This is a genomic window from Flagellimonas yonaguniensis, assembly GCF_029193885.1.
Classification (GTDB): Bacteria; Bacteroidota; Bacteroidia; order Flavobacteriales; family Flavobacteriaceae; genus Flagellimonas; species Flagellimonas yonaguniensis.
This window is the reverse complement of sequence record NZ_JARFVB010000010.1, coordinates 1-57,671: the sequence shown is the minus strand read 5'-3', so window position 1 is coordinate 57,671 and position 57,671 is coordinate 1. Positions and strand designations below refer to the sequence as shown.

General features: G+C 42.2%; 43 protein-coding genes and 1 tRNA gene (1 of these 44 running past the window's edge). 23 read left to right on the top strand and 21 right to left on the bottom strand.

The genetic code is table 11. The features are described 5' to 3' along the window. A protein-coding gene (locus tag PY092_RS14360; RefSeq protein ID WP_275616495.1) for an alpha-isopropylmalate synthase regulatory domain-containing protein crosses the window boundary here: on the top strand, positions 1 to 691 show its end. It extends 827 nt beyond the left edge of the window; 691 of the gene's 1,518 nt are visible here — the last part of the coding sequence; its start codon lies beyond the left edge, outside the window; the stop codon is at positions 689 to 691. 42 nt (positions 692 to 733) lie between these two features. Beyond that, complete coding sequence (gene leuB / locus PY092_RS14355; RefSeq protein WP_275616494.1) at positions 734 to 1,792, top strand: 3-isopropylmalate dehydrogenase; 1,059 nt, start codon at positions 734 to 736, stop codon at positions 1,790 to 1,792. Between the two features lie 200 nt (positions 1,793 to 1,992). Here the strand turns inward: leuB and PY092_RS14350 are convergent, their stop codons facing one another. The 9 genes from PY092_RS14350 to pxpA all read right to left on the bottom strand — a co-directional run bounded on the left by PY092_RS14350 (position 1,993) and on the right by pxpA (position 13,233). Next, entirely contained in the window at positions 1,993 to 3,585 is a 1,593-nt protein-coding gene (locus tag PY092_RS14350) for an NADP-dependent glyceraldehyde-3-phosphate dehydrogenase (RefSeq protein ID WP_275616493.1), read from the bottom strand. A 158-nt stretch (positions 3,586 to 3,743) separates the two neighbouring features. Continuing rightward, entirely contained in the window at positions 3,744 to 5,009 is a 1,266-nt protein-coding gene (gene ilvA / locus PY092_RS14345) for a threonine ammonia-lyase IlvA (protein ID WP_275616492.1), read from the bottom strand. Between the two features lie 16 nt (positions 5,010 to 5,025). After that, positions 5,026 to 6,501, bottom strand: a complete 1,476-nt coding sequence (ilvC, locus tag PY092_RS14340; protein WP_275616491.1) for a ketol-acid reductoisomerase — start codon at positions 6,499 to 6,501, stop codon at positions 5,026 to 5,028. A gap of 24 nt (positions 6,502 to 6,525) precedes the next feature. Continuing rightward, on the bottom strand, positions 6,526 to 7,053 hold the full coding sequence (ilvN, locus tag PY092_RS14335) for an acetolactate synthase small subunit (protein WP_275616490.1): 528 nt from the start codon (positions 7,051 to 7,053) through the stop codon (positions 6,526 to 6,528). Positions 7,054 to 7,120: 67 nt separating this feature from the next. Beyond that, positions 7,121 to 8,854 (bottom strand): biosynthetic-type acetolactate synthase large subunit, encoded by a 1,734-nt coding sequence (gene ilvB / locus PY092_RS14330; protein WP_275616489.1) that lies wholly within the window; start codon positions 8,852 to 8,854, stop codon positions 7,121 to 7,123. Between the two features lie 36 nt (positions 8,855 to 8,890). Continuing rightward, a complete protein-coding gene (ilvD, locus tag PY092_RS14325; RefSeq protein WP_275616488.1) occupies positions 8,891 to 10,567 on the bottom strand; it encodes a dihydroxy-acid dehydratase in 1,677 nt (558 codons plus the stop codon). Positions 10,568 to 10,926: 359 nt separating this feature from the next. Then, positions 10,927 to 11,766 (bottom strand): 5-oxoprolinase subunit C family protein, encoded by an 840-nt coding sequence (locus PY092_RS14320; protein WP_275616487.1) that lies wholly within the window; start codon positions 11,764 to 11,766, stop codon positions 10,927 to 10,929. Beyond that, a complete protein-coding gene (pxpB, locus tag PY092_RS14315; RefSeq protein ID WP_275616486.1) occupies positions 11,759 to 12,493 on the bottom strand; it encodes a 5-oxoprolinase subunit PxpB in 735 nt (244 codons plus the stop codon). The genes PY092_RS14320 and pxpB overlap by 8 nt, the downstream gene beginning before the upstream one ends. Further along, positions 12,490 to 13,233, bottom strand: a complete 744-nt coding sequence (gene pxpA, locus PY092_RS14310) for a 5-oxoprolinase subunit PxpA (RefSeq protein ID WP_275616485.1) — start codon at positions 13,231 to 13,233, stop codon at positions 12,490 to 12,492. Before pxpA ends, pxpB begins: the two co-directional genes overlap by 4 nt. 273 nt (positions 13,234 to 13,506) lie before the next feature. On the opposite strand from pxpA, the gene PY092_RS14305 reads away from it, so the two are divergent. Further along, positions 13,507 to 13,950 carry a hypothetical protein gene (locus PY092_RS14305; protein WP_275616484.1) on the top strand — a complete coding sequence of 148 codons (444 nt, stop codon included), beginning with the start codon at positions 13,507 to 13,509 and terminating at the stop codon, positions 13,948 to 13,950. On the opposite strand, the gene PY092_RS14300 is transcribed toward PY092_RS14305, so the two are convergent. Continuing rightward, on the bottom strand, positions 13,947 to 14,357 hold the full coding sequence (locus PY092_RS14300) for a hypothetical protein (protein WP_275616483.1): 411 nt from the start codon (positions 14,355 to 14,357) through the stop codon (positions 13,947 to 13,949). The genes PY092_RS14305 and PY092_RS14300 overlap by 4 nt on opposite strands. Before the next feature lie 211 nt (positions 14,358 to 14,568). Between PY092_RS14300 and PY092_RS14295 the strand changes: the two genes are divergently transcribed. Beyond that, positions 14,569 to 15,996 carry a M20 family peptidase gene (locus PY092_RS14295; protein ID WP_275616482.1) on the top strand — a complete coding sequence of 476 codons (1,428 nt, stop codon included), beginning with the start codon at positions 14,569 to 14,571 and terminating at the stop codon, positions 15,994 to 15,996. A gap of 2 nt (positions 15,997 to 15,998) precedes the next feature. On the opposite strand, the gene PY092_RS14290 is transcribed toward PY092_RS14295, so the two are convergent. From PY092_RS14290 to PY092_RS14265, 6 genes are all read right to left on the bottom strand, one after another. Beyond that, positions 15,999 to 17,534: a YifB family Mg chelatase-like AAA ATPase gene (locus PY092_RS14290; protein ID WP_275616481.1), complete on the bottom strand. Its 1,536-nt coding sequence runs from the start codon at positions 17,532 to 17,534 to the stop codon at positions 15,999 to 16,001. 107 nt (positions 17,535 to 17,641) lie between these two features. Then, complete coding sequence (locus PY092_RS14285) at positions 17,642 to 20,029, bottom strand: penicillin acylase family protein (protein WP_275616480.1); 2,388 nt, start codon at positions 20,027 to 20,029, stop codon at positions 17,642 to 17,644. A gap of 87 nt (positions 20,030 to 20,116) precedes the next feature. Then, positions 20,117 to 22,096 (bottom strand): protein-disulfide reductase DsbD family protein, encoded by a 1,980-nt coding sequence (locus tag PY092_RS14280; protein WP_275616479.1) that lies wholly within the window; start codon positions 22,094 to 22,096, stop codon positions 20,117 to 20,119. Next, on the bottom strand, positions 22,093 to 23,364 hold the full coding sequence (gene tilS / locus PY092_RS14275) for a tRNA lysidine(34) synthetase TilS (protein WP_275616478.1): 1,272 nt from the start codon (positions 23,362 to 23,364) through the stop codon (positions 22,093 to 22,095). Before tilS ends, PY092_RS14280 begins: the two co-directional genes overlap by 4 nt. 58 nt (positions 23,365 to 23,422) lie before the next feature. Then, positions 23,423 to 24,706 carry an anthranilate synthase component I family protein gene (locus PY092_RS14270; RefSeq protein ID WP_275616477.1) on the bottom strand — a complete coding sequence of 428 codons (1,284 nt, stop codon included), beginning with the start codon at positions 24,704 to 24,706 and terminating at the stop codon, positions 23,423 to 23,425. A gap of 6 nt (positions 24,707 to 24,712) precedes the next feature. Then, the gene (locus PY092_RS14265; RefSeq protein WP_275616476.1) at positions 24,713 to 25,246 is read right to left on the bottom strand and encodes an NADPH-dependent FMN reductase; all 534 of its coding nucleotides are present in this window, start codon (positions 25,244 to 25,246) and stop codon (positions 24,713 to 24,715) included. A gap of 130 nt (positions 25,247 to 25,376) precedes the next feature. Here PY092_RS14265 and PY092_RS14260 point away from each other — a divergent pair, with 130 nt between their 5' ends. Beyond that, positions 25,377 to 26,573, top strand: a complete 1,197-nt coding sequence (locus tag PY092_RS14260; protein ID WP_275616556.1) for a heparan-alpha-glucosaminide N-acetyltransferase domain-containing protein — start codon at positions 25,377 to 25,379, stop codon at positions 26,571 to 26,573. A 60-nt stretch (positions 26,574 to 26,633) separates the two neighbouring features. Here the strand turns inward: PY092_RS14260 and lpdA are convergent, their stop codons facing one another. Both lpdA and PY092_RS14250 read right to left on the bottom strand, forming a co-directional pair. Beyond that, complete coding sequence (gene lpdA / locus PY092_RS14255) at positions 26,634 to 28,037, bottom strand: dihydrolipoyl dehydrogenase (RefSeq protein ID WP_275616475.1); 1,404 nt, start codon at positions 28,035 to 28,037, stop codon at positions 26,634 to 26,636. A 233-nt stretch (positions 28,038 to 28,270) separates the two neighbouring features. Then, entirely contained in the window at positions 28,271 to 28,729 is a 459-nt protein-coding gene (locus PY092_RS14250) for an Lrp/AsnC family transcriptional regulator (protein WP_275616474.1), read from the bottom strand. 150 nt (positions 28,730 to 28,879) lie between these two features. Here PY092_RS14250 and PY092_RS14245 point away from each other — a divergent pair, with 150 nt between their 5' ends. From PY092_RS14245 to ribB, 10 genes are all read left to right on the top strand, one after another. After that, positions 28,880 to 30,100 (top strand): aminotransferase class I/II-fold pyridoxal phosphate-dependent enzyme, encoded by a 1,221-nt coding sequence (locus PY092_RS14245; protein WP_275616473.1) that lies wholly within the window; start codon positions 28,880 to 28,882, stop codon positions 30,098 to 30,100. 71 nt (positions 30,101 to 30,171) lie between these two features. Continuing rightward, positions 30,172 to 31,662 carry a Na+/H+ antiporter NhaC gene (gene nhaC, locus PY092_RS14240; protein WP_275616472.1) on the top strand — a complete coding sequence of 497 codons (1,491 nt, stop codon included), beginning with the start codon at positions 30,172 to 30,174 and terminating at the stop codon, positions 31,660 to 31,662. 349 nt (positions 31,663 to 32,011) lie between these two features. Beyond that, on the top strand, positions 32,012 to 32,656 hold the full coding sequence (locus PY092_RS14235) for a peroxiredoxin (protein ID WP_275616471.1): 645 nt from the start codon (positions 32,012 to 32,014) through the stop codon (positions 32,654 to 32,656). Between the two features lie 7 nt (positions 32,657 to 32,663). Further along, entirely contained in the window at positions 32,664 to 32,978 is a 315-nt protein-coding gene (locus PY092_RS14230; RefSeq protein WP_275616470.1) for a thioredoxin family protein, read from the top strand. Next, positions 32,959 to 33,216, top strand: a complete 258-nt coding sequence (locus tag PY092_RS14225; protein ID WP_127136767.1) for a DUF6952 family protein — start codon at positions 32,959 to 32,961, stop codon at positions 33,214 to 33,216. Before PY092_RS14230 ends, PY092_RS14225 begins: the two co-directional genes overlap by 20 nt. Positions 33,217 to 33,353: 137 nt before the next feature. Next, positions 33,354 to 33,719: a diacylglycerol kinase gene (locus PY092_RS14220; protein ID WP_275616469.1), complete on the top strand. Its 366-nt coding sequence runs from the start codon at positions 33,354 to 33,356 to the stop codon at positions 33,717 to 33,719. 62 nt (positions 33,720 to 33,781) lie between these two features. Beyond that, positions 33,782 to 36,172, top strand: coding sequence for a DNA translocase FtsK (locus tag PY092_RS14215; RefSeq protein WP_275616468.1), 2,391 nt, complete (start codon positions 33,782 to 33,784; stop codon positions 36,170 to 36,172). A gap of 4 nt (positions 36,173 to 36,176) precedes the next feature. Beyond that, positions 36,177 to 36,824 carry an outer membrane lipoprotein periplasmic chaperone LolA1 gene (lolA1, locus tag PY092_RS14210; protein ID WP_275616555.1) on the top strand — a complete coding sequence of 216 codons (648 nt, stop codon included), beginning with the start codon at positions 36,177 to 36,179 and terminating at the stop codon, positions 36,822 to 36,824. Positions 36,825 to 36,827: 3 nt separating this feature from the next. Continuing rightward, positions 36,828 to 38,330 (top strand): LptF/LptG family permease, encoded by a 1,503-nt coding sequence (locus PY092_RS14205; protein WP_275616467.1) that lies wholly within the window; start codon positions 36,828 to 36,830, stop codon positions 38,328 to 38,330. Next, on the top strand, positions 38,327 to 39,466 hold the full coding sequence (ribB, locus tag PY092_RS14200) for a 3,4-dihydroxy-2-butanone-4-phosphate synthase (protein WP_275616466.1): 1,140 nt from the start codon (positions 38,327 to 38,329) through the stop codon (positions 39,464 to 39,466). The genes PY092_RS14205 and ribB overlap by 4 nt, the downstream gene beginning before the upstream one ends. On the opposite strand, the gene PY092_RS14195 is transcribed toward ribB, so the two are convergent. Next, positions 39,463 to 40,656, bottom strand: coding sequence for a DegT/DnrJ/EryC1/StrS family aminotransferase (locus PY092_RS14195; RefSeq protein WP_275616465.1), 1,194 nt, complete (start codon positions 40,654 to 40,656; stop codon positions 39,463 to 39,465). The two genes, ribB and PY092_RS14195, sit on opposite strands and share 4 nt — an antisense overlap. A 12-nt stretch (positions 40,657 to 40,668) precedes the next feature. Continuing rightward, on the bottom strand, positions 40,669 to 41,421 hold the full coding sequence (locus PY092_RS14190; RefSeq protein WP_275616464.1) for a sulfite exporter TauE/SafE family protein: 753 nt from the start codon (positions 41,419 to 41,421) through the stop codon (positions 40,669 to 40,671). Positions 41,422 to 41,575: 154 nt separating this feature from the next. On the opposite strand from PY092_RS14190, the gene PY092_RS14185 reads away from it, so the two are divergent. Continuing rightward, a tRNA-Ser gene (locus tag PY092_RS14185) sits at positions 41,576 to 41,660 on the top strand. A gap of 245 nt (positions 41,661 to 41,905) precedes the next feature. Here PY092_RS14185 and PY092_RS14180 read toward each other — a convergent pair. Then, on the bottom strand, positions 41,906 to 42,721 hold the full coding sequence (locus PY092_RS14180) for a rhodanese-like domain-containing protein (protein ID WP_275616463.1): 816 nt from the start codon (positions 42,719 to 42,721) through the stop codon (positions 41,906 to 41,908). Between the two features lie 291 nt (positions 42,722 to 43,012). On the opposite strand from PY092_RS14180, the gene PY092_RS14175 reads away from it, so the two are divergent. From PY092_RS14175 to PY092_RS14145, 7 genes are all read left to right on the top strand, one after another. Next, positions 43,013 to 44,425, top strand: a complete 1,413-nt coding sequence (locus tag PY092_RS14175; RefSeq protein ID WP_275616462.1) for a tetratricopeptide repeat protein — start codon at positions 43,013 to 43,015, stop codon at positions 44,423 to 44,425. Between the two features lie 131 nt (positions 44,426 to 44,556). After that, complete coding sequence (locus tag PY092_RS14170) at positions 44,557 to 44,976, top strand: META domain-containing protein (RefSeq protein ID WP_275616461.1); 420 nt, start codon at positions 44,557 to 44,559, stop codon at positions 44,974 to 44,976. A gap of 1 nt (position 44,977) precedes the next feature. Continuing rightward, positions 44,978 to 45,445, top strand: coding sequence for a hypothetical protein (locus PY092_RS14165; RefSeq protein ID WP_275616460.1), 468 nt, complete (start codon positions 44,978 to 44,980; stop codon positions 45,443 to 45,445). 45 nt (positions 45,446 to 45,490) lie between these two features. Then, positions 45,491 to 45,910 carry a hypothetical protein gene (locus PY092_RS14160; protein ID WP_275616459.1) on the top strand — a complete coding sequence of 140 codons (420 nt, stop codon included), beginning with the start codon at positions 45,491 to 45,493 and terminating at the stop codon, positions 45,908 to 45,910. A gap of 15 nt (positions 45,911 to 45,925) precedes the next feature. Beyond that, on the top strand, positions 45,926 to 46,816 hold the full coding sequence (locus PY092_RS14155; RefSeq protein WP_275616458.1) for a phospholipase A: 891 nt from the start codon (positions 45,926 to 45,928) through the stop codon (positions 46,814 to 46,816). 285 nt (positions 46,817 to 47,101) lie between these two features. Next, a complete protein-coding gene (locus PY092_RS14150) occupies positions 47,102 to 48,823 on the top strand; it encodes a sulfatase family protein (RefSeq protein WP_275616457.1) in 1,722 nt (573 codons plus the stop codon). Between the two features lie 580 nt (positions 48,824 to 49,403). Beyond that, positions 49,404 to 57,671 (top strand): BspA family leucine-rich repeat surface protein (locus PY092_RS14145; protein ID WP_275616456.1); only part of this gene is annotated, 8,268 nt, incomplete at its 3' end.

The window sequence follows — 57,671 nt, the reverse complement described above, 5'->3', positions numbered from 1 at the left end:
CTTTACCGGTTTCAGTATACCTGACAACAAACCTATTGTTGGAGATAATGTATTTACTCAAACTGCTGGAATACACGCGGATGGAGATAGCAAAAACAATCTTTACTTTAATGATTTATTGCCTGAGCGATTTGGTAGAAAACGTAAATATGCACTAGGGAAAACATCAGGAAAAGCCAATATCCAAAAGAATCTTCAGGAGCTTGGGTTGACGTTGAACGATGATGAACTCAAAAAAGTTACCGAACGTATTATTGAGCTTGGCGACAAGAAAGAACGAGTCACAAAAGATGATCTGCCCTACATTATCTCTGATGTCCTGGATAGCAACCTACATCAGCAAAAGGTTTTTGTAAAATCCTATGTGCTTACACACTCCAAAGGACTGAAACCCTCCACCACCCTTTCCATAGAAATTGAAGGGAAGACTTACGAGGAAAATGCCCAAGGAGATGGGCAGTTCGATGCGTTTATCACAGCTTTGAAAAAAGTGTACAAAAAAGAGGGTCGGGAATTGCCCAAATTAGTGGATTATGCAGTTCGCATACCTCCCGGCAGTAATTCCGATGCACTCTGCGAGACAGTCATTACTTGGCAGACCAAAGAAAAAGACTTTACCACCCGTGGGTTGGATTCAGACCAAACGGTATCTGCCATCAAAGCCACAGAAAAAATGTTGAATTTAGTATAGTAGACTTTGATAATTGTTTATTGATAACTGATAATTGATATAATGAAACTAAACATAGCGCTCTTGGCCGGAGATGGAATTGGCCCCGAAGTAATTAATCAAGCCGTAAAAGTATCTGATGCCGTTGCTTCAAAGTTCGGTCACGAAATCAGTTGGACACCTGCTTTAACCGGTGCCGCAGCGATTGATGCCGTTGGAGAACCTTACCCTGACGAAACCCACGAAGCCTGTGTTGCTGCCGATGCCGTTCTTTTTGGCGCTATTGGCCACCCACGTTTTGACAACGACCCATCTGCCAAGGTGCGTCCCGAGCAAGGTTTGTTGAAAATGCGCCAAAAATTGGGATTGTTCGCGAATGTTCGACCCACCTTTACTTTCCCTTCCTTGATTGAAAAATCTCCTTTGAAAAAAGAGCGGATTGAGGGAACTGACCTTGTTTTTCTCCGTGAACTGACCGGAGGCATCTATTTTGGAAAACGAGGCCGTGAGGATAATGACAATACAGCTTACGACACTTGCACCTATACCCGGGAAGAAGTTGAGCGTTTGGCAAAAAAAGGCTTTGAGATGGCGATGCAACGTTCTAAAAAGCTTTGCTGCGTTGACAAGGCCAATGTTTTGGAAACTTCACGTTTGTGGAGGGAAACAGTTCAGAAACTGGAAAAAGACTATCCCGAAGTGGAAGTATCCTATGAATTTGTGGATGCCGTAGCCATGCGTTTGGTACAATGGCCAAGTGCTTACGACGTTTTGATCACCGAAAACCTGTTCGGAGACATTTTAACGGATGAAGCTTCCGTGATTTCAGGATCTATGGGATTGATGCCATCTGCTTCTTTGGGGGAAAAGACTTCTTTGTTCGAGCCTATCCACGGTTCTTACCCACAAGCGGCAGGAAAGGATATCGCAAACCCATTGGCAACGGTTCTTTCTGCTGCCATGATGTTCGAAACAGCATTTGGACTAAAAGATGAAGCTGAAGCTATCCGTGAGGTAGTGAACAAATCATTGGCCAAAGGTGTAGTCACCGAAGACCTTGCCGATGGTGGAAAAGCATACAAGACCAGTGAAGTTGGGAACTGGTTGGCTGAAAATATTTAATCAACCAAAAAAAAACCAAAAAAAAGCCCCGAATTTCGGGGCTTTTTATTTTTGACACTCCTGATTGTTTTAGAAATTCGTCAATTCGAGTGTTTTGGAGTAGAACGAAAAAATGTATCGAGAATCAGAGTTTCATCATTTTAAATCTTGTTCTCGATACATTTTCCTTTGGAAAAAACTCGAACTGACATTTATTTAATTTACAAAATATAATCCGTACTCAAAAAGTTGCTCACTTTGGCTTCCATTAATTGTTCTACGGTCTGGACGTTCAAATTATTATCCTTGAACGCTACAAATGTTCGTATAGAGAACGAGCGCAGGGCATCATGCACGCTCAAAGTGGATTGGGCAGAATCTTTTCTTCCTGTAAATGGGTACACGTCCGGTCCGCGCTGACAAGAACTGTTCAGGTTCACACGGCATACCAAATTCGCCAGAGTATCGATAAGCGGAGACAGGGTGTACACGTCCTTACCGAACAGGCTCACCTGTTGTCCGTAGTTGGATTCCGCCATATCATCCAAAGGCTCTTCGATATCCTGGAACGAAAGCACAGGAATTATCGGCCCGAACTGCTCTTCTTGATATACCCGCATATCCTTGGTCACAGGGTAAAGCACTGCTGGCCATATATAATTATCAAAATGCTTCCCTCCTTTTTTGTTGATGATTTTAGCACCTTTAGCCAAAGCATCATCCAGTAACTCCTGAATATAAGCAGGCTTATCAGGTTCGGGAAGCGGCGTCAAGTTCACACCGTCGTCCCATGGGTTACCGAATTTCAACCCATCCACTTTCTCAGCAAAACGCTTCAGGAAATCATCTTTTACTTCGTCGTGGACATAAACCACCTTCAAAGCGGTACAGCGCTGCCCGTTAAAGGACAATGTGCCCGAAATACACTCATTGATGGTCAAATCCAATTCGGCATCAGGAAGCACAATGGCCGGATTCTTGGCCTCCAAGCCCAAAACCAAACGCAACCTGTTGCTTTTTGGGTGCTGCTCCTGCAAGGCATTGGCCGATTTGCTATTTCCAATCAAAGCCAAAACATCGACCTTGCCTGTTTGCATTATCGGAGCCGCTACGGCCCTTCCTCGACCAAAAAGTATATTTACAACTCCTTTTGGAAAACTGCTCTGAAAAGCCTCCAAAAGCGGTGTAATCAACAAAACTCCATGCTTTGCAGGCTTAAAAATAGTGGTATTCCCCATGATGATGGCTGGAATCAATAAAGCAAAGGTCTCGTTTAACGGGTAGTTGTATGGTCCCAGACACAATACGACACCGAGCGGCCCCCTACGGATATGGGCATAAACACCATCGTGTTTCTCAAACTTGGCACTATCGCGATCCAACTTCTTGTAATCTTCAATGGTGTCATAAATATACTCAACGGTACGATCAAACTCTTTGTAAGAATCTGGCTTGGATTTCCCTATTTCCCACATTAAAAGCTTTACCACTTGTTCACGCTTTTGTTCCATTTTCTTCACAAAGGTTTCCATGCATTCCACACGATCCTTTACCTTCATGGTTGGCCAAAGCCCCTGTCCTTTGTCATATGCTGCCAAAGCCGAATCGAGAGCATCCAAGGCTTCGGCTTCGCCCATATCCGGCACACTCCCCAGAGTAGTCGGGGCATATTCCCCTGTAGAGGATATTGTGGAAATAACAGGACTGGTATCACCATCCCATTTCCGTAGTTCCCCATTGACCAAATATGTTTTTTGATGAATCTCCTCGGTAATCTGAAAAGCTTCCGGTATTGCCGTTGTAGTTGTTGCCATTAGTTGTTGTTTTACTTTGATTAGTGATCTTATTGATTGTCCATCCTACACAAAATTAACATAAAAACAAATGAAAGGTTCTTAGTTTTCACGCAATCGATAACGAAAAGGATGGAGAACCAAGTTTATAATAATGATGCTTTAAAATGTTGGTGGCATCACACCAAATATTGGAACAGATCAGGTTTGTTGTTAAGATAGTCTCCAAAGAAGTTGTTTTCTTTCATCCGCTGGATCAAAGGCTCTAGATCATCTGGCGATTTTAGTTCCACCCCGACGATGGCAGGTGCATTTTCCCTGCTCGATTTTTTGGAATATTCAAAATGCGTGATGTCGTCATTGGGGCCCAAAATATCCACCACAAATTCTTTCAACGCACCTGGACGCTGCGGAAACCTCACAATAAAATAGTGTTTCAGTTGGGCGTACAGCAAGGCCCTTTCCTTGATTTCTGCAGTACGGGTGATATCGTTATTGCTTCCGCTTACCACACAGACCACTTTCCTACCCTTGATTTCTTCCTTGAAATAGTCCAAGGCTGCAATTGTCAAAGCTCCAGCAGGTTCTACAACAATGGCATCCCTGTTATAAAGATCCAAGATGGTCTGGCATACTTTCCCTTCGGGAACTGTTACCATTTTGTGCAGATATTCCTTGCAAATGGGATAGGTTAACGACCCAACTTTTTGAACTGCGGCACCATCAATGAACTTATCGATTTTTTCCAGCTCCACCAATTTCCCCTGCTCAATGGATTTTAGCATGGACGGGGCTCCTTCAGGTTCCACCCCTATTATTTTGGTATTGGGCGATAATGCTTGGAACGTGCCACAAAGTCCTGATGCCAATCCGCCACCACCAACGGCCACAAAAACATAATCGATGGGCTCGCTGGATTGCTGCAGCATCTCCAAACCAACGGTTGCTTGGCCCTCAATGGTTTTTTCATCATCAAACGGATGAACAAAGGTTTTGCCTTCCTGTTCGCAGAACAATTCAGCCGCTTTTTTGGAATCGTCAAAAGTGTCTCCTTCCAGAACCACATCGACCCAATCCCCACCAAACATTTTGGTCTGATCTATCTTTTGTTTAGGGGTTACAACGGGCATATAAATGGTTCCCTTAACATTCAAATGACTGCAAGCAAAGGCAACGCCCTGAGCATGGTTTCCTGCACTGGCACAAACCACACCGCTATCCAATTGTTTTTGACTGAGGGAACTTATTTTATTGTACGCCCCACGGATTTTGTAACTGCGTACCCTGTGAAGATCCTCTCTTTTAAGGAGAATATTGGCCCCATGGGTTTTGGAATAGCGGATACTTTGCTGCAAAGGTGTTTCCTTCGCCACTTGGGCAATGGTCTTTGCTGCCTGATAAATATCCGCTATTTGCGGAAAATAGATTTCCACAGTTTCACTCATAGGACCGAGTTTTGTATTATCCGATTGGCTTCATTGCCGTCATTGATGCACGTAATCTGGCACCAACCACTTCTACATCATGCTCACGGATGGCTTTGTTCACGGCAATCAACCTTACGTTGTCCACACCAGTGTCTTTGCCTTCTCTAAAGTGCTTTCCTATGATGTCAGTCTCCACGGTTTTCATGAAATCGGTCAACAGTGGCTTACACGCATGGTCGAACAAATAACAACCGTACTCTGCCGTATCGGAGATGACACGGTTCATTTCGAACAATTTCTTTCTTGCAATGGTGTTTGCAATCAATGGCGTCTCGTGCAACGATTCATAATATGCGGACTCGCCAATGATTCCGGATTCGGTCATGGTCTCATAGGCCAATTCCACTCCTGATTTCACAAAAGCGACCATCAATACTCCATTGTCGTAATACTCTTGCTCAGAGATTTCCATATCCCCGGCTGGTGTTTTTTCAAAGGCGGTTTCTCCAGTTGCTGCCCTCCAATCCAATAGGTTTTTATCACCATTGTCCCAGTCTTCCATCATGGTTTTGGAGAAATGTCCGCTCATAATGTCATCCATGTGCTTTTGGAACAATGGACGCATGATCACTTTCAACTCCTCTGCCAAATCAAAAGCTTTGATCTTGGCTGGATTGGACAAACGGTCCATCATATTGGTAATACCCCCTTGCTTCAAACCTTCGGTAATGGTTTCCCACCCGTATTGAATCAATTTGGAGGCGTAGGCTTCATCGATCCCTTTTTCCACCATTTTGTTGAAGGAAAGGATAGATCCTGTTTGCAACAAACCACAAAGAATAGTCTGCTCTCCCATCAAATCCGACTTTACTTCCGCCACAAATGAGGATTCAAGAACACCTGCCTTGTCCCCACCGGTTCCAGCAGCATAGGCTTTGGCTTGTTCCAACCCTTTACCTTCCGGGTCATTTTCTGGGTGTACGGCAATCAAGGTTGGTACACCGAAACCTCTTTTGTACTCTTCACGCACCTCGGAACCTGGACTTTTCGGAGCCACCATGATTACGGTAAGGTCTTCACGCACCTGCATACCCTCTTCCACAATGTTGAAACCATGGGAATAGGATAAGGTTGCTCCTTGCTTCATCAGAGGCATTACTGTGCTTACCACATTGGTGTGCTGCTTATCCGGGGTCAGATTGATGACCAAATCAGCGGTTGGAATCAATTCCTCATAAGTTCCCACCACAAAGTTGTTCTCTTTTGCGTTTTTAAAGGATTGTCTTTCCTCTTTTATAGCTGCTGGACGGAGGGCATAGGAGATATCCAAACCGGAATCACGCATGTTCAACCCTTGGTTCAGTCCTTGGGCGCCACACCCAACAATTACGATTTTCTTTCCTTTTAGTACGGTAACACCATCAGCAAACTCGCTGGAATCCATAAATCTACATTTTCCCAACTGTGTCAGTTGTTCGCGAAGTGATAGTGTGTTAAAGTAATTTGCCATTTTTAATATTTGATTTTATGCTATTTAGTTTTCTTGAAATTCTTGTAATATTTCGCTTATTGGCATCGTTGCTTTTGTCACTGCAATTCTGCCCGAACGCACAAATTGCATGATGCCATAAGGTTCCAATGCATCGTGCATTTCGTCAATCTCGTGCCTGCGACCAGTTTTCGCCAAGGCAAAAAACTCACGATTTACGGTAACGATCTGCGCATTGCTTTCTTTGATGATGTTTTGAATCTGACGCTCATCGAACAACAAATGCGAAGCGATCTTGAACAGAGCGGATTCTTGATAAATGGTTTCATCATCGGTATGATAGTATGCCTTGATGACCTCTATCTGTTTCTCGATTTGACCAACGATTTTCCGCGTCCAGTCCTCGGTGGTAAAAACCACAATCGTGAATTTGGAAACACCTTCAATCTCTGATTTAGAAACATTTAGACTTTCTATGTTGATATGTCGCTTTAAGAATATCCCTGATATCCTATTGAGCAATCCCACATGATTTTCGGAATACACCGAGATGGTATACCATTGTTTTTCCATAGTTTTTTATACGCTTGCACCCTGATGAATTCAAATATACCTTTCCCTCATCAGGGTTGATCTGTTTTTATTTTAATCTAATATCTGAAACGGATGCTCCCGATGGAATCATAGGGAATACGTTGTCCTCTTTTTCCACTTTTACCTCCAAAAAGTATGGGTCTTTGGATGCCATCATTTCTTCCACTGCGCCCTCAAGATCTGTGCGTTCTGTAACCCTTCTTGATTTGATATGGTATCCTTCCGCGATTTTTACAAAATCTGGATTGGTCATTACCGTGGAAGCATAGCGTCTATCAAAGAAAAGTTCTTGCCATTGACGCACCATTCCCAAGTGATCGTTGTTCAGGACCACAATCTTTACAGGTACATTGTGCTGGAAAATTACACCTAACTCCTGAATGGTCATTTGGTAACCACCGTCACCGATGATGGCCACTACTTCGCGATCCATAGCGCCCATTTTGGCCCCTATGGCTGCTGGAAGACCAAATCCCATGGTCCCCAGACCACCTGAGGTTATATTGCTCTTTGATTGCTTGAACTTGGCATATCGACAGGCAATCATTTGATGCTGTCCCACATCGGAAACAATCACAGCTTTTTGATCGGAAGCCACATTGATTTGCTCAATCACCTCTCCCATGGTCAATCCTTCTTTGGTCGGATGAATATCTTTATTGATCAAGGTATCGTATTCGATTTGATACATTTTATCAAACTCGGCCTTCCATTCCTTATGCTCTTTTTTATCGAGCATTGGGAGTATCTGCCCCAAAGTTTCCTTTGCATTGCCCAAAACAGCGACATCCACTTTTACATTTTTGTTGACCTCAGCTGGGTCTATCTCAAAATGAATGATTTTGGCCTGTTTTGCGTAGGTGTTCAAATCCCCCGTCACACGATCATCGAAACGCATTCCGATGGCAATGAGCACATCGCATTCGTTCGTCAACATATTGGGGCCATAATTCCCGTGCATCCCCACCATACCCACATTCAGCGGATGGTCGGTATCCATAGCGGACAGCCCAAGAATGGTCCACGCGGCAGGGATTCCCGCTTTTTCCACTAAAGCTTTCAATTCTTCTTCTGCCTTGCCTAAAATGACACCTTGACCAAATACGATATACGGTTTCTTGGCATTGTTAATCAATTCGGCTGCCTTTTCAATAGCAGAAATATCAGGTTCAGGGACAGGCTTATAACTCCTTACCCCAGTACATTTTTCATAAGTGAAGTCCAATTCGTCGAACTGGGCATTTTTCGTGATGTCTATCAAAACCGGACCGGGTCTCCCTGATTTGGCAATATAGAATGCCTTCGCCATGATTTCCGGAATCTCTTCGACTTTGGTAATCTGGTAATTCCACTTGGTCACAGGTGTGGAGATACCTACGATATCTGTTTCTTGGAATGCATCCGACCCCAAAAGACTTCTAGTTACCTGCCCCGTGATACACACCATGGGAGTGGAGTCTATCTGTGCATCGGCTATCCCCGTTACCAAGTTGGTTGCACCTGGCCCAGAAGTTGCCATGGCAACCCCTACTTTTCCGGTAACCCTAGCGTAGCCTTGGGCGGCATGTGTAGCCCCTTGTTCGTGACGCGTCAGAATGTGGGTCAGTTTGTCTTGAAACTTATATAATTCGTCATAAACGGGCATAATGGCACCGCCTGGGTAACCGTAAATCAAATCCACTCCTTCTGCTAGCAAGCAATGGATAATCGCCTCAGCACCAGTAATCCTGATGGCTTTTTGACTTTTACTATCTTTTTTTTGTGCTTTTAATGTCTCCATAAGCTTATATTTAGGGAGATACCCCTATCATAATTGTTAAAACAAATCGGTAACACAGCCTTTTGCTGCTGATGATACCGTTTTGGCATATTTGTACAAGCTTCCTGATTTTATTTTCAATTCAGGTTGCTTCCATTCTTTTCTTCGTTGTTCATACTCTTCGTCCGAAATGTTAATATTGATGGTATTTTTGACGGCATCAATGGTAATTTCATCTCCATCTTTTACCAAGGCAATTCCACCACCTACTTGTGCTTCGGGGGAAACGTGTCCCACTACAAATCCGTGGGAACCACCAGAGAATCTTCCATCAGTGATCAAGGCTACATCTTTTCCCAGTCCAGCACCCATGATGGCAGAAGTGGGTTTCAGCATTTCGGGCATCCCTGGTGCTCCTTTAGGCCCTTCGTAACGGATGACCACTACGTCCCCTTTTTGGACCTTGCCAGTATGGATACCTTCGTTAACAGCAACTTCGCTGTCAAAAACACGAGCTGTTCCTGTAAATTCAAGCCCTTCCTTACCTGTGATTTTGGCCACAGCCCCTTCAGAAGCAAGGTTACCATATAAAATACGGATATGACCTGTTTCCTTTATAGGCTGCTCTTTCTTTCTGATAATATCTTGACCTTCTGCCAAATCCGGGGCGTCCAACAAGTTTTCGGCCAAAGTTTTTCCTGTGACCGTCATACAATCACCATGAAGCATACCTTCTTTCAGCATATATTTCAATACCGCTGGAACCCCTCCTACTTTGTGAAGGTCTTCCATCAAATATTTTCCACTTGGCTTTAAATCAGCCAACAATGGAGTGGATTCACTGATTCTTGTGATGTCTTCCAGTGTAAAATCAACCTCAGCTGCGTGTGCTATGGCCATAAAGTGAAGCACTGCATTGGTCGATCCTCCGAGTACGGTCACCAACCTAAATGCATTTTCCAAGGACCTTTTGGTCACGATGTCCCTTGGTTTAATATCTTCTTTTAGCAAATGGTACAATGCGGCACCGGAGGCTTCACAATCTGCTTGCTTTTTGTCATTTACAGCCGGAATGGAGGAGTTGAAAGGCATGGACATGCCCATCGCCTCAATGGCAGACGCCATGGTGTTGGCGGTGTACATACCCCCACAGGCTCCAGCTCCTGGACAGGCCTTGTGGATGACTTCTTTATATTCTTTCTCATCAATAGCTCCGGCCACTTTTTGTCCGTACGCTTCAAAAGCTGAGATAATATCCAGTTTTTTGTTGTTGTGGCAGCCTGGCGCAATAGTTCCTCCATATACTAAAATGGATGGACGGTTCAACCGCAATTGGGCCATTAATGCCCCGGGCATGTTTTTATCACACCCCACCACGGTTACCAATCCGTCGTAACTCATAGCGTGGATAACTGTCTCAATGGAATCCGCAATGATGTCCCGTGATGGCAGAGAGTAACGCATTCCAGGGGTCCCGTTCGATATCCCATCACTTACCCCAATGGTATTGAAGATAAGCCCAACCAAATTAGAGGACTCCACTCCTTTTTTTACATCGAGGGCCAAATCATTGAGGTGCATATTGCAAGGATTGCCCTCGTACCCTGTGCTCGCTATTCCGATTAAAGGTTTTTGTAAATCTTCGTCTGTTAGCCCAATCGCATGCAACATGGCCTGAGCGGCTGGCAGCGTTGGATCTTGAGTTACTTTCTTACTAAACTTGTTTAATTCCATTATCAAATTTCATTCAAATACAGTATTCTTCTGAATATATACCGTAATTCAAAGATAAATGTTTAAAAAGCCCTAGATTTTTAACAGTTGGTGGCTGTTTAAATCCACTGGAAACATAATAAACATAATTTACTGTATTTCAGTTTTTTAGGTTGATTAAAATTCCAATATTCAATTAATTTTATTACAATAAAAAAGGCCTGTATCGTGTGGGATACAGGCCTTTTCAGTCAATAACAAGTCTGTATCACTCCATTTCTGGAATAATCACGACCTCGATAATGACTTGTTTATTTACTTTCATAGGTCAATGTTACGAAAAATATTATGAATTAGCATTGAGCAAGTAAGATATATTATCAGACTAGCTTGAATACTAGTTCATCCCCATATTTTTTCTGTGCAAGTACCGAGATGGATTCCTCGCTCAATTGAAGTATCCGGGGATACCCCCCAGTGGTTTGGCCATCCTTCATTAAAATAATCATACGGCCTGCGGGAGTCAATTGTATGGTTCCTGGAAGGGTTCCGGATGTCAACATGGAGTGCGAATGTCCCGTAATCAATTCAGATAGCTGATAGGCCATTCGGTTGTTTTCCTTGGAAACGGAATACGGCTTTGAAAATATTTCCGTGAGCTGACCGTCGGACAACAATGAAAACTCAGGGCCTTTGTACACTTTTAAAATGGTATTTTCAAAATGTTCTTCAATCTTCACTTCCGAAATTTTGGGTTCGTAATCCGTTGTTGCCGCATAAGGCACATCATCCCCATCCTTAAGCCGAGACGATTTGGTTACCGGATAAAATTGAGAGCGGCTATCGAGTACCCTTTTTGATTGAAAACCACCTTTGACGGCTAAATACCCCCTAAATCCTTTCTCCAAACGGCCATAGGACAGGATATCCCCTTTGCCAATTTTGATCACGGTATAGTTATCAATGGGCTCGTTGTTCAACGTGGCCACAATATGGGCTCCTGACAAACTAATATACGTATCGGTATCAAATTGTAGTGTAGGACCAGTCATCGTGATTTCCAGTACGGCATCATTCTCGTCATTTTCCAGTAAAAGATTGGCTTTTTTTACCGATTCCACATCCATGGCACCCGCAATGGGCACCCCGATATCCCGATGACCGAACCGCCCAAGGTCTTGGATGCTTAAATAAAGACCTGCTTTCAATACTTTAAGCATTCAGCACAACTTTTTCGGGTTCGTAAATACCAACTTCGCCTTCAATTTTATGAAGTTCATATTCGGCTTTGGAAATGCTCTCGAACTGTATTTTATCCCCTACCTTCACAAAACAAGGATGCTCTTTGCTTGGGTCGAACAAGTCCACTGGGCAATTACCAATGATATTCCAACCTCCCGGTGAATCCTGCGGATAAATACCTGTTTGCTTACTGGCCAAGCCTACCGAACCTTTCTGGACTTTTAACCTTGGCTCACCTCTACGGGGAATCTCCAAAGAAGAAGGAAGTCCGCCCAAATACATAAAACCGGGCAAAAAACCGATGCCATACACCACATATTGATGCGATGTATGCTGTTCAATGAGTTCCTCGATAGATAAACCCAATGTCTTGGAAGTTTCTTCAATATCCATTCCAAATTCAAGGTCGTAGCATACCGGCAACGTCCATAAGTGTTGGACACGTTCCGTTTTGGATTTGGCCTGTCGTTCTTGACAATCCAGAATCATGTTTTTGGTCTCCTCAAAATCGATATGGTCTTGGTTATAGACCATCGTCAAGGAATTATAGGCAACTGACATCTCCCAACCAGGGATTTTCAGCTCCTTGAAAGCGTCCATAAAATCGAGGATATCCGCCAAAATGGATTCACTTACCTTTTCGGGCCATTCCACTAAAACAGCTCGTTCTCCGAAAGGTTTGATGCTGATGGGGTAACTTTTCACTTTGCTATTTGCACCTTATTTTGGGGTAATGCCCTAGAAAGATACGTTAATATTTTTAATGCAGAAACCGTATCGCCATGAATGCAAAGCGTATCTACTTGAATGTTGCTCGCTTTGCCATCAATAGTAAACACCTTACCTTTTTTAATGATGGGCAATATGTGTTGTAAAACAGCTTCAGGATCTTCGATCAAAGCGTTTTCCTCTTTTCTGGAAACAAGGGATAAGTCGGCATTGTAATTGCGGTCCGCAAAGGCCTCAAACCAGATTTTAAATCCACGTTCTTCCGCTATTTTTGCTACTGCTGAATCAAAAGGAACATAGAGAATGGCCTTCTCCTTGTAAACTTCAATAGCATCCAAATAGACCATTGCCAACTTTTCGTCCTTTGCCGTTTGATTATACAAGGCTCCATGTGCTTTGATATGATGCAAAGGAATTCCTTTCCGTTTTAAAATGTCATCAAAATCAGACAATTGCTGCTTAATACTTTGTATTAGATCTTGGTGGGAAATATCCATCACTTCCCGGCCAAAATTGGCTTTATCGGGGTATGAGGGGTGCGAACCCACCTTTAAATTGTGTTTTTTAGCGAGTGAAGCTATCCTCAACATGGTTTTCGTATTACCTGCATGACCGCCACAAGCAATATTGCAGGAGCTTATGAAAGGAAAAATATCGGCCTCATTGCCAACTCCCTCACCAACATCACAATTAATATCTATCTTAAACTGATTCATCAAAACATTCCGATTGCCCCTAAATATACTTTTTACTCCAAGAAATATAGCAAATGCTATCAATGGCTACTCCAAAGGGATTCTAAACTAAAGAATTCCTGATTTTAAGGCGATTAAATTAAAAAGGATAAATGGACAAAACATGTATTTCATCCGAAAAAGTGCATTTCGTCTAAAAGTGAAATGCCGTACATCGAATTTTTATACTATTTCAAAAATCTGAAAGTTATAATAGTCCCAAATCATACTTAGACTTAAACCCGACAAAAACTTATGACATGTAAGGATTGTGGCAAAGACATCAACCCCCAACAGTTTAAGGATTCGAAAGAGTCTTTAGGTGTAGCGCTTTGCGAACGACATACGAAACTCATCAAAAAAGTAATATTGGACAACGACACCCCGATTGAAGCCATCCATTTATTTTTTGCTTTGAAAGCTGCTGGTGTCCACCCCATGTTGGAATGGTGGGATGGTAAAAAATCTGTTGATATTGCCATATCACGTGTCAAACTCAATATCGAGATTGACAAGAACAACAACATGATTACCCACGAACAAGCCATAAACGACTTAGAAGAGGCCATGCATTCCTTTAAAAATGGATTTACCACCATCAGGATTCCACATTTGGCCATTAAATATTATCTGGACGAAACCGTGGAAAACATTTTGGGCATCATCTCTGGTTTAAAGGCAAACATCAAGGCCATTTAGTTACAGAACTGAATGCTGTTTTCTTTTTTGGCCTGTTTGTATTCCAAAATATTGATGACAACAATATCCTCGCCGATATTTTCCAGATCGTTGACATAGTTTTTGCCTCTGTTTTCGAAATACTCGGTATCGCCTTGATTTAGTTTAATCATATCGATTTTACCATTCCCATATCGGGTTATGAGTAAGCCACCTGTTGTGCACACCCAGGCATAATTGGTATTGTGCTTTCTAAAATCAAGTCGTTCACCTGGAAGAAGATAAAGGTCCCAAAGTTTGATGCTCTCATCTTCAAAAACCAATCTATTGCTCAACGACTCTTTGATGTTTTGATGCAGCAACTCATCAATCTTCTCCTGCTCCCAAGGGTCAAAATTCCCCATTGGGTTCAACTCCACAAATTGCATGTTCTCTAATTTTCTGAAAATCGTGCGAAATTAAGGTTCAAAATTCTAATTAACAGCGAGTTAATCAATATTTAACGTAATAATTGAATATCTTTCCAAATAAGTTAACTGTATTGTGAATTTGTTCAATAACAGTAGACTTAACTATTTCTCCCCAATTATCGATTCATCAATATTTTTATATAATTTGGGAGAAACAACCAAACCAACCATGAAAAAAATTATCCTTGGAATCCTAGCCCTAATCTTGATCATTGCTGCCATATTGATATTCAAAACCTTATCGCTTAGTTCCAAACAAGTTGACCCCGAACCGCTGGCAACAATGAAGTTTCCTGAAATGGCTTTCCTGAACTTGTCCAAAGCTGTTCAATTCAAAACTATTTCCTTTAGTGAAGAAGCTATTCCCGACTCGACAGCATTTAATGGGTTCCATCAATTTTTGGAAGAATCTTTTCCCCTACTTCATCAAAATCTGACATTGGAAAAAATCAATGATTATAGTCTGCTCTATACTTGGAAAGGTAGCGATCCATCTAAAAAGCCAATCATACTCCTTTCACATCAAGATGTGGTGCCTGTGGACCTGCCAACCCTTGACAATTGGGAGGCAGGGCCGTTCGAGGGAATCATAACCGACAGCCATATTATCGGAAGAGGAACCATGGATGATAAAAGTTCCCTTATGGCACTCATGGAATCTGTTGAAATGTTACTTCAGGAATCCTTTGCACCAAAACAAACCATTTATCTAGCATTTGGACATGATGAAGAACTGGGAGGGGAACATGGAGCCAAAGCAATAGCTGCCCATTTGAAAGAAAAAGGGATTCATGCCGCAATGGCCTTGGACGAAGGTGGGTTTTTGGCCAAAAATATGGTTCCTGATTTTGACAAAACAGTTGCTATGGTAAACTTGGCAGAGAAAGGGTATGTATCCTTTAACCTTATTGTTGAAACTACCGGAGGCCATAGTTCCGCCCCACCAGAAGACAATACACTTGGAATGCTCGCGCAAGCAATCGTGGATTTAGAAAACAATCAGCTTCCCTATAAAATGGTAAAGCCCATAGATTATCAATTTGAATATATGGGGGCAGAAATGCCATTTTTCAAAAAATTGGCATTTGCCAATCCATGGTTGTTCAAAGGACCCGTTCTCAAAGCATTGAATGCCCATACTACCACAGCCCCCACAATAATCGAAGGTGGTGTGAAGGACAATGTGATCCCAACTGTTGGCAAGGCCACTGTGAATTTTAGGATTTTGCCCGGAGAAACCATTGAATCCGTAAGACAACATATCCAAAAGACCATTGGAGATGAAATAAAGGTTGAAACCACTGGTTTTGCCACAAATCCGTCCCCTGTTTCCAGCATTGACTCGGAAGCTTTCAAAAACCTTGAAAAAATCATACGTTCCGTTTTTCCAGAAGCAGTTGTTGTACCGGGTTTAATTGGTGGCGGAACCGATGCAAGGTATTTTTATGATATTTCCGATGATGTATACCGATTTTATCCTATTCGCATTGGTCCTGATAGTATGACAAGGTTTCACGGAATAGATGAGAAAATCAGAAAGGATAATTACAAGGAAATGATAATTTTCACCTATAATTTGATCAAAAGGTTCAATTAAAGTCAGCCCAACCAACCCTCGCGATCCAAACTACGGTACTGTATAGCTTCGGAAATATGGTTTTCCACCACCTGTTCGGATTGCTCCAAATCGGCAATGGTTCTGGAAACCTTTAAAATTCTATCGTAGGCACGGGCTGAAAGATTTAAACGCTGCATCGCATCTTTTAATAGATTTTTGGAAGACTCATTCAACTTGCAGAACTTCCTGATGTGCTTTGTTCCCATTTGGGCATTGTAGTGAATACCATCAACCTGTTCAAATCTTCTGGTTTGGATTTCCCGTGCCGCTTCCACCCTTTTTCTAATGACCACACTGCCCTCCCCTTTCCTGTCTTCGGATAATTTATCAAAAGGAACCGGGGTCACTTCAATATGAATGTCTATCCTGTCCAATAATGGCCCCGAGATTTTACCCAAATATCGCTGCATTTCCGCAGGAGAGGATGTCACTGGAGCATCGGGGTCGTTAAAATACCCTCCAGGACTTGGGTTCATACTGGCTACCAACATAAAACTACTGGGGTAGGTTACCGTAAACTGAGCACGGGCTATGGTCACTTCCCTATCTTCCATGGGTTGTCGCATTACTTCCAGAACCCGACGCTCAAACTCTGGAAGTTCATCCAAAAACAACACTCCATTGTGCGATAGTGAAATCTCTCCGGGCTGCGGATAACTGCCTCCCCCAACGAGGGCGGCAGAGCTTATGGTATGGTGTGGATTTCTAAAAGGCCGTTGGCTCATCAATCCCTTGTTCTTCACTTTTCCGACCACACTATGGATTTTAGTGGTTTCCAATGCTTCGTGAAGCGTCATCGGTGGTAAAATGGAGGGCAATCGCTTTGCCAACATCGTTTTCCCTGCTCCTGGGGGCCCAATCAAAATAATATTGTGTCCTCCCGCAGCCGCTATCTCCATACATCGTTTTATGCTTTCCTGTCCTTTTACATCGGCAAAATCAAACGCTGGAAAGTGTAGGTTTTCGTAAAACTCTTGTTGGGCATCAATCTTGGTTTGCTCCAAAGGAGCGTCCACATCAAAGAAATCAATGACTTCTTTGATATTATCCACACCGTAAACTTTCAATCCATCAACCACTGCGGCTTCGTTGGCATTCTCTTTGGGAAGAATAAACCCTTGGAAACCTTCTTCTTGTGCTTTTATGGCAATGGGCAAGGCCCCTTTGATGGGTTGCAGGCTTCCATCAAGGGAAAGCTCCCCCATGATCAAATAGTTTTCGATGTTCTCGGAGCGAATCTGGTCCGATGCGGCCAAAATACCTATGGCCAAGGTCAAATCGTAAGCGGATCCTTCCTTTCTCAAATCGGCAGGTGCCATATTGATGGTTATTTTCTTCCCTGGGATTCGATAACCGTTGTTCTGTAATGCAGCGGCAATTCGATAGTTACTTTCCTTGATGGCATTATCGGGCAATCCCACCAAATGATAGCCTATTCCTTTATCGATATTGACTTCCACAATAATGGTGGTGGCCTCAATGCCAAAAACGGCACTTCCGTAAACTTTTATGAGCATAAGGGTTTTCTAATTGAAAAAGACTGAAAAAATAGCCAATCCCTTTACAAAAAAGATCCCCCTTTTGACGAATGCCCCAATATGAATTGACGAATGCCCCTTTTGAATTAACGGAAGATCAAAACGGATTCAGCGGTTTCCTCTATTTCCTGTTGGTTCATCATCATTTTACGAAACTCTCCGTTGACATACATTTGGGCTTGATCATCATAGTGTTTGCTCAGCGGATTTCCAGATTGGCCTGTGGGCAATATGCTGATGCTGTTCTCCACATCGGAAAAGTCGATGATCCTACGGGTTGATGGCCCGGAGTTTACTTTGTAAAAACCTGTGCTATCGTAAGGAAAAGCAAGGTTGTTGATAACTTCACGGGTTCCATTGACAGGAAACGGCCCCACATTAAAATACTTACGAAGCGATGCCACCTGACCAAATGGGTGCTCATGCTCCAAGGTATGTACTTTGTCCCATGTCCATTGGCTGGAATCTGGACCAAAGTCTTCAACAAGGGAATTCCAAGCGTCGGAAAAAGACTTTATGACCATTTCCTCCCGCGTTTCCACTACATCGGGAGTATTAATGTTGTCCCACCATTTTCCGGTCTCCATTTTACCTCCCCATGCAATCTGTCTTTTAAAAAGGTGGGTCGACAGAAATTGGTTGAACATCTCTGGCCCCAATTCGTCTTCCATGGTATTCTTGACCATATAATAGAGTGCTCTATGGTATAAGGTCGGGCTTGTACTCGTCAAAGAATATTTTCCATTCCAGTTTTTCAAAGAATCCACCATTACCAATTGTTCATTGTTCAAATGTGTGACATCGAACAGTTTGATCAATTCCGTGATCAATTCCGTATTCACAGGGGATGTATCATCCAATATCATTTCTGATATGGACTCCTTGTCCCAGTCATCCTTGGCATCCAGTAATTGAACAATGCGTTTTGCCCTGTTTTCCGGCAAATAGTACCCCGGATAAAGCATTCCTGCAATCGAATCTGGTTGATTATTGGCGGAATACACATAGTTCCAAGGTGGATTCTCCGCCATGGGGTTTTCCGAGAAATCCAGATAACGCAACGGTTCTTCATTCCCTGATGCCCCATCCAAGATAAACTTGGTGGACAGGCTATCGGGCATCTCGTAAAGTTTGGCCGTGGCCCACCAAGCAACATTCCCTTGGGCATCACCATACATGACGTTGAGTCCTGGCGCATGAATGTTGGGCAGGGCACTTTTAAACTCTTCTATATTGGTCGCATGACTCAATCCGAACAAGGCATGCAATACCATATTCGTGGGTTTGGTATATATCCAAGACATGGCCACTGGTCGTTCTCCGGAAATTTGATCTGCAATATTGTTCAAGATAGGGCCATGATGTGTTTTCTTGTAGGTAAACGTAACATCATCCCCATCTTTTACTTTAATGGTCTTGTTTACAAATTCATAATTTTCCCAACCTTCAGCGGTTTTGTATTGGGTACTATCGGAAGGATTGGTTTCCTCGTAATAAAAATCAATATCATCGTTCTCGAACATGGTAAGGCCATAGGCCAAATTCCTATCATGACCCAACAAAGGAAACGGCACTCCCGCGAGATGGTATCCATATTTTTCATAGGTCGGAGTGCTCACATGGGCCTCGTACCATACTGAAGGTTGGGCAAAGCCAATATGCGGGTCGTTGGCAAAAATCACTTTTCCGTTTTTTGTCTTCTTTGGTGCCACCACCCAGCTATTACTCCCTTCAAACTGTGGGATGGGAAGTTTTTCAAGGGCCGAAGTGACACTAGCGGTAATATTGGTGCCCAAAGTATCGGTTTCTTCCCCTTTGTGGTTTTTTATCCATACGGTGGAAGTATCCGAACTTACGGCCAGCTCCCTTATATAATCATCCCCTAACTTATTGCGCATACTCGTCAATAAGGGGTCGGTTTTATGGGCCATGGCAAAACTGAAGGCCATATATCCTACGGCATTGTAAACATCTTCAATGGTAAACGGCTCTTTTTCAATACCGGTCAAATAAAATTCGATGGGTGTTGGTCCTTGTTTAATGAACTCGTTGATTCCATCCAAGTAAGCTTGTGAAAGTGCAATGGTTTCGCTTTGCTTATCAAGATTGGAAATGGTTGCTTTAGTATGGTCATCTATGCCCAAAGAGAGGAAGAACTTATCCGTCTTGACCATATCCTCCCCAAAAACCTCGGAAAGTCGTCCTTTGGCCACCCTACGCAGGAGTTCCATCTGCCATAATCTGTCCTGCGCATGCACATAGCCCAACACTTTAATCGCATCCTTTTCGTTTTGTGCATAAATGTGTGGAATCCCATAGGGATCAAAATACGTGGTTACTTCATCGGATATACCAGGCAAGGATTTTTTCCCGCTATAATCAGGTTTCAAGCTATTGATAAAAATGGCAATGCCAATAATTACAAGTAAAAGCAGTCCTGCGAGCGCAAGGAGAATCTTTTTGTACTTTTTCACGAGAGATGATGGGTTATTAAGTCAATAGACCATCCCAAGGTATAATTAATTTCTTAGATGGTTGAAAAAATATGGACGAATAATCAACTATTTGTTGATGGAAAGATGGTGTTTCTCCAATCCGGATTTCAACCACTGCTCATAGGTTTCAACATCAACGTATTGTACCGCCTCGTTTAGGATTTCTAAATTTGGGGATAGCAGTACGTAGTATGGTTGTGATGCCGCGTTAAAATTGATGGTTTGAAATGTCCCCCATTTTTGACCTATGGTCTCAATGGATTTTACACGCCCTGAATCGTATTTAAAATCGAATTGCTCGGATTCGGGAAGTTCCTTTCTATCATCCACATAAAGCGAAATCAACACATAATCCTCTTTGAGGATTGGATACACTTTGGAATCGCTCCAAACGTTCTCTTCCATTTTCCTACAGTTCACACAAGCCCAGCCCGTAAAATCGAGCAAAATGGGTTTGTTCACCTCTTGTGCGTATGCCACACCTTCTTCAAAATCCTTGTAACAATCCAATCCCAACGGACAATCACTCTCTGTTTCCACAACACTGTAAAAACTAGGTGGAGGGAATCCGCTCAACAGTTTTAGATTACTGATATTGAACAACCCAAGGACCAAATACACGGTAAAAGCAAAGCTTACCAAACCAACTATCTTCCTAGCTGGCGATAAATTTTTCTTGGGTCCATCATGCGGAAATCCAAATATTCCAAAAAGGTAAAGTGTCATCAAAATGAAGAGCACCACCCAAATACCCACAAAGATCTCTCGTTTAAAAATGCCCCAGTTACCCACCAAATCGGCATTGGACAAGAATTTGAAAGCCAAGGCCAATTCCAAGAAACCAAGTACCACTTTCACAGTGGTCATCCAACCACCGGACTTGGGCAAGGAATTCAACCAAGCCGGGAACATGGCGAACAAGGCAAATGGCAAAGCCAACGCCAAACCAAAACCGACCATTCCGGAGGTTAAATTAGTAGCTACATTACCTTCTGCCAACGTGGTACTTCCCAGAAGTCCGCCCAAAATAGGACCTGTACAAGAAAAAGATACAATGGCCAAGGTCAATGCCATGAAAAAGATACCGAGCCCACCTCCCACTTTGGACGAGGCGGAATCCATCTTATTGGCCCAAGAACTGGGCAGCGTCAACTCGTAATACCCAAAGAACGAAAAGGCAAAGAATACAAATATGACAAAGAAGAACACGTTGAGCCAGATGTTCGTGGCTATCGTGTTCAATATCTGCGAGTCCACCGAATTGAACAAATGGAACGGCAAACTCAACAAGAAATAAATCAAAACAATAAAGAACCCGTAAAGCAAGGCATTACCGATACCCTTTGGTTTGTTCTGTGTTTGTTTGGTGAAAAACGAAACGGTCAATGGAATCATCGGGAATACACAGGGGGTCAACAAAGCAATCAATCCACCTATAAAACCCAGTCCAAAAATGACCCACAGATTGGATTTTCCTTCGGAATCCATAACCCCATCTTGGTTGAGCAGTTGTTTGTTCTTTAAATCCACTTTCAGGGATTCTCCCAAAGCCACACTTCGCTCATCCAAAGATGCCTCTTCGGAAACAAACCCGCTTCCGTCCAATGAAATTTGAAAATACTCATCAACGGGAAGGCAAACCTCCTTACATATTTGGTAAAAGAGATTCACTGAAACCTGGTTGATATCGAGATTCAGCAATTTAATTTTCTGAGTGAAAATAGCTTCTCCCTTAAAAAAAGTCTCCTCCACCTCGAAAATGTCACTGTACTCCTTTATGGTCTCGCTCTCTTCCGTTTTGCCGATGAGTTCGTAATCCTCTCCTGCCTTTTCAAAGGTAAACTCGCTGGGGAGCGAGCCGCCTTCAGCAGTGTACTGGGAATACACATGCCATCCATCCATAATTCTGCCCTTGAACACCAATTCGTATTCGGTATCGGACAACTTATGCACTTCATGGCTCCAAACTGCAGGATTTTCATCCGTTTGGGCGAATGTGGTTAGATTAATGAAGAATAATCCTAAAAAGAGAACCGATAATCTCATGTAAACTGCGTAATCTTTAGTATTTGCTTGGTCGAATCATCGACCTTGAATCGTTCGTCTGCACGTTTGCCCACAACCCAAACAATTTTGTTGTCCGAGCAGAGCAACCATTGTTTTTCCTTGGAAAGCACATCCAACTTCTCGTCCTTGAAGAATTTGGACAGCTTTTTCTTGCCTTGCATCCCAAAGGGATAAAAATAGTCGCCTTTTTCCCAATTCCTTAACACTAACGGAAAGTTTAACTTTTCCTTGTCCAAAAATACGACATTTTTGCCCTGTTCCTCTAGGGCTCCAACCTCTTCCAGCTTTAATTTAATGGGCAATTCGGAAGTGTCTATATCCAAAGAGACCGTGTATGTCCCTTTGACTTTATTTTTTATTTTGGACAGCATAAGACAATCCCTATCCTTGAGCAACTGATGGGTTTGGGAAAATACTTGTTTGCCGCTCATGGCAGTCAACAGATTTTTCACGTCGTTCCATTCTGTGAAGCCGTATTCTTTGAACAATCCATATAAATAGGATTCCAAAGGTTGCAGTTTTTGCAGTTCGGCAATAGGTATTTTGATGACACCGTCACTTTGCTCAAACAATTTGGCCCTTAATTCCCCCAAATGATGGTTGACCAAGTCATTGGTCTGCTGCAAATAATGCTGTGTATTGAGAAAATTCCGCAAAAAGGTGGGATGCAATTCCTTTAACGTGGGCACGATCTCGTGACGAATCTTATTGCGAAGGTATTTGGTACTGGCGTTGCTGCTATCCTCCCGCCAGCTAATATTATTGTTTTTGGCATAATCCAAAATTTCTTCTTGTGAAAACGACAACAAGGGTCGAACTACTTTTTCGTTCACTTCGGGAATTCCAGAAAGACCATCGATTCCTGTTCCACGGGACAAATTGATCAGGAAGGTTTCCAAACTATCATCAGCATGGTGGGCCGTCAAAACATAGTCAAAACCTTTGGTTTGCAATACTTCATCAAACCATTGATAGCGCAACTCCCTGGCTGCCATCTGTACGGACAAACGTTTTTTTTCGGCATATTGCTCGGTATTAAATCGTTTCACAAAGACTTCAACCTTTAATTTTGAGGCCAACTCTCGTACAAATGTCTCGTCGCCATCACTTTCCTCGTCGCGGAGGTTAAAATTGCAATGGGCCAAGGCCACATCCATTTCCTCAGCAACACATAAATGGGCCAGCACAACACTATCCACACCTCCACTACAGGCCAATAGAAGCCTTTGTCCTTTAAGAAAGGGCATTGCGCTGGTTGTATGCTGTTTGAACTTTGGGAACATGTTGCGAATTTACGAATAAACCTCAGCCTTCTTCCAAAACGGTTCGCATGGCTTTGGCCTTGAGCAAACATTCCGCATATTCCATTTCCGGGTCAGATTTTGAGGTAATGGCACTCCCCACGGAAAAGGACACATATCTTTTGGTGGCATTGTACAGAATACTCCTGATAACCACATTGAAATCAAAATCCCCATTTGGAGCAAAATAGCCAACAGCTCCACTGTAGAGACCACGTTTGGTCTCTTCCAATTCCTCAATGATGTTCATTGCCGATATTTTCGGGGCACCCGTCATGCTACCCATCGGAAAGGTTTCCTTGATCAATTCCAAGGGATTTTTGCCCGGCTGTACTTTTGAAACTATAGTGGAGATCAATTGATGTACTTGCTTAAAGGTGTACGGTTTACAAAGTTCTTTAACCTCAACAGAACCCTGTAATGCACTTTTGGATAAATCGTTACGGACCAAATCGGTGATCATGATATTTTCCGAGCGTTCTTTTTGATCTTGAGACAGTTCTTTTTTGATTTTTTTATCCTCCAATTCATCTTTCCCCCTTCGTGCCGTGCCTTTTATGGGTTGGGAAATCACTTTCTGACCTATTTTTTTGATGTACCGTTCAGGCGATGCACACATCAAATAGTTATCATCCAGTTTTGCGAAAGCTGCAAAAGGCGGTTCCGATATAGCGTTCAGTTTCCGATAGGTTTCCCACGGATCAATATCAACTTCCTCTGCATAAAACTCTTGACAAAAATTGGCCTCGTAAATGTCTCCCCTGTGGATGTGTTCCAGAAAACGATTGGCTTTATCAAAATAGGCATCTTTGTGGATACGCATTTTTATCTTGATGGAATCGCTCTGCTTGATAGATGATTCCTTTTGTTGGTAATTGATCATTTCCTCATAATCGGTTTCAATTTCATCAGCAAAAGGCTCTAAATAATTAAAATGAAGCTGTCCGTTGGCAACAAAAATGAGTTTGTTGGGTTGAAAAAACTGTATGGTAGGAAAGTCCAGAGCATCCGTATTATGGGAAGACAAATTTTCCAGTTCATTTTTAAAATCATAGGAAAAGTAGCCAAACAACCAATCATTTTCATTTTCCAAAAAGGTACCCAAGCCTTCTGCCGTTTGTAGCCTTTGTGATACTCCAACAGCTAGACAGGCTTCAAAACTGGAATAGGGGTCTTCGTGCGAATTGCCATCCAACCAAACCGCGTCTTCAAAACCTCTGGACCACTCGAATAGGGCTTTTTTACTTTGTAAAAGGGAATCTATCTTAAAAGAACGTTGTGTTCGCAATACCTGTTATTTTAACGAATCCAAAAAAGTTTCCAATGCACTTTGGTGTTCATTTTTCAAATCTTTGTCCAAAATGTCGTCCTCATCAAACGTATCATAAAAAGACGGCAAGGAGAAAGTGGCCACGACTTCCGCGCCAAACCTCGGCAGCATATTTTCAACTACCGCCAAAGAACCTTTCCCGCCTCGCTTTCCTCCAGAAGTGGACATTAACAGCACCTTTGTCTCTTCCAAAAACTTACGGTCCAATCGGGACAGCCAATCCAATACATTTTTGAAATAAGCAGATGGATTCCCATTATGCTCATTAACGGAAAGAACCAAGCCATTTGCACTATTGATTTGCCCATTCAATTCCTTCAATGAACTGGAATACCCTTCTGCTTTCTCAAGGTCTTCACTGAACACCGGAAAGGGGTGTTCTGCCATGTTGAGTATCTGAATATCATAACCTTGCACCAACGAAACGGTGTGTTTTACCAATTTAAAATTAATGGAAGTGGATGAATTGCTTCCTGCAAATGCTAAAATTGCAGCCATATCATAAAATTCTTGATTGTTTTGCTAAAATACCCCAATAGAAGGACAGATGCGACTATTTTGTATATTTTTGGCACGACGAACGTCCAAACCACTTGCAAAACAAGTATATAGGGTGAACATGAACCAGATGACAGCCAAAAGCAACAGGTTATTTTTTATCGATGCCATGCGGGCATGGGCCATTTTGATGATGCTCCAAGGGCACTTCATCGATGGATTGTTGGACCCTGTTTTTAGGGATTCCAGCAATACCATTTACAATATTTGGCTTTATTTTAGGGGAATTACCGCCCCTGTCTTTTTCACGGTCTCTGGTTTTATCTTTACCTATTTATTGATTCGGGTTCCACAAACTGGAATGGAAAACCCCAGGGTTTCCAAAGGAATTCGAAGAGGGTTGCAGCTTTTGGCCATTGGTTATTTATTGCGGCTGAACCTTGGTGGCCTTTTAAAAGGCCATATCTACAATGCTTTTTATCTTGTGGATGTACTGCATTGCATCGGACTATCCATTTTGGGACTTATCGGTGTTTATGTGCTTACGGCCAAAAAGAGAAAATATGTATTCCCTACCGTTCTTGTGATCATCACATTGGTGCTTTTCTTGTTTGAAAGGGTATATAAAGATTGGTCCTTTGCCTTTTTGCCCGATTTCTTGGCGAATTACTTTACCAAGGCCAATGGGTCGGTATTTACCATAATCCCTTGGTTTGGGTACACTACCATCGGTGCTTTTATCTCGGTACTGTTCACTAGATTCAAAAATTACAGGTATTTGTACCCTGCTGCCATTTCCATTGCTTTGGCGGTTGGTTATTTACTTATTTACCAGTCAACTGCAGCTTTTGCCGTATTATATGATTGGACCGGATTTGAATTCCTCAAATTGATTTTGTCCAACAACTATCTATTTATCCGCTTGGGGAATGTTTTTGTGGTCTTTGCCGTATTCATGATACTTCGCCAATTGATGACGAACAAAACGGTTTTAAAAATCGGGGCAAGCACGCTTTCCATCTACGTGATTCACTTCATTATCCTTTATGGAAGTTTTACCGGATTGGGCCTGTACCGGTTCTTCAATCATTCACTTGCTCCAGAAATTGCGATTCCCGGTGCCCTCGCTTTCATGGTTGCCTGTACATTTTTGGCCTTGCAATACAACAAATATGAAGCGGGCATCAAATGGCAAATCACTACAGGGGTTTTGTTTGCCAAGTCGCAGCTTATAGAATTGAAGGATGTTACCACCCCTTTACTCCGCGAGATTTTCATTAGGTTCCGACTTTTTCTACGTCGGGTATTGCGTACCGTTCGGAGCTAAAAAAGCATCCAATCCTAAGACTGAATGCTTTTTATATTTCTTGATTCTCTTTTTTTCTACCTAAACATGCAGTGCTCTGTCGTCGGTTGCCGCCAATGCAGCTTCTTTAACAGCTTCTGCAAAGGTTGGGTGCGCATGGCTCATTCGGGAAATATCCTCCGCAGATGCCCTAAACTCCATGGCTGTAACTCCTTCGGCAATCAAATCGGCACATCTCGCCCCGATCATGTGAATGCCCAATACCTCGTCGGTGTCCTTGTCGGCAAGAATTTTCACAAATCCATCAATATCCATACTGGCCCGGGCCCTACCTAGGGCTCTCATGGGGAACTGACCGGATTTATATTCCACACCTTCTTCTTTCAACTGCTCTTCTGTTTTCCCCACAGCAGCAACTTCCGGCCAAGTGTAAACCACACCGGGAATCAAATTATAATCGATATGTGGCTTTTGACCTGCCAAGATTTCAGCTACCATAGTGCCTTCTTCTTCGGCTTTATGGGCCAACATGGCGCCTTTTACCACATCGCCAATGGCGTAAATGTTAGAAACATTGGTCTGTAGATGTTCATTGACCTCTACTCTACCCCTATCATCCAATTTGACTCCGGCAGCTTCGGCGTTCAACCCATCTGTATAAGGCTTACGGCCAACACTTACCAAGCAGTAATCCCCTGTAATGGTTACCTCTTTACCTTTTTTATCATCGGCTTTTACGATTACTTCATCGCCTTTACGCTCCACGGATTTCACCTTGTGGGAAAGGTTGAACTTTACCTTTTGTTTTTTCATCACTTTGGTAAGCTCTTTGGACAATGCACTGTCCATACCAGGGATAATACGGTCCATGTATTCCACAACGGTCACATCAGCCCCCAAACGTTTGTACACTTGCCCTAATTCCAATCCAATGACTCCTCCTCCGATTACAATGAGGTGTTTGGGAACTTCCTTAAGCTTTAATGCTTCCGTAGAGGTAATCACTCTTTCTTTGTCAATATCAATAAAAGGCAAAGATGATGGCTTTGAGCCTGTAGCTATTATGGCATTCTTGGCCTCAATGGTTTCTTCCCCATCCTCTTTTGCAATATTGATGTGCGTGGCGTCCTTAAAGCTTCCCACTCCATGGTACACATCGATTTTGTTTTTGCTCATCAAAAACTCAATACCTTTGGTAGTCTGGTCCACTACGCCTTGTTTACGAGCTATCATTTGCTCTAGGTTCACTTTTATTTCCCCTGGAATATCGATACCGTGCTCCTCGAAATGCTTTACGGCATCTTCGTAATGGTGTGATGAGTCCAAAAGTGCCTTGGAGGGGATACAACCTACGTTAAGACAGGTTCCGCCAAGAGCGGCATACTTTTCTATTATTGCCGTTTTCATTCCCAATTGGGCACATCGAATGGCCGCCACATAGCCTCCTGGTCCGGAGCCGATGATGGCTACATCATATTGATTCATATTGTATTATTTGTAAGGATATTTGCTTAAAAACTGTGTTTCTTTAAAACAAGTGTAAAAATACAAATGTTTTTCGGGACAGTACCAATCAATTCTGTGGGAAAAGGTTAAGGATGATGGGTTATAAGGGTTAAGGAAAAAAACAAAGAAGGTTCTCGACTACGCTCGAACTGATGATTGGCAATCATAAACTATTTATTGATGATAACCCTCTGATTTCCGACTTCCGACTTCTAAATATGTACCGAAGGACTGTTCTTGACCTCATTGATCACAAAAGAGCTTTGGGTATTACCTATATTGGCGATGGCCGTAAGCTTGGTAACCATAAACTCGCGATAGCTCTTCATATCTTTCACATGGATTTTTAAAATATAGTCATAATCGCCTCCCACATGAAAGCACTCGGAGACTTCTTGGAGTTGCAATACTTCACGTTCAAACTTTAGGACATTCTCCTTGGTATGTTGCACCAATCGAATTTGGCAGAGTACCATAAAATCGCGTCCTACTTTTAATTTATCCACCAAGGCGGTGTATTGCGTAATTACTCCATTTCGTTCCAACCTACGAATGCGCTCATAAACAGCAGTTTTGGACAAATGCAAAGCATCCGCGTATTGTTTGGTGGTTTTTTTGCTGTCCTCTTGAAGCAATCTAATCAACTCAATGTCCACTTTATCCAGTTTCATGCCGACGAATTTTCTAGCCAATATGGCTAAAATCAACTTTTATAGATTATTTTCCTAATTATTTCAGTTTAAATGTCAAATAATCTTCATTTTATATTTACTGTTGATTTTATGTCTACACATTCCTAATTTTATCAAAAACGGTACATTATGGACTACAAAGCATCAGAACACATTCAAGACCTTCAATATTTTGGCGAATTTGGAGGTGTAAACCCCTCTATTTCAGATTCATCAACCTACACCTTTCTATCGGCAAAAACCATGTTCGATACCTTTGAAGGAAATACGGAAGGTTGCTATTTGTACAGTCGCCACTCCTCCCCTTCCAACCTATACTTGGGTGAGGCCATGGCACAACTGGAAGGAACGGAATCCGCCAACGTATATGCTAGCGGAATGGGTGCGATTACTGCGGTAATTCTACAATTGTGCGATTCAGGCGACCATATTGTGTGCAGCAGAACGATTTATGGAGGAACCTACGCCTTTTTGAAAAACTTTGTAAAGAAATTCAATATTGATGTTTCCTTCATGGACATTACCGATTTGGAAATGGTCACAAATTCCATTACACCTAAAACTAAGATGATCTATTGCGAAGCGGTTAGTAATCCATTATTGGAAATTGCCGACATTCCTTCGCTATCCAAAATTTCTAAAAAGAACGAAATGCCATTGGTGGTAGACAACACCTTTTCGCCATTGACCATCAATGCAGCTCAACTAGGAGCCGATGTTGTGGTTCACAGTCTGACTAAGTTCATTAATGGCAGTAGTGATTGTGTTGCTGGAGCGGTTTGTGCCTCTACCGATTTCTGTTTGAGCCTCAAAGATGTGAACAATGGCGCTGGAATGCTTTTGGGAAGTACTTTGGATAGTTTAAGGGCCGCTTCCATTTTGAAGAATATGCGAACGCTGCATATCCGAATCAAAAAGCATAGTGAAAATGCCCATTATCTGGCCAAACAATTCGAAAAAGATGGTTTAAAAGTGGTATATCCTGGATTGGAAAGTCATTCCGGCCACAATTTGATGAAGTCCCAGATGAACCATGAATATGGCTTTGGAGGTATGCTTACCCTGGATGTAGGTTCCGTGGAACGAGCTAATGCCTTAATGGAATTAATGCAAAAAGAAAAGTTGGGGTATCTGGCCGTAAGTCTTGGTTTTTATAAAACCTTGTTCAGTGCTTCTGGCACTTCCACCAGTTCAGAGATTCCTGAAGAAGAACAAAAAGAATTAGGTCTCTCTCAAGGACTTATCCGTTTTTCCATTGGTCTGGACAACGATATCCATAAAACCTATACCACCATGCGAAACTGTATGGAAAAGTTGGATATTTTGTCTCCGAACCCAAGTTTGGCATAAATACAAGGTATACGAGGTTTGCACAACATGGGGCAAAATCGTAATATTACCTTCTAACAAACTCAGACCAAATGCCGAACAAAGAGGAAAAATCAAAGTTTAGGGAAGATGAACACATTGTAGAAAATAAAGAACTGACCATCGCTGAAGCGCTCATTCCCGTTTTTGCCCTGGTTGCCATGTTGGCCTATAATGTTTATGTTTTTGGGGATGATGCCCTAAGTGGTTCCAACCAATTTATTCTTTTGATGGGTGGTGCTGTGGCCGCCATTGTGGGTTTCTTTAATAAAGTATCCTACAAACAAATGATTGCCGAAGTAGCGGAAAATGTTAGGTCCACCACTGGAGCTTTGCTCATCCTTTTAATGGTCGGTGCATTATCGGGTACTTGGTTGGTAAGCGGAATCATTCCCGCGATGATCTATTATGGTCTTCAAATATTGAATCCCACCATATTTTTGGCCGCCAGCGTTGTGATCTGTGCTATAATCTCCATTGCTACGGGAAGTAGCTGGACCACGGCCGCAACCGTGGGTATTGCATTGATAGGAATTGGTGACGCATTGGGCATTTCGTTGGGAATGACCGCTGGCGCTGTACTTTCAGGAGCTTATTTTGGAGATAAAATGTCCCCTTTGAGCGATACGACCAACTTGGCACCAGCCATGGCTGGTGGGGATCTATTCTCTCATATTCGCTATATGACCTATACCACAGTCCCGACCATTGTTGTTACTTTGATCGTGTTCATTATTCTTGGTTTCACTATTGACACATCTGGAGTGGCGGATACAAGCGCTCTTCTTGAGAATATCGGTTCCACCTTTAATATCAACGGTTGGTTGTTTATTGTGCCCTTGGTTGTGATCGGTCTGATCGTGAAAAAGGCTCCTCCATTGATGGCTCTTTTGATTGGAACCTTATTGGGCGGTGTGTTTGCCCTTGTTTTTCAGCCAGACATTGTGGCCAACATTGGTGGAGGTACCGCTTTAAATTTTGAATCCGGTTACAAAGGTATTTTGAATGCCATCACAGTGGATACGGCCATCGCAACCGACGACCCTGCCTTGAACGATTTGTTCTCTTCGGGCGGAATGTCAGGTATGCTGGGCACCATCTGGTTGATTGTCTGTGCCATGGTCTTTGGAGGCATCATGGACGGTATCGGAGCTTTGGAACGCATCACGGAATCGCTTCTAAAATTGGCCAAGACCACTTTTGGTTTGTTTGCCAGTACCGTGGGAAGCTGTTTGGCGTTGAACGTAACGGCATCAGACCAATATTTGGCTATTGTGGTCCCAGGTAAAATGTTCTCCAAAGCATACGAAGAACGTGGACTCGCTCCAGAAAATCTAAGTCGATCTTTGGAAGATTCAGGTACGGTAACTTCGGTTTTGGTGCCTTGGAACACTTGCGGGGCATACCATAGTGGTGTTTTGGGTGTTGGCGTGGGCGAATATGCACTTTATGCCGTTTTCAATTGGTTGAGCCCCATAATGACCTTGTTGTTTGCAGCTTTCAGAATTAAGATCAAGCAACTTGCCACAGCAACGGCTGAATAAATCTTTTTTGAACAATCATCACGCCCTGTCTCTTCGAGCGCAGTCGAGAAGTTATTGGGCGTATCAGCTCATAAATGAGATCTCGAATTGGCTCGACCTGACAACTTTTGTTTATGGGATTGGTTGCTTCGGTCAAATAAATTTTAATCCTACTTTTTTCAATATCCCATCTTCTTTGATAAGTCGTTAAAATTTGATGCTCAATTTTGTTACAACCATAATATTGAAAGGGCTTTTTTGCGGCATAGTCACAGTTTATCCCACCATAAGAAATACTAATTTTTAAGCTGGTAAAAGCCGTAAAACCACCCTATTTTTGCTACTCGAAAATTTAAAAAACATCCAATAAATGACTTTAGTAGGAAGAAAATTCCCAAGCATTGAAGTAAACGCCATCGACGAATTGGGCGATACGTTCAAAATCAACATTTTAGAGAAAGCCAAAGCAGAAAACAAGAAAGTATTGTTGTTCTGGTACCCAAAAGATTTCACTTTTGTGTGTCCGACCGAGCTTTTTGCCTTTCAACAAAATCTAAGTGAGTTTGAAAAAAGAAATACCATTGTCATAGGAGCTTCTTGTGATACTGCCGAAGTACATTTTGCTTGGTTGAACACCGAAAAAGACAACGGAGGGATTGAAGGTGTAACCTATCCTATCGTTTCTGATAGTAATAGAAACTTGGCCACAGCTTTGGGCATCTTGGACATTATGAAAGAAGACTACAACGAAGAGACCAACTCTGTTGTATTGGAAGGCGACAACGTTACCTACAGAGCCACCTATTTGATAGACGAGGAAGGAACTGTGTTCCACGAGAGCATCAACCACATGCCATTGGGAAGAAATGTAAATGAGTTTTTACGTTTGGTGGATGCCTACACCCACGTACAGGAAAAAGGTGAGGTTTGTCCAGCTAACTGGGAAGAAGGAAAAGAGGCAATGAATGCTGATAGAGCTGGTGTTTCAGATTATTTGGCCAATCACGTAAACTAAATTTACCATGGTTATAGAATTGGACAAAGACAACTTGAGCGAGGTCATTGCCAGCAACGACAATGTAGTGGTACAGTACAGTGCATCTTGGTGTGGAAACTGTAGGATAATGAAGCCCAAGTTCAAAAAGGAAGCCTCGTTGAACGAGAACATAAAGTTTGTAATGGTCGATGCCGAAAAATTCCCGGAATCCAGAAAATTGGCCAATGTGGATAACTTGCCCACCTTCGCCGCTTTTTCAAAAGGGTCTCTGAAAAATCAGGTGCAGACCAATAAGTATGATGTTTTAAAAGACTTGATCAATGAAGTTGCCCATAATTAAACAATTGGTCAATTTTGCCGAGGAGCACGATGAGGACTATCTGCAGGAAACAGCGGACACCTTGGAAAGTGTTTGTGAGGTTTCCAGTTTAAAAGATGAGGAACTGGATATGATCGGGGAACTTATCTCCAATATTTATGGTGCCCTCGAGGTATCTGGAGAAATCAAAAACGGAACTCCCAAAAAAGAGGCCCTTAACGGCTTTATGTCAAGAGTACTTGGCTCAATAGACAAGTAACGGACATTGTCGCAAACGTTGAAATAAGAACCTTCCCGTAACACACTTCGGGAAGGTTTTTTTAGTATTTTTGGCTCCGTGCCAAGTATGGTTTTTGGCCATGAATAATCATCAGAACAATACTTGAAGTATCATAGATGCCAAAAGAATCTTTTCTACAGAACAGAATCAAAAGTGTGGGATATGCCCTAAAGGGGATGTTTCTGTTATTGCGTACAGAACCTAGTATTAAGATTCAGTTTGTTATTGCACTTGCCGTTACATCTCTCGGTTTTTATTTCAATATCTCAAATACCGAATGGATACTCCAACTCTTGTCAATAGGTTTGGTCATGGGCGTGGAAGGATTAAATACGGCCATTGAAAAAATCTGCGATTACATTCAGCCCGATTTAGATCCTAAAATCGGATTGATAAAAGATATTTCCGCAGGAGCCGTTATGATAGTATCGGTCTTGGCAAGTATCGTTGGTTTGATCATTTATATACCTAAGATCTTTTAGTAAAATCCAAGACCCCGAGTAGCAACGTAAATTTGTAACTTAGCCCCGCTTAAAATTGATTAATGGCCAAAAAAAGAACAAAATCCAAATCAAAAAAAACTACCACCACTGCTAAAAAGAAGGTTTCCTTTAAGCCTTCCAAACAGAACAAAATTATTTTTGGTAGCCTTTTGATCGTTCTCAGCATTGCACTTTTCTTCTCTTTTATGTCATTCTATTTCACATGGCAAGAAGATCAGAGTATGTTGTCCCAATTTGCGGACCGCAATGCCGAAGCCAGTAATTTACTCAATAAATTCGGGGCCAATGTCAGTCATTTTTTTATGTACAAGGGCTTTGGTCTGGCATCCTTTGCTTTTCCATTTCTTTTGGCCGTCACAGGACTTTATTTATTTCTTGGTTTGAATGGAAAACGATTGGTGTCCAAATGGATTTGGGGCATGGTCGGGGTTATATGGGGATCTGTGGCACTAGGTTTTTTCGCCGCTGATTTTCCACTTTTGGGAGGACTTATCGGTTATGAGATGAACGATTTCCTTCAGGATTACACTGGTAAGATCGGTGTTTTCTTGATTCTGATATTTGTTTTGATGGTGATTTTGGTCCAATTGTTCAATTTCACACCTGAAGGATTTGCCAACTTTTTCCGCAGGCAAAAACAAAAAATCAAATCAGACCTAAAAGAAGGACCATCGACTACAACTACAACCACTGAACCTTCTATTGAAAATGAAGAAGGTAGCATTGAGTTGAACATGGAGGACACCTCTCCCGAAAAAATTGACACCTATACCCATAAAAAAGATATTCCTCCTTTGGATGAAGCTGGACTCGATGTCAATATTCCTGAAGAGGAAGAATCTGATTTGGACCTAAAAGTGGAAGAAACCACCATTGAAGAGGAAACCGATGCCAAAGCGGCCAAATTAGTAGAGGATTTTGGGGAATTCGACCCCAAATTGGAATTGGGCAATTATAAATTCCCAACCTTGGACCTTTTGGAAGCTCACGGAGCTTCAGGAGGCATTACCATTAACCAAGAAGAGCTCGAGGAAAACAAAAACCGAATTGTAAGCACTCTCAAAAACTATAAGATAGGGATTGCCCAGATCAAAGCGACCATAGGTCCTACGGTAACACTTTACGAAATTGTACCCGAAGCAGGAATCCGTATTTCCAAAATCAAAAACTTGGAAGATGACATCGCTTTGTCCTTGGCTGCATTGGGTATCCGAATCATTGCCCCTATTCCAGGGAAAGGAACCGTGGGTATTGAGGTACCGAACAAAAATGCGACCATTGTTTCCATGCGTTCGGTGATCGCATCCAGCAAATTCCAAAAAGCGGAAATGGAACTGCCCATCGCCTTTGGGAAAACCATCAGCAATGAGACTTTTGTAGTGGACTTGGCCAAAATGCCCCACATGCTCATGGCGGGTGCAACAGGTCAGGGTAAATCGGTTGGTTTGAATGCTGTGATCACCTCCTTACTGTATAAAAAACACCCGGCAGAGGTCAAGTTCATCTTGGTCGACCCCAAAAAGGTGGAATTGACGCTTTACAACAAGATAGAACGCCATTTCTTGGCCAAACTGCCCGATTCCGAGGAAGCCATCATTACGGACAACACCAAGGTAATCAACACCCTGAATTCCCTTTGTATTGAAATGGACCATCGGTACGAATTGTTGAAATCGGCCATGGTTCGGAACATCAAAGAATACAACACCAAGTTCAAAGCGAGAAAATTAAATCCAAACGATGGACACAAATTTTTACCTTACATTGTATTGGTAATCGACGAGTTTGCCGATCTCATCATGACAGCGGGCAAGGAGGTGGAAACACCCATTGCCAGATTGGCACAATTGGCACGTGCCATCGGTATCCATTTGATCATTGCAACGCAAAGACCTTCGGTAAATGTGATCACAGGTATCATCAAAGCCAACTTCCCTGCAAGAATAGCATTCAGGGTAACCTCAAAAATCGATTCCAGAACCATTTTGGATGCCCAAGGAGCTGACCAACTTATTGGTCGGGGAGATATGCTCTATACGCAAGGAAATGATGTGACCAGGCTACAATGTGCCTTTGTGGACACGCCAGAAGTAGCGAGAATTACCGATTATATTGGATCACAACGCGCCTACCCCGAAGCACACCTACTGCCAGAGTATGTAGGCGAAGAATCTGGCACAAGTCTTGATAATGATATCGCGGACAGAGATGCCATGTTCCGGGAAGCTGCCGAGGTAATTGTAACGGCACAACAAGGTTCCGCCTCTTTGATCCAACGAAAATTAAAACTGGGATACAATAGAGCTGGTCGAATTATTGACCAATTGGAAGCTGCAGGAATTGTAGGGCCATTTGAAGGAAGTAAAGCAAGACAGGTTCTGGTACCGGATATGTATTCTTTGGAACAACTATTAGAAAATGAAGCAAAATAAGACCATGATCAAGAAAAGTATTCTACCAATCGTATTGTTTGCCGTTGGATTATTTTCCTACGGACAGAACTCGGATAAGGCCAAAGCCCTTTTGGATGAGGTGTACAACAAAGTACAGAGCTACGACAATATTTATATTGACTTCCAATCAGCTATAGAGAATACCGAGGCCAATCTTAAACAAGAGACCAACGGAAATGTAACGCTTCAGGATGAGAAATACCTGTTGAACTATTTTGGGGCCACCCAACTCTATGATGGCAACAAAGTATACACCGTGGTTCCCGAAAACGAAGAAGTGACCATCGAGGACGTTAATGAGGACAACGACAACGTCAGCCCTTCCAAAATGTTGACCTTTTATAAAACTGGGCATAACTACCAATGGGATATTCTTCAAAATGTGGGTGGAAGAAAAATCCAATACGTAAAGTTGATTCCGATTGATTCCAATACCGAGATCAAATCCGTGCTTTTGGGCATCGACACACAAACAAAACATATCTACAAGCTGATCCAAACGGGAAACAATGGTACCAAAACCACCATTACCGTTAATTCTTTCAAAACCAATCAGCCCATATCAAGTACTCTGTTTACCTTTGACGAGAAAAAGTACGAGGACAAAGGGTACTACATCATAAGAAACTAGACATTGAAAATACTTGATCAGTATATACTAAGGAGATTTCTTTACAACTTCTTCAGTTCCTTTTTCATCCTGATCGTCATATTCATCTTTCAGGGAATATGGCTGTTCATCGATGATTTAGCGGGAAAAGGACTGGGCATGGTCATTATTGGCAAGTTTATTTTCTACTTTATCCCTACACTGGTTGACAAGGTGCTGCCCCTAACGGTACTCCTCTCCTCCATCCTTACCTTTGGTACATTTGCGGAAAACTACGAGTTCGCCGCAATGAAAGCCTCTGGAATATCCCTGCAACGAGGAATGCGCAGCCTGATTGTTTTTGTGCTGTTTCTGGGCGTGGTCACTTTCTTTTTTGCAAATGATGTGATTCCGAAATCCGAACAAAAAATGTTCAACCTAAGACGGAACATTGCCAAGGTAAAGCCTGCGGCCGCCATTACCGAAGGGGTTTTCAGTGATTTTGAAGGAACTGGCCAAGGGATGAACATCAAAGTGGACAAAAAATACGGGGAACAAGATCGTTTTCTGGACAATGTCGTCATCCATAAAAAAACCAAGCAAAACATCAACAACACGGTAATCAAGGCCAAATCCGGGGAGTTGATCAGTAGCGAGGAATCGGATATCATCCAATTGGTCTTGAAAGATGGCCATTATTATGAGGATATAGTCAAAAAAGACGCCAGAGAAAGGCGAAAACAGCCTTTTGCCAAGTCCAATTTTGAAACCTACACCATCAATATTGATATTTCGGAGCTCAACGACCAAGACCTGGAAGAGGACCAAAATATCACCACCAACAAAATGAAAAATGTAGGGCGGCTCATCAAGGATATCGATTCGCTCCGTGAAAACAATCTGGAAAAAGTAGCTGCATTTTCCAAAAACGTAGTGAGTCGCATGGGTGCATTCCCACAAAAAGTTCCGCAGGACACCTCCAAGCAGGACATAGAACTCATAAAGCCCGAAAACCTCAAGGATACAATCCAACGGGATACCATAAAAACCATAGATGGGTTTTTAGCGAGCCTGGAACAGTGGGAACAGATCCAGGTCATGAAGAAGGCCCAAAACGAGGTTTCCAGTATTATGAACACCGTTACCTCCAAAAAGAACGAACTGCAAAGCAGGTACAAGTTCTATAACAGCCATATTTTATCTTTACATCAAAAATATGCACTTGCACTTTCTTGTATTATTCTGTTTTTTGTAGGGGCACCATTGGGGGCCATCATCCGTAAAGGAGGATTGGGATTGCCGATGGTAGTGGCCATTATTCTATTTTTGACCTATTATTTCATAGGGGTATTTGCGGGCAACTATGCCAAGGAAGGAAATATTCATCCAGCTATTGGAGCATGGCTTCCCACGATGATCATGCTGCCTTTGGGCATATCACTTACGAGAAGAGCAACTGCGGATAAAGGATTAGTAGGATTTGGTCATTTTATAGACCGTATCAAATCATTATTTAAAAAGAAAGATAAAGAAGCTGAGGACCAATGATCGCCAAGGATAAAAAAATACAACTGAACGCCATAGAAGAAGCCATTGCCGACATTAGGGACGGTAAGGTAATTATTGTAGTGGATGATGAAAACAGGGAGAACGAAGGTGATTTTATTGCCGCTGCCGAGAAGGTCACCCCGGAAATGATCAATTTCATGGCCATGCACGGCCGTGGGCTTATCTGCGCTCCTTTAACCGAAGATAGATGTGAAGAACTGGAACTGAACATGATGGTGCAGAACAATACTGTATTACATCAAACCCAGTTCACGGTGTCCGTGGATTTGTTGGGATATGGTTGCACTACCGGTATTTCGGTTCATGACAGGGCCAAAACCATCAATGCGCTTGTCAACAAAGACACCAAACCCCATGAATTGGGAAAACCCGGACATATTTTTCCATTGAGAGCCAAAAATGGAGGTGTCTTAAGACGTTCAGGGCATACTGAAGCTGCCATAGATTTTGCCAGATTGGCCGGCCTGGAACCTGCGGGTATTTTGGTGGAAATATTGAATGAGGATGGAACCATGGCAAGATTGCCCCAACTTCTCAAGGTAGCCAAAAAGTTTGACCTTAAAATCGTTTCCATTGAAGATTTGATCGCCTATCGAATGGAACACGATAGTCTGATTGAACTCAAAGAAGCATTTACGATCAATACCAGATTTGGCGAATTCAGATTGAGGGCTTACCAACAGACCACTAACGATCAGGTCCATATCGCTTTACTCAAAGGAAATTGGAAAAGTGGCGAACCAGTACTGACCCGAATCAATTCCACTTTAGTGAACAATGATATGTTGGGCACTTTGACCAACAATCCAGATGAAGGCCTACAACGCATGTTCGATGCATTGAACAAGGAGGAAAAAAGTGCCATGATCTTTATAAACCAAGGTAACCAATCCACGAATCTATTGAGCAGATTGTCCGAGTTTAAGAAACTTCAAGGGGAAGGAATCACCAAAGCCCCTAAAGTGGACATGGACAATAAGGACTTTGGTATCGGTGCCCAGATTCTTCACGATATCAACATCTCCAAAATCCGATTATTGACCAATTCAGGCCAAACCCGACGTGTGGGCATGGTGGGTTACGGTCTTGAGATAGTGGAATATGTGAATTATTAAAGCACGGTCTTAATAGCTTCCACCATTTTAGCGGCCCGCTCGGTCACTTCCTCTTCGGACCATCCCAATTTGATCAAACAGGAGATGTTTCTGGACATCCATTGGTCGGATTCAGAGAAATCAACTTTGCTGTAATCAGGTAAGGACTCAATTACATCTTTGGGTAGTTTGCCCAAGGATTTCATTTGAGTCAAATGCTCCCATTTTTTGTAATAGTGCCAATTATTGTTGTACCAATAAAAACAGCCGTCCACTCCAGCTCCGCTCAAAGCATGATGCACTTTTTGCGCAATATCTTCATTGGGCAAAAAGAAATTCAAAAAGGAATAGTTCTCCTCTCCCCCATCTGGCACTGTTCTAAAAACCACTTCAGGGATACTTGATAAAGCTTCCCTTAAAATGCTATAGTTTCGTTTTTGAATCGTTAAAAATTCATCCAAACGAGCGAGCTGGGCAACACCCACTGCCGCATTCATCTCAGAGATTCTGAAATTATACCCTAAGAACGGATGTGCCTCGGCTCCCCTATTGTTTCCAATATGATCGTGACCATGGTCGGAATACATATGCGCATTCTCATAATATTCTTTGTTATCGGTGATTATGGCTCCGCCTTCTCCACAGGTAATGGTTTTTACATAATCAAAAGAAAAACACCCCAAGTCGCCAATGCTGCCCAAAGGTTTTCCATTGTAGGTGCCTCCAATGGCTTGGCAAGCATCTTCGAGCAACAACAGTCCATGTTTGTCACAAATACTTTTTAGGGCATCCAAATCGGCCATGGAACCACACATGTGCACAGGCATGACCACTTTCGTTTTTGAAGTAATCGCCTTTTCAACCGCTTTGGGGTTTAAGGTCAACGTATCATCAATATCCACCAAAATTGGGATTGCGCCCAATGCCAAAATGGATTCAAAACTGGCCACAAAGGTAAAAGTGGGCATAATTACTTCATCCCCTGCCCCTACTCCAGCACTTGCCAAAGCTACTGTCAACGCTGCAGTGCCACTACTTACAGCATGGGTGTATTTGGACTGCATTCGTTCCGACAGACCAGTCTCGAGCTCCTTCGTTTTCCAATGTCCGTTGCGCATGGCATCAAATCCGTAGCGCATCAGCACTCCAGAGTCCATAACATCTTGTACTTCTTTTCTTTCCTTGTCTCCAAAAAGTTCAAATCCGGGCATATCAAGTTTTATTTAAAAGAACCATAGTTTGATGGCCATCAAAACTACGGCAATGACTAAAAATGTTTTTATGAATCCGTCCCCTTTGTTCACGGAGAACCTACTGGCAAACCATGCTCCTGAACCATTTCCAATAGCTAGGATAAGACCCAATTTCCAATCAACTTTATCATTAAAGGCGAAAACGGCCAAGGCAGCCAACATATAAATAAATATAACGACAACTTTGGTGGCGTTTACACGGACCAAGTTCATCTTGTTATAAAAATGCATGAACAAAATCATTAAAAAACCAAGACCGGCATTGATAAAACCTCCATAGATGCCAAAAAAGAAAAATACGATCAACGCCACCCAAAGGTATTTGCCCGTGAGCCTTTCCTGCATCTCTTCCATCCGCATTTTAGGTTTAAAAATAATAATGAGCAATACCGTAACCATCACTATGGCCAAAATCCTATTAAAAGTATCCCCATCAATATCCACAGCAATGTAGGCCCCAATAATAGAACCTAAAAAAGCGGAAAAACCTAGATAGACATTAAAGGGATAAGTAGAAATACCCTTGCTCTTAAACCCAGCAGTTGCCATAGCTGTCTGAATCACAATGGCCACCCGATTGGTCCCGTTGGCCACAGCAGGTGGCAAGCCCAAAAAAATAAGTGTGGGCAATGACAAGAGGGAACCACCTCCAGCCACGGTATTGATAAAGCCAACTGCAAAACCTACAGCGATCAACAGCAAATAATGGTACCATTCGAGCATAAAAACAAAGGTATGACCATTGTTTTAAAAGGGCATACTGATTTTTGCAAACTTTTATTTGGTTGATGTAAAATGATTTGTGACAGTGAATTGAACAATAATGCAAAAAGGTCTTTTGGGATAAGAAAAAGCTTTATATATTTGCACCCGCTTAGGAGGAATGGCAGAGTGGTCGAATGCGGCAGTCTTGAAAACTGTTGAGGGTCACACCTCCGGGGGTTCGAATCCCTCTTCCTCCGCAACCAAGCGCAAAGCTTGAAAATAAAAAAACCGCAGAGTTGTCTCTAGCGGTTTTTTTTATTTTAAATTACATCAAGAGACCCCATATTAAAAGTGACCTTGTGGTAAGCTTTTTCATCACATCGTACATTTCATAAAAAACACCCCTATATCAGAAGACTAGGGGTGCTTGGTTAGTGCTTAGATTTTAAAAATCTAAATTTGAAAAATCAATGAGGCAATCATTGACTTTTTTTTGATAAAATTATCTGGGTTGTTTCAAGGTTTGACGATTAAGTGCTCTATGCCCTCCTCTAACAGATTTTGCGTTTTTGAATCCATATTGTCTAAAGATTCTTCTGAGGTAACCATTTCTATTGCCATGATCCGTAAAAAATATGTAATGGTTGGATTTACCAAGCATACTAATTTCCCTTCTTAGCATTGAATTGTTATTACTATCGATTAGAGGATTGAGACGTTTTATAAAGTCGGCTTTAGGATACTTTGACCTACGCAGATCTAACCAGACCACATCATCCGATTGGGCATATTTAATAGCATCTGAAGCTTCCAAACTGAAAACCCCTGGTGCCGGAGCATCTTTGTCCACAGGTGTACTTTCATCATCCTTGACAAGTGGATAGTTTCGTTTTTTCCATTCCACAACACCGCCCTTTAAAGCAAGTACATTTTTAAATCCCAAATTTCTAAAACTTTCCAATATATCGGTATTTTGATATCCTGTGCTGGCGAATACGATATAATTGGCATTTCGATCAAGTACTGTCACTCTAGTGATGAAAGACTGCGATCCCAAATCGTAGGGTATAGATCTAGCATTACCTATTCTTCCAAATAATTTTATGTCATTTTTAGATCGAAGATCGATCCATGTATAGGCCTTGTTCCTTAATAAGCTATAGGCTTTTGCAGCATCAATTTGCGACAAAGATTGTGCTTCAATGTTCGTAGGGCCAGAAGAAGTGCCTGAATCAAAAGAAAATCCAAAATTGCAGGCTACTATAAATATGCCCATTACAAGTGCCCTTTGTAATGAGGTAAAGGTCAGTGTTCTCATTTGTGTTCCAGTTTTATATTATTGACTTTAATTTTTGATGGTGCTTGGTGTTCAACAATCGTTGTGCTGAGCTAAAAGAAACAATATGTTAGGGCAAGATTGCAAAAAAAGATGGCACACTGGAATTTGACGGGATACACTTATACTACACTTGAGGTTTTGAATCGATAAAATTTTCTGAGTTCTTATGCTTAAATTTGAATTTATGATCCAATGGAATAAGCAACTATATTATCTATTTTGATTTTCCACTCAATGTCATTAGCAGCTTCAACAATTCGCCATCTCAAAATGGCATTTGTCCTCTTGTTTTTTCAGTTTATTGGAATGGCCCAAGAAAATACGGGGCATATAGATAGTTTGTTGACTGTGGAATTTAATGCATTGAGGCAGCGTGGAGAGTTTGAAAAAGCTGCAAATCTTTGTGTTGATCAAATTAAAGCATCAAGGGAGATTGGGTATGACCAGGGGGTTGCAAAAGGATACAAGCAGATAAGTATCGCCTTGACCGCATTGGGTCAATATCAAGAAAGTCTAAGATACTTGGCACTGGCCCAAAATATGGCGATCACCTCGAAGAATCATGATTTGAGGGTTCGTGTACTTTCTGGAGTGGCAAACAATTATTTAGAATTAAAACTCAATCAAAAAGCGATAGAAAAATACGACGAAGCCATTTTACAATATAAAAAATATCGATTGGATAATGATAAGCTTTTATGTGTGATGTATATGAACAAATCAGCTTCATTTGCACCAATAAATATTGATTCAGTTTTAATTTACCGGCATAAGGCAATAAAATCAAATCCTACCAACCCAAACCCCTATATAAATTTGGCATATTTTTATATGTTCAAAGGTAATAATCTCGATTCTACAGAACATTATCTGAAAAAGGTGCAAAATGTGATGGCACTTAATCCTCCCACTAAGTATCAAGAATCCGTTTTTTTAATGACTTACGGTGATTTCCATAAAAAAAAGGGAGACTATAAGGCAGCCTTAAATTATTATGGTCAGGCTTTGGAAATTTCCAAGGTCATAAAACGTGTGAGGGAAATTGGTCTCTTATACAATAGTATTTCCGAAACGTATGATTTAATGGGGGATTCAGAAAAGTCCAGTGAATTCCATCAAAATTACTTGGAGGTAAACAACAGCATTTCAGAAGAAAAAAATAGGGCATTGAACCTTGCCTTGGAGCAACTATTGGAGGAGCAGGAAAGTGAATACAGAATGGAACGGCGACAATTTCTTTTTCTGATCACAACAGGAATTGTGGTCCTTTTGGTGCTGATTTACCTCCTCTACCGGTATTTCGATAAAAAAAGAAAACAGAAGCTCATTGAAAAGGATCTGGCCATACGGCTGAAAGAACAAGAAAGTAATGCACTGCGCGAAAGACTTAATGACGCGTTCAATGAAATTGTGGCCTTGGCATCTGAAAATTCCCCATTCTTTTTGGCCCGTTTCCAAGAAGTATATCCTGAAGTCTTCCAGAAACTTTTAAAGATAAATCCTAATCTGGTAAATACCGAACTTAAGCTATGCGCAATGATCTGGTTCAATTTTTCTTCAAAGGAAATTGCACGATTTACTTTTGTGCAACCTAAAACGGTCCAAGTAAAAAAATATAGGCTTCGCAAAAAATTGGGGATACCAAAAAGTGAAGATCTATATCATTGGATGTCCTCACTTTAGTTTTTTTATTTTACAATTTTTACCGAAATTTAGGTGTAGTATAAGTGTATACCTTCAAATTTTAGTATACCACCTTTTATTGTGATCTTGTCCTTATACTAAACACGATTATAATCTCATCTACTATGAAAATGAAAATCTTAAACTCCTTGATTGTATTGGCAATCATTACTTCTTCATGTTCAACAACAAAAAATCTAGCAAGTGAAAACCTGTACAATACGACCTGGGAACTGGAATTCATCTCTGGTCCGCGTATTGCTTTTGAAGGCTTATTTCCCAATAAAAAGCCCCAAATAGTTTTTAATAAGGAAACACGAAAAGCTGAGGGAAACAATAGCTGTAACGGGTACTCTGCCGATTATACCCTCAATGGCGACTCCATCTCGTTTGGTGAACCAGGCCCCACAACGATGATGTACTGTGGTGAAGGGGAAAAGGTCTTCTTGAATACCATGAAAAAAGTGAACAAATTCAGTATTGATACCGATGGAAAACTGAACCTAATGTTCAATGGCATACCCATGATGCGATTTAAAAAGATGCCTTAAAATGAAGAAGTTCACAATAATTTTGTTGGGTATTTGTGTATCCGTCCTGTCGTGCAAAGACAAGAAAACAAGTGAAGGCAAGGATGGTACACCAGAGGCTTCAATTTCTATTGACACTGTGGTGAAAAAAGAGCTTTCCACTGAAAAAAAGACTGCGACGGACGTTTATTTTAGTGCCAATGGATCAGAGCCTTTTTGGAGTTTGGCTTTATCTGATAAAATGATAAAGCTGAAAACCGTCAACGATTCTATTTTAACACCACCAACTGAACCAAGCGGGGACGACCAGGTTAAGCGCTATGTCTTGCACACTGAAATGGCCAAAATGACCATTGAAATCACGAAGGCCGAGTGTATAAGTGCAACATCTGGAATGGCCTCCCCCTATTCCGTGACCGTTGAATACATGAAAGGCAGGGAAACCGAATTTACCAAGCTGGAAGGTTGTGGAAAATATACCACGGACTAGATTATTCCCATACAATACTGTAGCATTAAAGAAACATTGACATTGATGATGAAAAAGGCCCTAGTGCTCCTATTTGTAATTTCAGGTTTGGCAGGCTGCAAAAACATTGATAAAGAAGAGAATCAAACAAAATCGGGCATATCTTCCCAAGAATCCAAAGTGGAAACTTGTTTGTTTGCCAATGGGAAAGTGTTCTCCATTATTCGACAAGCCTGTGTTGAATTGGATAGTTTGCCCTTCAGGCTAAACCCACTGGAAGACGGTATGATGGTCAAGGGTGATCCTGCATATCTTTTATTCAATATTTCTATGACAAAGGCAGAACTTATTCTTCCGGAAAAGGAACAGGGTATTTTGCTTGAACAAACGAATACTGGAAGTTGGAAAGGTGGGGATTATATTCTCATGGCTTGGAAAGGTTATGTCATCAAACAAAACGATGAACCCATTTATGGCGGACAATAAAAACGTCAACTCTATATGATTTTTAGAAAGATATTTCCTCTTGTACTATTGTTTTTCTCTTTTTTGATCGGTAATGCCCAAGAATTTCTTCAAAACCAAGATTCGTTAAAATCCCTATCCAGTATTTGGGAACTGGACAGTGATCAAAAACAAGGGACTTTTAGGTTAATTTCATACAAACCCATTTATGTGACAGCTGGAAGGTGGTCGAGCAACCCAAACGGATTACCACAAAGTGAAAACCCGGATTATTCGGCAATGGTTCCTAAGGACTTCAATAATTTTGAAGCGAAGTTTCAGCTCAGCTTTAAGACAAAAGTTGCCCAGTCGTTGTTTTTTGGCCATGGCGACTTGTGGGCGGGCTATACCCAAATCGCTCATTGGCAAATCTATAACACAGAGCTTTCACGGACCTTTAGGGAATTGAATTATGAACCGGAACTGATGCTTAATTTTCCCATGGATGTAAAACTTTTAGGATTGACCCTAAAGATGGCCGGCGTAACTTTTAACCACCAATCCAATGGAAGGGATTTGCCAAGATCCAGAAGTTGGAATAGAATAATTTTCAGTTTAGGCCTAGAAGCAAAAAATCTGCAAGTTTATATCCGTCCATGGATTAGATTAGCAGATGAGGAGGATGAAAACCCCTTGATCACCAATTATATTGGCAATGGTGATGTTACTGTTATCTATAAGTACAAAAAGCATGCTTTCTACGCAGTTGCCACAAATTCTTTTTCGTTCAAAGACAACCATGGCAGTCTTCAATTTAATTACTTATATCCACTTGGCGACAAATTAAAATTGCATGCGCAGTTTTTTACAGGGTATGGAGAAACTTTAATCGATTACAATCATTTTCAAAATACTATTGGCATTGGGGTGTCATTTGTCAATTGGTAATGGTAAAGGGAATCATGATGTGGGCTTTTTTCAAGTTTGGCCAAATGCCCCTTTTATTAAATGTCTTAAAAAGACTCGCTCATAAGCCTAAAATAATACACACTCTTTTACCAAGATTATAATAGACTATTCTTCCGAAAAACAAACCCTGACTGTCATGTCGGGGTCTTATTTTTTAAGAATGTATCAATTCACACTCACTAATTATAAATTAACGGCAATTATAATCCTAGAGAATTGACTATCTTCTACCCTAATTAATTGATTGTCCTCAAACAAACTATTATGTCATCAAAAATCAACCAACCCAAAACCCCAACAACAAGAGTTTTGACACTCTTGAATTTCGCTTTATGCCTAACCCTAGTAATCGGATGCAAATCTGAGGTTAAAGAAGAACCTCAGCGACCCAATATCGTATTCATCATGTCCGACGATCATGCATATCAAGCTATTTCCGCCTATGACAACAGTTTGATAGAGACCCCGAATATTGATAGAATTGCGAAAATGGGCATGTTGTTCACCAATGCAAGTGTTACCAACTCCATTTGTGCACCATCCAGGGCCACTATTCTGACAGGAAAACATTCTCATATAAACGGTAAAGTGGACAATGTATCCCCTTTTGACACCACCAACGTCACTTTCCCTCAATTACTTCAAAAAGCCGGCTATCAAACCGCTATGTTCGGGAAGTTGCATTTTGGAAACAACCCTAAAGGATTTGACCAGTTTAAAATTTTACCCGGACAGGGTGCATACTACAACCCAGACTTTATCACTAAGGATGAAGGGGAAATCAATGTTAAAGGTTATGTGACCGATATCGTTACGGATATGACCCTCGACTGGCTGGACAATGAGCGCAAAAAGGATAAGCCCTTCATGCTCATGTACCTACACAAAGCTCCACACCGTTCTTGGTTTATGGCGGAAAGACACATGCAGGAATACACACAAAAAACATTTGAAGAGCCAGCTACCTTGTTCGATGACCACGAAGGAATGCCTGCGGCCAAGGTCGCCCAAATGAAGATTCATGGTAATATGGGTTGGGCCAACGATAGCAAACTGTACCCAGAGGTAATGGATCAGTTGGGTTTGGAAGAAGTCATTGGTTTTGACAAAGGTAGATTTGAAAATGCCCTAGGAAGGATGGATTCCACCCAAAGAGCCAATTTTGATGCCGCATACGAAAAAGTTGCCGCAGAATTTATGGAACAATATCCCAACATGACGGATGAAGATATAGCCAAATGGCGCTATCAACGCTACATGCAAGACTATCTGGGCACTATTAAATCCGTAGACGAGAACGTAGGTCGGGTTCTGGATTACCTTGAGGCCAATGATATGATGGAAAACACCATTGTCGTGTACACCTCCGACCAAGGATTCTATTTAGGCGAACATGGCTGGTTCGATAAACGGTTCGTGTACGACGAAAGTCTAAAAACACCTTTATTGGTTTCTTGGCCTAATCGTATAAAGCCAGGAAGCGTATCCGGTGAGCTTGTACAAAACTTGGATTTCGCCCAAACATTCTTGGATATTGCAGGAGCTCCACAGCCTAGCGACATGCAAGGAAAGAGTTTGGTTCCCGTACTCACGGGCGATATGGATAATTGGGATAGGGACGCTGTGTACTATCATTATTACGAACATCCATCAGAACATAATGTAAACAGGCACTATGCCGTAATTACCAAGGATTACAAATTGATTCACCACTATTTTGACCTGGATTATTGGGAATTGATCGATAGAAAAAAAGACCCTTTGGAACAACATAATTATTATGATGACCCCGCCTATGTCGATATTCAAAAAGACTTGCACCAGAAACTTGATGCACTGCGCGAACAATACGGCGATTCCGAAGCCATAAGCCAGCAGTACATTGATGAGTTTATGCCACTTGCCAAAGAGGGCAAAGTATGGGGCGTGGAAGATGATATATTGGAGCCTATTGTTGAAAAATGGGAAAACTCCAAGAAGGAATAATACTAAAAAATGGATTTTACAGGTGAGCATCTAGTTCAGCTAGAAAACAAAATCCCGTCAAATAATGACGGGATTTTGTTTTATGATGTGAACTTTAAACAATAATGGTTTATTGATCAAAAAACTGATTGAAAGTTCGTTGTGCTTTATCTCAATTGCCCAACATCGATGCTATTAGTGTCATTTATACAGTTTTTCATACCATTCATAGCTTTTTTATGACTATCCCATAAGATATTTTTTTATTTGAAGGAGTTGTCCAACCTTTATTTGACATCAACACAACGTTAAGTTTATTTGAAGTTTCGGAAATATAGTTTTTGAGTACTAAGATTTTATATTTTCGAAGGACAATATTTACCCCACACTAACCGACATACTTATCCCCTATGCAATGGTTGTTTGACCAAACAACGCCTATGCATAAATATTACTTTCGAAGATTTTTTTATACACCGAATCACTTTAAGGCATACCCAAGTCTTTTTCCTACAAGGATGCCCCTTGGGGAAGTCTTTCTATACGCTTTTTACAATTTCACCAAAATAAATTTCCAACCAATTGCCAATCCCACAAACAAATGAGAAAAATTACTCAATTTCTTTGCGCTTTAATGTTTCCTGTCTTCATTTTTACGATGTACGGACAGGACACCCAACCACCAAACCTTGTATCAATATCCCCTTTGGATAATGCAACCGCAGTTCCATTGGGAACCGATTTGGTGCTTACATTTGACGAACCCATACAATGGAGCGAAAACAATTTGTTCCTCTCTTTCAACAGTTCCACCAATCCAAACGGCTGGATTTTCAACGGATATCCATCCATAATAGATGGAAACACAATTACTATTCCATTGAATGCTGGACAACTCGACCCCAATGCCGATATTTATATTACCATAGACAATGGTGCTATTGAAGATCTTTCTGGCAATGCCTATGAAGGTTTTAGTACTACCGGCACTTGGAACTTTTCCACGGTGACCACAACAGATACCGAAAATCCTACGGCAGTTTTAAGCCCATTGAACGGAGCCACGGATGTTCCTTTGGACACTGAACTTACCATCACTTTTGACGAACCGGTCCAACAAATACTATCTGGAGGTGTAGGTCCCGTAATCTTTCTAAAGAATTTAACGGATACCTCCATTTCCGATCTACGCTTTTTCCCTGGGGATTACTCCCTTGATAATTCAAGTGGCGTAGGTGTTGTTATGCTTAACTCTGGTATTGGGTTGAACCCAAATACACAATACCGAATCGCAGTTAGTGGTTTTGAAGATTTGGCAGGTAACGATTGGGAAGGAACTACTTCTTACAATGGTCAAAGTTATGGGGAAGATTGGATCATTACCACTGGGGATGATACAGCATCCGAAACACCTACCCTATTGAGTTATTCCCCAGTTGATGGGGCAACTGCCGTGCCATTGACCGAAAATTTGGTATTGACGTTCAATATGCCGGTGCAATTGAGCGGGGATGAAACAGCTTCGCTCATCATTCGAAATGAAACAGATAATAGTGTGGAAGTCAATGAATATTTGGCCAATATCAGTATAAATGAGAATATCGTAACCATTGATCCAAACCGCAACCTGTTTCCAAATAAAGAGTACACCTTTTTTTATTACGAAAACTTTTTTCAGGATTTGGCGGGGAATCCCGTACCAGAATTTGATGGTCCCAACCAAGGCGTCAGCTTTTTTACCGTGACCACAACGGATGCTACCGGGCCTTCCTTGGTATCCATTTCCCCGGCCGATGATGAGACCGATGTCCCATTGGATTCAAAAATCACCCTGACCTTTGATGAGCCTGTTGTAGCTCAACAGGATGCTGGGGTTTTTAGACTGGCCAAAATAGCAGGGACCGGCACCCCTACCGGCGGAGATATAGAAACACTGGAGGATTTACCATTGACCAGTTCGGGCGTTGCCATAAATGGTACTACGGTGGAACTGGACTTTGTGACCGACTTTGAACCCAATACCAGATATTGGATATTTGTTGTTTATGATGGTACCGTACTACAGGACAGTTCCGGCAACCCATGGAACGATTTTAACGAACCTGAATTCCAAAATGCCGGTCTTGAAGATTTGGGATATATCTTTACCACTGGAGAACTGGTGGACAATACAGCTCCCAGCATTGTTTGTCTTCCTGATATTTTGGAATTTGCTCCCGAGGGAGAATACACAGTACCCGTGGCCATTTCCGAACGACCCACCGCAACAGATGACATTACCATTACAGAAAATATTATAATCACTGGGGAAAGATCTGATGGAGGTCCCGTACCTTCTGGAAGCAATACAGAACTGTTCCCCGTGGGAGATGTGATCATCACTTGGACCGCCACCGATGAGGCCGGCAATGTTTCCGAACCTTGCGAGCAAGTGGTCAGTATTGTTACTAAAAATACCGAAGGCTCCTTGGACGAAAATGGGGTGTTGTCCATTTCTGACGTGGACACAGCTTCCGACGACAGCTACCAATTATCCGTTTCCGTGGGCAATTTGATCATTGCCAGTTCCGCCGGTATCCAGATTTCAGGGGATGGTGTGGAACAAATTGATGGCACAACCGTATCCATTCCACTATCCAGTATTACCAATGGATTGACCATTGATGGGGGTAATGGTAACGATACCTTGACCCTCGATGCCTCTTTGGCTTTGTTGGGTGCCAACAATGGACTTACCCTTAACAATATAGATGTACAGTTGACAGGCAGTGGCGATTTGCAACTGAATGCACTCAACATGACCAACGGCGACTTTGACACCAACGGTTTAACGACCATCGTGACCACCGAGGCCAATTTCTTTACCGATGCCACCTTGAGTGGCACAGGTACCATACAGGGTGTGGTAAACATGGACGTAGACTCCAATTTGGCGCCCGGCACCAGCCCAGGTATCCTAACCGTAAACGGAAACCTTAGCTTGGACAACAACAACAACGACTTTGAAGTGAACGGCCCTACACCGGGTACGGAGCACGACCAAATAGTGGTAAATGGTACGGTGACCATTGCAACCGGAACCACCTTAAACCTGATCGGAGGCTATGCAAATGCCGATACGGACGAGATCATCCTTGTCTCCAACGATGGCATCGATGCCATAACCGGTACCTTTACAGGATTGCTGGAAGGTGCAGAGGTTACTTTTGGCGATTTCTCGGGAACCCTTAGCTATACCGGTGGAGATGGAAATGATATAACCCTGGAGGAAACATCCTTTAAACCCTTTATTACCACCTGGCAAACCACGGGAGCCAATGAGAGTATTACCATACCTACATACGCAACCGTAATACCTAATCCCGAAATCTATGATTATACCGTGGATTGGGGAGATGGTACCGTGGAAACCAACCAAACCGGGAATGCCACACATAGCTATACTTCTCCGGGAATCCATACTGTAAGCATTTCAGGTGTTTTTCCCAGATTTTGGTCCTCGGGCCTAAGCAATAATGCTCAAAGAGATAGGTTGTTGACTGTGGAACAATGGGGGGACATTGAATGGTCTTCAATGGCCAGTGCATTCCAAAATTGTGGAAACTTGGATGTTACTGCAACCGATGTTCCTGATCTAAGCAATGTTACTTCATTATATCGAATGTTTTATTATTGTGAAAACCTTCAAGGGACTTCTGCATTTAACACTTGGAATGTTAGCAATGTAACTAGCATGAATTCAATGTTTGTATCTAACGATGTATTCAACCAAGATATTGGCGATTGGGATGTAAGTGCTGTTACCGATATGCAATCCATGTTTTCGGGTGCTCAATTATTTGACCAAAATCTAGGCGATTGGGATGTGAGCGCTGTTATCAATATGTCTGGTATGTTCCAAAACTCAGCCTTTAATCAAGATATTGGGAATTGGGATGTAAGTGCTGTTACGCGTATGGATAGTATGTTTGCCTCTGCTTCGGCATTCAATCAAAATATTGGTAATTGGAATGCAAGCGCCGTGACTAGTATGAATGGCATGTTTAGTGGCGCCAACGCTTTTAACCAAAATATTGGCGATTGGGATGTAAGTGCCGTTACCTCTATGTATAATATGTTCAGGAATGCAGAATCCTTTAATCAAGATATTGGAAATTGGGATGTAAGTGCTGTTACGCGTATGGATGGTATGTTTGAAGGCGCCTCTGTATTTAATCAGGATATTGTAAATTGGGATGTGAGTGCTGTTACCAATATGCGAAACATGTTTGCAACAGCCTCTATATTCAACCAAGATATTGGACATTGGGATGTAAGTGGTGTGACTAGCATGCTAAATATGTTTAATGGTGCCATTTCCTTTGACCAAAATCTAGGTCAATGGGATATTTCAAACTTGACAAGTGCCACCAATATGTTTTCCGGAGTTACCCTATCCACCGAAAACTACGATGCCCTACTCAGCGGCTGGGCAGCCCAAACAGTACAGCCCGGTGTTACCTTTAGTGGTGGCAACAGCCAATATTGTACGGCGGAAACAGCAAGGAACACCTTAGCTGGCGCGCCCAACAATTGGGTGATCACCGATGGAGGAATGTATTGCGCCGATACCACCGCACCAATGGCTGGCACTTTGGGGCCTGTGGCAGGGGCAACCGAGGTGGCCACTACCTTTTCGCCAAGCATAGCTTTTGATGAGGCGGTACAGTTCGTAGCAAGCCCAGACCCTATCATCATTTTTGATATTACCAACAATGTGGAGTTCGAACGTATCGATGAAACCAGCGATTTCTCTTTTGGCACTGACGGTACAACATTCACTTTTACCCCTTCCACCGAATTCGCTCCCAATACCGAGTACGAAATACAGTTGGGCAACAACACTTTTGAAGATGCCAACGGCAACCCGTTTGAAGGGATTCCATCCTTGGGTTGGACTTTTACCACCCTTCCAGAATATCTGGACATCCGTGTACTCATGTACAACGACATTAACCAAGATGGCACGAATGATGAGGTCAATACCCAAGCTTCTGGTGGCCCAACGGGTGCCACACTTATTGGTTGGGAATTTACGGTTTATGACAGTTCCGGTAATTTGGTGGCCCAAGGGACCACGAGCGATGAAAATCCAGCCTCTCCAAACGACCTTGGTATTCGGGTCACTTTTGAAGACTTGATCAAAGGTGAATCCTATACCATTTGCCAAACGGCCATTCCCGATTGGGAAAACACGGAACCTGGTTCCGATAGTGACACAGACCCTGAAGGTTTGGGGCGGTACTGTAAAACTCTGGACACCTCCAATGCCAACAATTTTGCAATCGTATACTTTGGAGGTTACGAATCCGTTTCCGATGGCCCCATAGTCGATATATGGTACGGTGACACCCAAGCATATGGCAATAATGGAATACCACAGGCTTGGTGCAATATATTGGGACATGTGTCCGATGAGGATGGGAGCATTTCCACTTTTGAATACACCTTGAACGGTGGCACTCCCGTAGCCCTGAGCATTGGACCAGACAATAGAAGGTTGTTGGCCTCGGGCGATTTCAATATAGATTTAAATGTGGAAGACTTGGTGCCTGGCGCCAATACCGTGGAAATTACCGCCATTGACAACGATGCCAACACCACTACAAAAACGGTCACGATAAACTATACCGATGGCTTGGTTTGGCCAAATCCATACAGTATTGACTGGAGCACGCTAAACGATATCACGGAAGTAAATGATGTATCCCACGTAGTCGATGGCAAGTTTGAATTGACACCGGATGGAATCCGAACCTCAGAGCCTGGCTACGACAGGTTGATTGCCATAGGCAACCATACATGGGACAATTATGAAGCTTTGGTTCCCATTACCATACACGATATGCCTGGCGGCGCCGGCGTAGGGGTACTACTTCGTTGGAAAGGACATACCGATACCCCGGTAAATTGCGATCAACCAAAATGCGGTTACGAACCACTGGGGGATATTGCATGGTACCGTCCAGGAAGACTGGAATTTTATGAAGGAAACAATGCCTCAAGGACATTGAGCAATGAAGTTACGTACATGTTGCGAACCTCAGTGGAAACCAATGCCTTAACTGGTGAAAGCCTGTATCGTCTAAAAGTTTGGGAGCAAGGAACAACCGAGCCGATAGCTTGGGACTTGGAACACACTTCAAATACTTCGGATGAGCAACAAGGGTCCCTAATGTTGATTTCACATTTGGCCGATGTAACCTTTGGAGATGTAACCGTGACGCCGGGCTCCTTGTCAATAAGCAATGTTCAAGTTCAATTGGCCAATGGCAATACTGAAGCTACGATAAATTGGCTAACAAACCAGCCAACAACGAGTAAAGTGGATTATGGAACAAGTAATGCCTATGGAAGTTTCCAAGAAGACACAAATTTAGTTACGGAACATTCGATTACGCTCACAGGATTATCACCAGATATGGTATACAACTATAAAATATCAGGGGGAAATTCCGGGTCGGAAGTTGTAGAGACAACCAATCGTGTCTTTTCGACGTATGAATCAGGCATAAAGTCCGATGATTTCTGCGATAATCAGCTGAATCCGGTCTGGACATTCAACGACCCACTGAACGATGCAAGTTTCGAACTTACAGGCTCAGGTACAAGTAATGCCTTTCTGCAGATAAACGTTCCTGAAGGTGTGGAGCATCAGATCTATACCAGTGGCATTCAAGCTCCTGGCATGCTTCAGACCATGAACAATGCCGATTTTGAAGTCGAAGTCAAATTTGAATCCGCCGTGGATATACCCCAATACCAAGAACAAGGTATTTTGGTCAAGGAAAGTGATAATAAATATTTGAGGTTTGAATTTTTTAGCCGGGAAACAAATAGCACACAAATCTATGCCCAAGGATTTGAAATAGCCGGTGCAACCGCACCATTTATCAATACCTCCATTGGAAATGCTGGAACATCACCTCTATATATGAGGATAAAGCGGGAAGGAAATGATTGGACCCAGACTTATTCCTTTGATGGTATCACTTGGTTGGAAGGGGCTAGTTTTAGCTTCGAAATGGAACCAACGGCAATAGGTCCTTATGGTGGCAATGGAACCAACAACAACTCACCGGCACATACCGCAATAATCGATTACTTCCTGAACCTATCAGACCCATTGGAGGATGAAGACGGTTGTAGTGCCCAACAAGCTCCGGTTTTAGTTGATATAGGTGATATTTACATTCAAGAAGGAGAAACATTGACTGTTGACATATCGGCCTCTGATGCAGATGGAAATGACTCGGATATTCAATTTACCTCGACAGGTTTACCATTATTTGTCCAACTAATCGACAATAATGATGGAACCGCATCCTTACAATTAGATCCGGAAATTGGGGATTTAGACACCTATCCAGTTACCATCACAGTTACTGACATTGATGGACTTACGGATAGCGAAAACCTGAACATAGTTGTGGGCAATAGCGGTCCCTCCAATTTAATTTCAGATGATTTTTGTAATGGCATTTTATCAGACCAATGGACATTTGTTGACCCACAAGGAGATGGTGCCCTTAGCTTTACAGGATCAAACACTGAAAATGCAATGGTGGAAATAACCGTGCCCAGTGGTTCTTCCCATGAACTTTGGACGGATGGTATACAGGCTCCGCATCTTTTGCAAACAGCCAACAATGCAGACTTTGAAATTGAGGTTAAAATGGAATCCCCCGTCAATTCTCCACAGTTTCAAGAACAAGGAATACTGGTGAAACAAGATGATTTCAATTTCCTTAGATTTGAAGTGTACAGTAGCAATTCCAATACCAATGTTCTTTCAGCCATATTAAGCTCCCCGACAAACACATTACCATTGGGGACCTCCATAGAATCAAATGCCAATATTGGGGAATTGGACAATGCTCCGATCTACATGCGAATTAAAAGGCAGGGAGATACATGGACTCAATCATATTCTTTTGATGGGTTGAATTTTACTGCCCTACCATCTTTTACCCATTCACTTACCGTAAGTGGAGTCGGTATCTATGGTGCTAGTGGCAGCGGAGCAAGCACACCAGGCCACACTGCACAATTTGACTACTTCTCCAACTTGGAAAATCCAGTGTTGGAAGAGGACGGCTGTGCAGCCCAGCCGACAACGCTTACCATTACAGAAATAATGTACAATCCATCTAGTACTGAAGATGACTGGGAGTGGATTGAAGTATATAACCCAACAAATACAGATCTGGACATTTCAGGCTATGTGATAGATGATAATGACAATAATTCCCATACTTCTGCAAATATCGTATCAGGGGTCATACCGGCGATGTCATCTGCAATTTTATTCAATGCAGACGATATTACAGAGGAAGACTTTTTAGCTGTTTGGGGAACAGTTGATTTAATAGCCGTTACAAATTGGGGGACCATGGAATTGGACAATTCCGGGGATACTATAGGTATTTGGGATAGTTTCTCGAGTTACTCAGGTGATAATGAAACACAAACGAATATTATAGAGCAAGTAACCTTTACAAATGATGGTGCCACATGGCCTTCTGATGATGGAGCAGGATCCATATACCTTACCGATTTGAATGCAGATAATAACAACGGGGCAAATTGGTCATTAAGTACCGATGGAACCAGCACACCATTATTCGAAAGCTATATCGGAAATGCAGTTAATGGAAACAGTGGAAATGACGTTGGTTCCCCTGGTATACAAATAATTATAGAACCCGATACCACCCCACCGTCCATCGTCCTGATCGGGGACAACCCACAGGACATCGTCCTGGGAGGGACCTATACGGAACTGGGAGCTACGGCGAGCGACAACAATGATGGAGACATCTCCGGGTCC

Coding starts and splice junctions, on each gene's coding strand:
- PY092_RS14155 (WP_275616458.1), top strand. CDS start 45,926: ATGATTTTTAGAAAGATATTTCCTCTTGTACTATTGTTTTTCTCTTTT.
- PY092_RS14245 (WP_275616473.1), top strand. CDS start 28,880: ATGGACTACAAAGCATCAGAACACATTCAAGACCTTCAATATTTTGGC.
- PY092_RS14265 (WP_275616476.1), bottom strand. CDS start 25,246: ATGGCTGCAATTTTAGCATTTGCAGGAAGCAATTCATCCACTTCCATT.
- PY092_RS14235 (WP_275616471.1), top strand. CDS start 32,012: ATGACTTTAGTAGGAAGAAAATTCCCAAGCATTGAAGTAAACGCCATC.
- tilS (WP_275616478.1), bottom strand. CDS start 23,364: ATGCCCTTTCTTAAAGGACAAAGGCTTCTATTGGCCTGTAGTGGAGGT.
- nhaC (WP_275616472.1), top strand. CDS start 30,172: ATGCCGAACAAAGAGGAAAAATCAAAGTTTAGGGAAGATGAACACATT.
- PY092_RS14305 (WP_275616484.1), top strand. CDS start 13,507: ATGACATGTAAGGATTGTGGCAAAGACATCAACCCCCAACAGTTTAAG.
- ilvB (WP_275616489.1), bottom strand. CDS start 8,854: ATGGAGACATTAAAAGCACAAAAAAAAGATAGTAAAAGTCAAAAAGCC.
- ilvD (WP_275616488.1), bottom strand. CDS start 10,567: ATGGAATTAAACAAGTTTAGTAAGAAAGTAACTCAAGATCCAACGCTG.
- ilvA (WP_275616492.1), bottom strand. CDS start 5,009: ATGAGTGAAACTGTGGAAATCTATTTTCCGCAAATAGCGGATATTTAT.
- leuB (WP_275616494.1), top strand. CDS start 734: ATGAAACTAAACATAGCGCTCTTGGCCGGAGATGGAATTGGCCCCGAA.
- PY092_RS14190 (WP_275616464.1), bottom strand. CDS start 41,421: ATGCTCGAATGGTACCATTATTTGCTGTTGATCGCTGTAGGTTTTGCA.
- PY092_RS14320 (WP_275616487.1), bottom strand. CDS start 11,766: ATGCTTAAAGTATTGAAAGCAGGTCTTTATTTAAGCATCCAAGACCTT.
- PY092_RS14225 (WP_127136767.1), top strand. CDS start 32,959: ATGAAGTTGCCCATAATTAAACAATTGGTCAATTTTGCCGAGGAGCAC.
- PY092_RS14250 (WP_275616474.1), bottom strand. CDS start 28,729: ATGAAACTGGATAAAGTGGACATTGAGTTGATTAGATTGCTTCAAGAG.
- PY092_RS14180 (WP_275616463.1), bottom strand. CDS start 42,721: ATGAGAACACTGACCTTTACCTCATTACAAAGGGCACTTGTAATGGGC.
- ilvC (WP_275616491.1), bottom strand. CDS start 6,501: ATGGCAAATTACTTTAACACACTATCACTTCGCGAACAACTGACACAG.
- PY092_RS14230 (WP_275616470.1), top strand. CDS start 32,664: ATGGTTATAGAATTGGACAAAGACAACTTGAGCGAGGTCATTGCCAGC.
- PY092_RS14280 (WP_275616479.1), bottom strand. CDS start 22,096: ATGAGATTATCGGTTCTCTTTTTAGGATTATTCTTCATTAATCTAACC.
- lpdA (WP_275616475.1), bottom strand. CDS start 28,037: ATGAATCAATATGATGTAGCCATCATCGGCTCCGGACCAGGAGGCTAT.
- PY092_RS14175 (WP_275616462.1), top strand. CDS start 43,013: ATGGCATTTGTCCTCTTGTTTTTTCAGTTTATTGGAATGGCCCAAGAA.
- PY092_RS14260 (WP_275616556.1), top strand. CDS start 25,377: ATGACAGCCAAAAGCAACAGGTTATTTTTTATCGATGCCATGCGGGCA.
- PY092_RS14170 (WP_275616461.1), top strand. CDS start 44,557: ATGAAAATCTTAAACTCCTTGATTGTATTGGCAATCATTACTTCTTCA.
- PY092_RS14215 (WP_275616468.1), top strand. CDS start 33,782: ATGGCCAAAAAAAGAACAAAATCCAAATCAAAAAAAACTACCACCACT.
- PY092_RS14220 (WP_275616469.1), top strand. CDS start 33,354: ATGCCAAAAGAATCTTTTCTACAGAACAGAATCAAAAGTGTGGGATAT.
- PY092_RS14295 (WP_275616482.1), top strand. CDS start 14,569: ATGAAAAAAATTATCCTTGGAATCCTAGCCCTAATCTTGATCATTGCT.
- ribB (WP_275616466.1), top strand. CDS start 38,327: ATGATCGCCAAGGATAAAAAAATACAACTGAACGCCATAGAAGAAGCC.
- pxpA (WP_275616485.1), bottom strand. CDS start 13,233: ATGAATCAGTTTAAGATAGATATTAATTGTGATGTTGGTGAGGGAGTT.
- PY092_RS14165 (WP_275616460.1), top strand. CDS start 44,978: ATGAAGAAGTTCACAATAATTTTGTTGGGTATTTGTGTATCCGTCCTG.
- PY092_RS14160 (WP_275616459.1), top strand. CDS start 45,491: ATGATGAAAAAGGCCCTAGTGCTCCTATTTGTAATTTCAGGTTTGGCA.
- PY092_RS14350 (WP_275616493.1), bottom strand. CDS start 3,585: ATGGCAACAACTACAACGGCAATACCGGAAGCTTTTCAGATTACCGAG.
- lolA1 (WP_275616555.1), top strand. CDS start 36,177: ATGATCAAGAAAAGTATTCTACCAATCGTATTGTTTGCCGTTGGATTA.
- PY092_RS14300 (WP_275616483.1), bottom strand. CDS start 14,357: ATGCAATTTGTGGAGTTGAACCCAATGGGGAATTTTGACCCTTGGGAG.
- ilvN (WP_275616490.1), bottom strand. CDS start 7,053: ATGGAAAAACAATGGTATACCATCTCGGTGTATTCCGAAAATCATGTG.
- PY092_RS14195 (WP_275616465.1), bottom strand. CDS start 40,656: ATGCCCGGATTTGAACTTTTTGGAGACAAGGAAAGAAAAGAAGTACAA.
- PY092_RS14150 (WP_275616457.1), top strand. CDS start 47,102: ATGTCATCAAAAATCAACCAACCCAAAACCCCAACAACAAGAGTTTTG.
- PY092_RS14290 (WP_275616481.1), bottom strand. CDS start 17,534: ATGCTCATAAAAGTTTACGGAAGTGCCGTTTTTGGCATTGAGGCCACC.